We start from the raw sequence: 54518 nt of genomic DNA, 5'->3' as shown, positions 1-54518 counted from the left end.
TCGAGCAGGCCTATCCGCACCAGCTCTCCGGCGGCATGGCGCAGCGCGCCGCCATCGCCCGCGCGCTGATCACCCGGCCCAAGGTGCTGCTGCTGGACGAACCCTTCGGCGCCCTCGACGCCCTCACCCGCGTGCGCCTGCAACACGAGCTGCAGCGCATCTGGGTGCAGCAGCGCAGCACCATGATCATGGTCACCCACGACGTGGAAGAGGCGCTGTACCTGGGTGACCGGGTGATCGTCATGGACGCGCGGCCGGGGCGGATCCGCCACGAGGTGCGGGTGGACCTGCCGCATCCGCGCGAGCGCGGTGCACCGCTGCTGGCGAAGCTCAAGGAGGAACTGTTGGCGGAGCTGATGCAGGGCTGATCGTTGGGTAGGAGCGGACTCCGTCCGCGATCGGTCCGCATCGCGCCGGATTCGCGGACGGAGTCCGCTCCTACGCGATCTGTCAGCTCGCAGCGATGGCTTGCCCTCTCCCTAACCCTGGCTGCGCGCCCCGCTCCGAAGGGAGAGGGGACTGTTCGGCTTCAAGCGAAACTCCGAGCACGCCGGTAACGCCGATCTGCTCCCTCTCCCTTCAGGGAGAGGGCTGGGGAGAGGGTGCCAAACCAACGCACCCAATCCTCCCGTTACTGATCCACACCCGCCGCCAACGCCGCCGGGAAATCCGGGTGATACCCCGCGCCGATCTCCTCCAGCACGCCGGCCTTGCGCAGCTTGCCCAGCACCCGCGCATTGGCCTCGCACAGGCGCACTTCGATGCCCCGCCGCTGCAGTTGTTCGATCACTTCCTGCAGCGTCTGCAGGCCGGTGATGTCCATGAACGGAACGTGGCGCAGACGAATGATCAGCACCTTCGGGTCGGTGTGGGTCTTGGCCAGCGCGCGCTCGAAGGTTTCCGCCGCGCCGAAGAACAGCGGCCCTTCGATGCTGTAGACCAGCACGCCGGGCGGCAGCTCGCCGAGGCCGCGGCCGCGCAGCTCCACGTCCAGCTCCGGGCCTTCGTCGGCATGCACGTCCACCGACGACGCCATGCGCCGCAGGAAGTGCAGCATGGCGAGGATCACACCGATGTTCACCGCGATCACCAGGTCGCTGAACACCGTGAGCAGGAAGGTCACCAGCAGGATGGCCACGTCGGCGCGCGGCGCGCGCTTGAGCATGAACAGGAAGTGCCGCGCCTCGCTCATGTTCCAGGCCACCACGAAGAGGATCGCCGCCAGCGCACAGAGCGGAATGTTCGAAGCCAGCGGCGCGAGGAACAGCAGGATCAACACCAGGGTCGCGGCATGGGTGACGCCGGCCAGCGGACTGTTGCCACCGTTGCGGATGTTGGTCGCAGTGCGGGCGATGGCGCCGGTGGCGGCGAAGCCGCCGAACAGCGGGGTGACCAGGTTGGCGATGCCCTGGCCGATCAGTTCCTGGTTGGAGTCATGGCGGGTGCCGGCCATGCCGTCGGCGACCACCGCCGAAAGCAGCGACTCGATGGCGCCGAGCATGGCGATGGCGAAGGCCGGGCCGATCAGTTCGAGCACGCGCGGCAGGGTCACTTCCGGCAGGCTGAAGCTGGGCAGCCCCTGTGGGATGCCGCCGAAGGCGCTGCCAATGGTGGCCACGCCGTCGAAATGGAACAGCGACTGGATGGCCGTCACCACCACCATCGCCACCAGCGGGCCGGGAACCCGGCGCAGCGCGGCGATACGCGGGGTGAACAGCACCAGCGCCAGGCTCAGCAATGCCAGCAGCGTCGTCGCCAGGTGCAGGTGTGGCAGCGCCTGGATCAAATGCCAGAGCTTCTGGTGGAAGTGCTCGCCGGTCACCGCCGGCAGGCCGAAGAAGTCCTTCCACTGGCCGACCCAGATGATCACCCCGATCCCGGCGGTGAAGCCGACGATCACCGGCGAGGGGATGAAGCGGATGATGCTGCCCAGGCGGCTGACGCCCAGCAGCACGAGGATCCCGCCAGCCATCAGCGTGGCGATCTGCAGGCCGTCCACACCGTATTTCGCGGTGACGCCGGCAAGGATGACGATGAAGGCACCGGTGGGCCCGGCGATCTGCACGCGGCTGCCGCCCAGCAGCGAGACCAGGGCACCGGCGAAGATCGCCGTGTAGATGCCCTGCTCGGGCTTCACCCCGCTGGCAATCGCGAAGGCCATGGCCAGCGGTAGCGCAACCACCCCGACTATGACGCCTGCCACCAGGTTGCGCGTCCAATGCTCACGGCCGAAGAGTCCGGCCTTCCAGGCTTCTCGCAGGGCGATCATCACAGTCTCCGACGGGATAACGATGCTGGATGCTAGCAGGACCGACACCGGAACGAACTGGCGCAGGTCATGAGTGTGGCGTGCTGTCGCAGGCAGAACAAAGTGAACAAAATATTGCACAACCTTGATGACGCGCCGGGTCCGGCAGGGTTCACGGGTGCCTGTTCATGGGCATCCATGACTTGAATCAAGGCGATCGATTTGCCAGGGAAGCGGAAAATTGGCACAATGTGTTCATTATGTTGAACATCAAGGCTCTACCTCTCCCCACTTCCCGCCTGGTTTCGCGCGAGCGTCACTGGACCGGCGACCTCTAGCTCCTCCCTTCGGCTGCTACCTGAGCGTGGCGCCAAGCGCGGCCAACACTCAACAGTGATTGCCGCCCGAGTCGGCGCCACCGAACCCGAACCGAAACCGCCGCAAGGATGCTCTTAGCGAGACTGCGCGCGGCTGCCCGTGGGAGGGCTTTACCATGCGTTCCTGGATCTATCTGCTAGCTGCCATCGGCTTCGAAGTCGTTGGCACCACCTCGATGAAATTCACGCACACGCTGTTCCCGGTCGCCGGGCTGCTGCTGATGTACGTGATGATCGGCCTGTCGTACTACTTCCTGTCGCTGGCCATCAAGCGCGTGCCGGTCGGCGTGGCCTACGCCCTGTGGGAAGGCATCGGCATCGTGCTGATCACCCTGGTCAGCGCCTTCTTCCTCGGCGAGCACCTGAGCCTGGACAAGGCCCTGGGCCTGGCCGTGATGATCGCCGGCATCCTGCTGGTGAAATCCGGCACCCGTACCGGCCAGCGTGAAGAGTGTCGCGAACTCAATGGGGAGGCCGCGACATGCTGAACCATGACCTGATTCCGATGGCCTGGCTCGGCCTGGCCATCGTCCTAGAAGTCATCGCCAACCTGCTGCTCAAGTATTCCGACGGCTTCCGCAAGCGCCTGATCGGGGCCGCTTCGATCCTCTGCGTACTGGGCGCGTTCACCGCGCTGGCGCAGGCGGTGCGCGGCATCGAACTGTCGGTGGCCTACGCCATCTGGGGCGGCTTCGGCATCCTCGCCACCGTCGCGATGGGCTGGGCCCTGTTCGGCCAGCGCCTGGTCTGGCGCGGCTGGGTCGGCCTGGCGATGCTGGTGCTGGGCATGGGCCTGCTGAAGCTGGCGTGATCGCTGGATATGAAATGAAAAAGGCGGAGCTGGGCTCCGCCTTTTTATTGTCTTGAAGCAGGTGCCGTGCGGTTCGCGAACAGCCCTTGCACCAGCACATCCTGAACGCAGGGCGGATAACCTGGGACAGGTTATCCGCCACAACCCGCACGGCGGATAACGCTGGCGCGTTATGCGCCCTACGAAAGGTCGCCGACGCTTCAGGCCAGCAGGCTGACCACGGCAAAGCGGCTGAGATTGGCCTGCGCCACCACCGTCTGCGCCGCTGCGCTGTAATGCGTGGCACTGCGCCCCATTCGATCGAGCATCGAGGCAGCGAAGGTGTGCGCCCACTCGCGCTCATCTTCGCTGGCATGGCGGTCGAGGAAGTCGCGGATGTCGTCCTGGCGGTGACGCAACTGGTCACGCAGGCCGCCGATGCGATCCAGTGCCGAGACCACCGAATCGAGCAACTGGCGCTGCTCGCGAAAAGCATCGGACCTGATCTCGGTGGGGAACGCCAGCAGCCCTTCTTCCTGGCTTTTCAGCCGGGTGTTCTTGCCCTTGGCGAACAGCTTGCCCTCGCCCTGCACCGCAAGTTGGCCTTTGAGCTGCTGCCAGTCGGCCTCGGGCGCGGAGAACTTCAACGTACCGTCGCTATCGAGTTCGGCGCGGATGCCGGCCTGGCCCAGCGTGGCGTTGAAGCGGCGCAGCACCTGCTCGGTGCTCATGCCATCGTCCAGCACCACCGCAGCCGGTTCGGCGAGCTGTCGGCCGGCGCTGAACAGCAGGGTTTCCTTGCCCGAACGCTGGATATCCTGCACCGACTCCAGGCCTTCCAGGCTGAAGCGGCTGCGCACCGGCTCGTTGAGGCGCAGGCGGAAGTTGGCATCGAGGCTGCCGTCCGAACGCTGGGCGCGCTGCTCCAGCAGCTCGTTGACCTGCCGGGTGGCCTGGCGCACGCCTTCGCGGTCCTGGGACTGCGGCGCGCTGAGTTCGCGGCTGAGGTTGAGCTTGAGGCCGCCGAGGCGGTCCTGCAGGTCGCCCAGGTAGCTGTCGGCCGATTGCATGGAGGACAACTGCTGGTTGAGCTGCAGGTTGAAGCTGCCGCTCTTCTGCGCGCCGCGCGCCATCTGTGCGGCGTTTTCGCCTTTTTCCTCACCTTTGCGCAGGGCGTTCTGCCGCTCCCCCGTGGAGGGCAGGATGACGTCGCGGCGGGCGCTGGGATCGAAGACGGCAGCGGCCGGCAGTTGCTTGATGACCTTCATGGTGACCTCTGCACCGATGTGCCTCAGCCCGGCGCGGGGGCCGGGCGGAAGCGGGATAAAAAGTAGGGGCGTTCCGCCGATTGGCGTCCAGACCTCCGTGCGGAGCCCCTACGAAAGAACTTACAGCCGGCTGAACAGCGACAGGTCGTTGAGCTTCAGGTAGGTCTTCTGCGTGGCCTGCAGCGCCAGCTGGTAAGTGTTCAGGTCGATGCTCGCGCCGGCATAGTCCAGCTGCGACAGCTCGCCGTTGATCTTCTGGTTCACCAGCGACACCTCCTCATTGCTCGAGTTGAGCATGCTCAGGGTGTTCTGCCGGCCACCCAGCTCGGTGATGGCGCCGAGCACGCCGTCGTGGGCGCTGTCGAGGCCGTCGATGGTCGCGGCGATCTGCGCCTGCACCGCCGGGTCGGTGGTATCCAGCGCCGGGTCCTTGAGCAGCTTCACCGTGGCATGGAGCAGGTTGAGGAAGTCCAGGTTGCTGCCGAACATCCCCAGCGCGGTGACGTTCTCTTCCACCTGCACGCCGTTGGCCACGGCAGCCTGGCGTGATTTGTCGTTGCCGGTGGCGACGTAGGTGTCGGTCAGCGGTTCGTAGGTCACCGCCGCAGTGTCGCTCAGGGTGCCGGCGAACAGGTAGCGGCCTTCCTCGTCACGCACGTTGACGAAGCTGACGATGGTCTTCTCGATACTCTCCAGCTCGCCGGCCATGGCGTTGAGGTCCTTGGGCGTATTCGAGCCGTTGGCCGCCCAGAGCAGCAGGTCGCGCACGTTGAGCATGGAGTCCGAGGTGGCCTGCAGGTTGGCTTCCTGGGTGGAAAGATTGCCCGAGACGTTGCTGATGTTGGTGCGGTACTGCGCCAGGCTCGCTTCCTCGCGCTGGATGCGCAGCATGCGCACGCTGGCGATGGGGTCATCGGAGGGCTGGAGGATGCGCTTGCCGGTGGACATCTGCTGCATCAGCTTGCCCAGCGCCGCCGAGTTGCTGTTCATCGAGCCGCTCATCAGCGCGGTGATCTGTGCGTTGGTAATGCGCATGGTGCTTTCCTTAGCCAGGGCCCTCAGAAGGCCGCGAGCATCGAGTCGAACAGCTCCTTGGCGGTGCTGATGACTTTCATGTTGGCCTGGTAGGCCTGCTGGTAGGTGATCAGGTTGACCGCCTCTTCATCCAGGCTCACCGCGCTGACGCTGTCGCGCTGGGCCTGCGCCTGGGTGGCCACGGTGGTGGCGGTCTTCTGGTCGGCCTGGTTCTGCCGGCTGGCGCTGGCCACCTTGCCGAGCAGACCGGCGAAGGCATCGTTGAGCGTCACCTGGCTGCCGCCGACGGTGATGGTCTGGCCCTTGAGTTCGAGCAGCTCGAGCAGGTTCCTGTTATTGCCGCTCTCGCCAGCGGTATCCGACAGCGCCAGCTCCTCGGGCTTCAGGCCGTTCACGCTGAGCATGGCCGTGGTACTGCCGGCGTTGTAGCCGAGCAGCGCCTGGCCGGGGTTGCCGTTGAGATCGAAGCCATTGGCGAGGGTGTCGTTGACCAGCTGGGCGAACTGCCCGGCCATCTCGTGCAGGGCGGTCTGGTTCGGCCGCAGGGTGTCGTACTCGGTGTCGAACAGCGCGCCAAGGGAGCCCCCCATGCCGTCCTGGGAAAGCGGGAAGCTGGTGCCGGCGAAGGTCAGGGCGATTTCCTGCTCGCCGCTGGCGGTGCGGCTGATCGCCAGTTGCCCGGCGGAGTTCCCGGCCACCAGCGGCTGCCCGTTGGCGAGGGAAACGGTCAGCGAGCCATCGGCTACTTCGTTGACGCGAATGGAAGCGTACTTGGAGAGGTCCTGCACCAGGCTTTCGCGGTGGTCGCGCAGCGCGGTGGTGTCGCCGCCGGACGAACCGACCTCGACGATCTGCTTGTTCAGCGCGGCGAGGTTGGCGGTCAGGCCGTTGATCTCGCCGACCATGGCGCCGCGCTGCTCCTGCAGGGCGCGCAGCTGGCTGTCGATGTTGCCGGACAGGCCGTTGAAGCGCTGGGCGAGGTTCCGGGTCTCGTTGACGATCTGCTGGCGCAGGGCGACGGAGCCGGGGGTGGCCGTGGCCTCGCTGAGCGCGGCGAAGAAGTTGTCCAGGCCGACGCTGATGCTCGAGCCTTCGCCGCCCATCAGGCCTTCCAGCGCGGAAAGATACTGCTGGCCGCTGTCGTAGTAGCTCTGCTCGGTGGTGGCGCGCCACAGCTGCTGGTTCTGGAAGTCGTTGGCCATCCGGCGGATGCTGGTCACCGTCACGCCGCCCCCGACGTTCAGCCCGCCCTCGCCGGCCAGCGAGGCGAGCACCGGGCTCAGCCGGCTGAAACCGGGGGTGTTGGCGTTGGCGACGTTCTGGCCGGAGGTGGCCAGGGCGATCTGCGCGGCGCGCAGGCCGCTGTAGCCGATCTGGCTCAACATACTCAAGAGGCATTCTCCTTCGACTCGAGGCGGATCGGCTGGGCAAAGGCCGCCGAGGCCGGTCGGGAAACAAATTCGGGCTGTTGTCCCTGATAGGCGACGCAATCACCGTGGCGCTTAAATCCTTCCTGCGGTGCGTATTTGAGGCCGCTCTCCGGCGACAGCCCGCTGCCGGGAAGGCGCGACGGCGCCTGGGCCTCGCGCACGCGGCGCAGCACGCCGAGGGTGTAGTCGCGGGTTTCGTCGTAGGGGATGCTGCGCACCCAGTCGGCCATGCCGATCTGTCCGCTGCGTGGGTCGCCGTTGTTCTTCAGCCACTCGTCCACCTTGCCGGGCCCGGCGTTGTACGCAGCCAGGGCGAGCACGTGCTGGCCGTCGTAGCGGTCGAGCATCCTGCCCAGGTAGGCGCTGCCCAGCGCCTTGTTGTAGGCCGGGTCGCTGGTCAGGCGCTGCTCGTCGTAGGGCAGGCCGAGCTCGCCGGCGACTTCGCGGGCGGTGTCGGGCATCAGCTGCATCAGGCCGCGCGCGCCCTTGGGCGAGACGGCGGAGGCATCACCGCCGGACTCCTGGCCGATCACGCTGTCCACCAGGGTGCGGAAGCCCGCACTGCCTTGCTGCCAGGCGTGGGCGAGGCGATCGACACCGCGCTGCCAGGTGTCCACCAGCGGGTTGCGGCTGGACACCGAAGGGCGACGTAGCGCCTCGCCAGCTTCGGCGAGCGCTACAGGTTGCGACGTATCGGCAGGCTCAGCCGAGAGCTGGCGCACCAGCAGGTCGGCGATGCCGGTCTGCTTGCGCGAAGCCAGGTGCTCGGCCAGCGCTTCGTCGTAGAAGTCGCGCATCGTATCGAGGTCTCGGCTGCGCAGCGGGCTGCCGGCGGAGAGCACGTCGCCGGCCCTGCGCATCTGCTTGAGGATCTGCTGCAGGAACATCGCCTCGAACTGCTCGGAAGCCGCCTGCAATTGCTCGCGACGAACCTGCTCGGGAGACTCGCCCGGCTGTCCTGCCGGCACGATGGGACGGTTAAGGGATGTGATGCTCATCAGATCACCACCAGCTCCGCATTCAGCGCGCCGGCCTGCTCCAGCGCCTGGAGGATGCTCATCACATCGTCCGGCGTAGCGCCCAGGCTGTTCACCGTGTTGATGATGCTTTCCAGGCTGGTGCCCTCGGGCCACTTGAACATCGGTTTCTTGTCCTGGCTGACCGAGACGTCCGACTGCGGGGTAACTGCCGTGGTGCCGTTGGAGAACGCGCCGGGCTGGCTGACCTGGGGGTTCTCGCTGATGGTCACCGTGAGCGTGCCGTGGGCCACGGCGGCCGCCTTGACGCGCACGCCCTGCCCCACCACCACGGTGCCGGTGCGGCTGTTGAACACCACCTTGGGCCGGGTGCGGCCTTCCTGCACCTCCATGCCTTCGAGCAGGGCCATGAAGCTGGTGCGCTGGGCCGTGCTGACCGGCGCGCGCACCGACACCCTGGTGCCGTCCAGCGCGGTGGCGGTGCCGGAACCGAAGCGTTCGTTCACCGCGTTCATCACCTGGGTGGCGGTCTGGAAGCTCGGCTTGCGCACGTTGAGCATCACGTCCGGGCGCTGGGTGAAATCGCTGGGAATCATCCGTTCGATGGTCGCGCCGTTGGGGATCAGGCCGCTGTTGGCGCTGTTGATCGACACGCTGGAGCCGCTCTGGCCCTGGGCGTGCAGGCCACCGACCACGAGATTGCCCTGGGCCAGCGCATACACCTCGCCATCCACGCCCTGCAACGGCGTCATCAGCAGCAGGCCGCCGCGCAGGCTCTTGGCGTCGCCCAGCGAGGACACGGTGACGTCGATGGTCTGCCCGGCGCTGTAGGACGGCGGCACGCTGGCGGTGACGCTCACGGCGGCGACGTTCTTCAGTTTCGGGTCGACGTTGGGCGGCAGGTTCACGCCGAACTGCTTGAGCATGTTGGCCACCGACTGGTTGGTGAACTTCACCTGGTTCTTGTCGCCGGTGCCATCCAGGCCGACCACCAGGCCGTAGCCGATCAGCTGGTTCTCGCGCACGCCTTCGATGTCCACGAGGTCCAGCAAGGGGATGGCCAGCGCCTCGGCCTGCCAGAACAGGCAGAAGGCCGCCAGCAGGCGCCCAAGGGTTCTACACATGAGTGTTCTACGCATGGAGTGCTCGCCTGCTTACATCGGGAACAACGGGTGGGTGAAGAAGCGCGTCAGCCAGCCGGCCGAATTGCTGTCGTTGAGCACGCCACGCCCGGCGTAGGAAATCTTCGCGTTGGCGACGTTCTGCGAGGACACCTGGTTGGAGCGGTTGATGTCGTCGATGCGCACCAGCCCGGTAAGACGGATGAACTCGTCGCCCTGGTTCAGGCGCAGGGATTTCTCGCCCTTGACCAGCAGCACGCCGCCGGGCAGCACCTTGTGCACGGTCACGGCGATGGAGCCGGTGAGAGTGTTCTGCTGCGAGCTCTTCGCCGAGCCGTCGAAGTCGCGGTTGGCCGTGGCGGAGCTTTCCAGGCCGCCGTATTCCTTGGTCAGGATGGTCGGCACCGGCACGTCCAGGCTGGACTGCTTGCCGAAGCTGGTGCCCGCGCTCTTGCTCGACTGGGTCGACTCGCTGAGCACCACGGTGACGATGTCGCCGACGCCGATGGCGCGCTTGTCGCGCAGCAGCGAACCGCCGTAGCCGGAACGGAACAGGCCGCCGCTGGTGGTCGGCGGCTGGCTGTAGTCCAGCTCCGGCGGCTGGAAGGTCGAGGAGTCCTCGTCCGGCAGCATCTCCTCGAAGCTCTGGCAACCGGCGAGCAGCGCCAGGGCGAGCAGCAGGGCAAGGCGCGTCATCGTCAGACCGTCTGGTTGAGGAACTGCTGCATGCCCGACGCGGCGTCGAGCACCTTGGCGTTGGCTTCGTAGGCGCGCTGGATGGCGATCATGTTCACCATGGCTTCGACCACCTGCACGTTGGAGCCTTCCAGTACGCCCTGCTTGAGTGTGCCCAGGCCTTCCTCGCCCGGCGTGCCTTCCTGCGGCTCTCCGCTGGCGGCGGTTTCCTTGTAGAGGTTGCCGCCCAGGGCTTCCAGGCCCGCCGGATTGGTGAAGCTGACCAGGGTGATCTGGCCGAGCTCCGTGGGCAGCGTCTCGCCCGGCAGCACGGCGGTGACGATGCCGTCGCTGCCGACGGTGAAGCGGCTGGCGCCGGCCGGCACCTCGATGTTCGGCGTCAGCGGCAGGCCCTGGGCGTTGACCACGATGCCCTCGTTGTTGAGCTGCAGTTGGCCGTTCTCGGTGTAGTAGGTGTCGCCGTTGGGCGCCTCGACCTGGAAGAAGCCGCTGCCGACGATGGCCAGGTCCATGGGCTGGCCGGTGGTCTGCATGCTGCCTTCGGTGAACACCTTCTGCGTGCCGACGACGCGCACGCCGCTGCCCAGCTGGATGCCCGAGGGCACGGTGTTGACCTGGTCAGCCTGGGCGCCGGGTTGCAGCTCGACCTGGTAGAAGAGGTCCTCGAACACCGCGCGGTCGCTCTTGAAGCCGACGGTATTGACGTTGGCCAGGTTGTTGGCCACGGTGGACATCGCCGTGTCCTGGGCTGCCAGGCCGGTCTTGCTGACCCAAAGTGCCGAACTCATGTTGTGCTCCTGTCTGCGCGCCGCGCGTTAGCCGCCACGGATCATGCGGTCGCCGGCCTCGGCGAGATCCGAGGCGGCCTTCATCATCTTCACCTGGGCCTCGAACCGCCGGTTCAGGCTCATGGTGCCCACCAGCTGGTCGATGGCCGAGACGTTGCTCTGCTCCAGGTGTCCGGAGACCAGGCGCACGTCCTCGCTGGCGGCGACGTTCTGGCCGTCCTTGCTCACCAGCAGGCCCTGGGCGTTCTTCACCAGCGACGCCGCCGGGGCGTCGACCAACTTGAGGCGGTCGACGTCGGTCATCATGAAATCGCCGCGCGGCATGACCGAGAGGGTGCCGTCACTGCCGATGGCGATGGCGTCGTACTCGGGCAGGGTGATCGGGCCGCCTTCGCCGAGCACGGCGCGGCCGTTGATCATCAGCTGGCGGTCGGCGTCGATCTCCAGGTTGCCCTGGCGCGTGTACGCCTCGCCGTTGCCGCTCTGCACGGCGAGCAGGCCCTGGCCCTGGATGGCGACGTCGAGGTCGCGCCCGGTGGCCATCAGGGTGCCCGCGCTCATGTCCACGCCGCTGCCTTCGATGCGCGCAAGGTGGCGGCTGTCATAGCCGGCGCCGCTCACGTCCACGGCGGTGGCGTGCTCCAGGTCGGCGCGAAAGCCGGGGGTGTTGACGTTGGCGAGGTTGTTCGCGCGCACGTCCAGCGCCGCCATGCTGCGGCTGGCGGCGGTCATTGCGGTGTAGCCGAGGCGATCCATGACGAGTCCTTAGATGGCCGAGAACAGGACCTGGGTGAGTTCCTTGTCGGTGGTCATCACCTTGGTGTTCGCCTGGTAGTTGCGCTGGCCTTCCATGAGGCCCACCAGCTGCTGGGTGATGTCGACGTTGGAGCCCTCCAGGTTGCCGGCCGAGAGCGAGCCGAACTGGCCGATGCCGGGCACGCCGATCAGCGGGGCGCCGGACGCGGAGGTCTCGGTCCAGGCGGTGCCGCTCTGGTTCTGCAGGCCACCGCTGTTGATGAAGTTCGCCAGGGCGACCTGGCCCTGCAGCATGCGCTGGCCGTTGCTGTAGTTGACGTAGACCTTGCCGTCGTTCTCCACCGCGATGCCGGTCTGCTCGCCGGCGGCGTAGCCGGTGGTGCGGTTGGTGGTGACGACGAAGTCCGAGCCGTACTGGCTGGTGCCGGTGTAGTCCAGGGCGATGTTCATCGGGTCGACGCCCGGCAGCGTGAAGTTCACCGGCACCGAGGCGATCGGCGCGGACAGCGAGCCGTCCGGGGCGAAGGTCAGCGACTGGGTGGCGCCGACGGCGTTGCCGTCCACCGCGTAGTGCGCATCCCAGGTGTTGGTGCCGGTCAGCACGAAGTACTGGGTCAGGGTGTGTTCCTTGCCCTGGGAGTCGTAGATCTTGCTGGTGTAGGTGGAGTTGTAGGTCTCCACCTTCTGCGGGTCGAACGGCGAGACGGTCGGCACCTTTTCGTTGGAATCGAGGTTGGCGACGAACTCCAGCTTGTCGGTGGCCTTGGCCGGCAGGTTGGCGGTCTTCACCTGCAGGTCGGAAACGGTGCCCACCAGCAGGTTGCCGGCGGCGTCGGTCGGGTAGCCCTGCAGGCGCTGCCCGGTGGCGTTGATCAGGTAGTTGCTCTTGTCCTGGCCGAACACGCCGGCGCGGGTGTACTGGGTGTCGCCGTTGCCGCTCTTGACCACGAAGAAGCCGCCGCCGGAAATGGCCAGGTCCAGGGCGCGGTTGGTCGACACCAGCGAACCGCCCTGGCTGATGCTCTGGGTGGTGCCGGCGACTTCCACGCCCATGCCCTTGCTGTCGGCGTAGACGCTGCCGAACTCGGTGCGCGAGGACTTGAAGCCCACTGTGCCGGAGTTGGCGATGTTGTTGCTGATGGTGTCCAGCTGCTGGGTGACGGCGTTCAGGCCGGTCAGGGCGATGTTGAAGCTCATGGCGTTAGCTCATCCTAGGAGGGGGGAACAGGCGCTCAGGCGGCCTGGCCCTGACTGAATTCGACGATCTTGTAGAAGGGCACCGAACCTGCGCCTTCGACTTCCAGCACCGGGCCGTCGGCGCTGACGCGGACGTTGAGCACCCGGCCGGAAACCTCGACGCCCGGCGTCTCGCCGCTCTCGGTCTTCACCGCCAGGCTGTACTTGCCGGGCTTGAGGCCCAGCGCCTGCGGGTCCACGGTGAAGGGCACGGCGCCGGCCTCCTGCGGGCCGAGGGCGATGTCGGTGCGCACGCCGTTGGCGTCGGTGAGCTGCAGCACGGTGGTGGCCGAAGCGTGCTCCAGGGTGATCTGCCCGCCGACCTTGTCGCCGTCCAGTTGCAGGCTGTCGGCGCTGACCTTCACTTCCTGGCCGACCAGGCCTGCGGCCGTGAGGGTCTGCAGGTTGTCCATCAGCACCAGGTTGTTCTGCTGCAGGGTGGTCATGTTCTGCATGCTCTTGACCTGCGCCATGGCCGAGTACTGGTTGATGAACTCGGTGCTGTCCACCGGCTTGGTCGGGTCCTGGTATTGCACCTGGGCGACCAGCAGGGTGATGAAGCTGTTCTCCATGTCGGTCAGCTCGCCCAGGTTGACCGCCTGCCGGGGCGCATCCGAAGCGGTGCCGTTGGTGCTCGTGCCGTTGGTGTCGTTGTTCACCGTGCTCATCAGGCGTCTCCCAGTTTCAGCAGGCTGGACTGCATGCTTTTCACACGATTGAGCACTTCCACGCCGGTCTCGAAGCTGCGGGTGGCGGACATCATGTCGGTCATCTCCTCGATCTCGTTGACGTCGGGGTAGTAGACGTAGCCGGTGGCATCGGCCAGCGGGCTGCCCGGCTCGTAGCGGCGCTGCGGCGAACGGCCGGAGGTCACCACGTCGAGCACCTGCACGTGGGCGCCGCCCATGCCGGCGCCGCGGGTGAGCTGGTCGTTCTCGTAGACGGCGGCGAACATCGGCTTGCGCGCCTGGTACACGGCGTCCGGGCTGTTGGCGGCGGAATCGGCGTTGGCCAGGTTGCTGGCCACGGTATTCAGGCGCACGGTCTGCGCGTTCATCGACGAGCCGGCGATGCGGTAGATGGAATCGAATGCCATGGCGTCAGCGTCCTTCGATGGCCTGCTTGAGGCCGCGGAACTTCAGGGTCAGGAAGGTGAGGCTGGTCTGGAAATCCATCGCGTTGCGCGAGAACTCCGCCTGCTCGGTGGCCAGCTCCACGCTGTTGCCGTCCTGGGAAGGCTGGTTGGGGATGCGGTACTTCAGGTCCGGGCGCGCGGCGCTGGTGCTGGCCAACAGGACGCTGGAGGTGTCCTGGCGCTGCATCTCGGCGGCAAAGTCGATGTCCCGCGCCTTGAAGCCGGGGGTGTCTTCGTTGGCCAGGTTGGAGGCGAGGATTTCGCTGCGCTGCATGTGCAGCGAGAGGGCTCTCTCGTGGATACCCAGGGTCTCGTCAAACCGTATACTCATTTCCGCAACCCACTCTCACTTTTCGGCGTGCGAGGCGACAGAGCACAAAGCATGCCGACCCCTGAAGGCCGCTTCATGTCTTTGATCTACAAGGCTTTACGCGCAGGAACGACTAGCGTGTGCAACGCGGCTTTTCCGCTTTCGACACGCTACGCCGCAGGATGCGGAAAAACCCTTTCCGCCTGCTTCCTCCTGCTGCTTCCCACCCTGGCGCAAGCCAAGGATGCACGTGCGCAACTCGACGCCGCCGCGCAGCAGCAGGTCGCCTCCGAGCTGAAAGAAGCCGCGCGCAAGGCCGGGTGGAAAGGCATGACGTTCACCGTTGACAACAACCTGCCCAACAGCCTGGGCAAGCTCGCCGCCTGCCCAGGCGGCCCGCAGTTGCGCTCGCTGGAAACTCCCGCCGCGGTTACCGCACGGCGCCGTTTCGAAGCTTCCTGCGCGGGGCAACCCGGCTGGCCGGTGAGCTTCACCAGCCAACCCACGGTGTCCCTGCCGACCGTGGTCGCCAGCGGCGAGATCGAGCGCGGCCAGACGCTGGACGCGGCGCAGCTCAAGCTCGCGCCGGTGGAGCTCGGCAAGAGCTCGCGGGGTTACTTCACCGATATCGCCGAAGTGACGGGCAAGACCGCCCGCCGCCGCATCCGCGCCGACCAGCCGCTGACCCCGGCGCTGCTTGATGGCGCAATGCTGGTGCGCCGCGGGCAGCAGGTGAAGATCGTCGCCAGCCAGGACGGCATCCAGGCCAGCGCCGTCGGCGAGGCAATGGCCAACGGCAAGCAGGACGAGGTGATCCGCGTGAAGAATCTGCGCAGCCAGAAGATCATCGAGGCGAAGGTGACGGCGTCAGGCGAGGTGAGCAGCATCTTCTGATGCCCACTGCGTCGCGCAGGAACGGGCCATGCCCGCGCTTGTGCGCATGGCGCGCTCCTACAGGCCGGCGCCAGCCTGTCCATCCACGCAGGAGCGGACTCCGTCCGCGATCGCCCGCGCGGCGGGCTTCGAGCCAACAGAGGGCGACCGCCACTCCCGCAAGGTAATTCCGGCTCAGCGCTGCAGCGGCGTCGGGGCATCGCGGACAGAGTCCGCTCCTACGCTCGCCGGCAGTCCGCTGTGAGTCGTCACCTCCACCAGCCGCCGCGCATGGATGCTCGGTGCCGGCAGCAGCGGAGCATCCAGCGACGCCTCGCGGAAGCAGCGCAGGTGGTTGGCGACCATGTCGTAGCCCGACAGGTGGCTGAAGGCGATCCCGCCGGAGAAGCGCGGATTGACGTCCATGAGCAGCGCCTCGCCGTCCTGCACCAGGAATTCCATGTTGATGCAACCGTTGACACCGAGCACCTCGGCTACCCGACCGGCCATCGCGACCAAATGCGGGTCGGCCAGCATGCGCACGGTCAGCCCCGCTCCGGTGGGGGTTCGCACCAACTCCTGGCGAGCCATCGCTGCCCAGTCGCCAGTGCTCTGCTGGCGCACCACGTCGACCACACAGACATCGCCCGGCAGCAGCGGCTGCACGATGTAGTCGCGACCAGAGAAGCGCTTGCGCACGTAGTGCAGGAAATCCTCGTCGCGCACCTGCATCAGCCCTTCGCAATTGCGGCCGTCGCGCGGCTTGGCAATCAGCGGCAGGCCCAGCCCCGGCACGGGCAGGTCTTCCAGGCGCCAGGTGGGGATGGTGCGGATCAGTGGATCATCCTGGAAAGCCTGGTGCACCAGCCATTTGTCGCGGGCGACGCGGATGGTCTCCAGCGGCTGCATGCACAGCGTGATGCCACGCTCGGCGAAGGTTTCATGATGCCGCGCAAAGGCATCGACCTCCGGGTCGATCAGCGGCAACACATGGGTCACCCGCTCGGCCTCGCAGACCTCCAGCAGCCGCCCGATGTAAGCCTCGACGCCGCGCGCCGGCGGCACCTGGTGGAAGGCATCCAGCAGCGCGGAAGTGGTACACCAGTCCCACGGCTGGGTATTGGTCCCGACGACCCGCGCACCCCAATGCTCGCGCAGCGAAGCGATCACCGATTCGGCGGAATACGAGCCGATGGCGGTGACCAGGCAGGTAAAGGGAAAACCGCTCGCCGGGGCGCTCAAGATGCAGCCCCGACCGTGAGTCGTGCCAAAAGAGTGTTCATCGCTTCATGGCCCCAAAAGATTCGATTGCCGACGCCCAAACACTCCATTGCCATACGACACTTCCAAGGGAATAGAGCAAGCGTAGCCGCGAACCGGCGCTCCGGAGCGGTTACCCCGGAGCGCCTGGGGGATTTCCGACGGGAGTCAGGTCCACCAGTAGCGGACGAAGTGGAAGAACACCGGCGCGGCGAAGCACACCGAGTCCAGCCGGTCGAGCATGCCGCCGTGGCCTTCGATCATGTGGCCCCAATCCTTCACCCCGCGGTCACGCTTGATCGCCGACATCACCAAGCCGCCGAAGAAGCCGAGGATGTTGATCATCAGCGCGATCAGCAGGGCCTGCCAGAAGCTGAAGGGTGTGATCCACCACAACGCGCCGCCGATCAGGGTGGCCAGCGTCACGCCGCCGACGAAGCCTTCCAGTGTCTTGGATGGCGACAGGTTCGGCGCGATCTTGCGCTTGCCCACCAGCTTGCCGCAGACGTACTGCAGCACGTCGGACAGCTGCACGACTATGACCAGGAAGGCGATCAGCAGCAGGTTGCGTCCCTCGTAGCCGGCGATCTCCAGGGTCAGCAGCGCCGGCACGTAGGAGATGCAGAATACCGCCAGCATCAGGGCCCACTGCACCTTCGAGGCGCGCTCGAGGAAGTGCTTGGAGTCGCCACCCAGCGAGGCGAGGATCGGCAGCAGGAGGAACACGTAGACCGGGATGAAGATGGAGAACAGCCCGTACCAGCCGATGCCGATCAGCAGGTACTGCATCGGCAGCACGAAGTAGAACGCCGCCACCAGCGCCGGATAGTCGCTGCGGCGCGTCGGCATCAGGGTGAGGAATTCGCGCAGGGCGTAGAAGGACACCCCGTAGAACAGCAGGATCACCGCCCAATAGCCGAGAGCGAAGGCACAGCCGATCACTGCGACCATGACCCACCAGGCGTTGATCCGCGCGTTGAGGTTGTCGATCACCGCGTGCGGCCCGGGCGGGGCCTTCCAGCGCAGCACCGCGCCGACCAGGGAAGCGAGGACAAGGATGGCGCCGATGCCACCGAAGAGCAGCCAGGTCTGGTTCATTTCAGCGACCCTCCGGCGCGGCGAGTTTCAGCAAGGCCTCGCGGGCGCGTTCGAGGAAGGCTTCCTTGGCCTCGCCTTCCTCTACCGCCAACGGCGCGCCGAAGCTCAGGGTGCACAGCAGCGGCAATGGCAGCGCGCGGCCCTTGGGCATCACGCGGTTGAGGTTGTCCAGCCAAACCGGCACCAGCTCCACCTGCGGGTGCGCCCTGGACAGGTGGTAGATGCCGCTCTTGAACGGCAGCAGGCGAACTTCCTCGTCGAGGTTGCGGGTGCCTTCGGGGAACAGGATCAGCGAATCGCCTTCGGCCAGCGCACGCTCCACCGGCTCCAGTGGGTTGCCGCCCTCGGCGCCGCGCGTGCGGTCGATCAGCACGCCGTGGAATACGCGGTTGATGATGAAGCCACGCAGCCCGCCCTTGCCCCAGTAGTCCATCCCGGCGACCGGCCGCGTGCGAGAACGCAGCTCCGGTGGCAGCGAGGCCCAGAGCAGGACGAAATCGCCATGGCTGCTGTGGTTGGCGTAGTAGATGCGCTGCGCCGGAATCGGCGTGGTGCCGATCCACAGGCTGCGCAGGCCGGTCACCGCACGGGCGCCGGCGATGATGGCATAGGCGAAGAGTCGTTCCAGCATTGCGGGTGCGTTCCTCAGGATTGGAAGGTCAGGGTGATCAGGCACAGCAGCGCGATCAGCCATTGCGCGGCACAGAGCAGTACTTGCCGGCGCAGCAGCGCCAGGGCGCCACGGCTGCGCTCGCTCCAGGGGCGGCCGGCCTTGTCGGCGGCCACACCGGCGTAGGTGGCCAGCGCTTCGTCCAGCTGCCGGGTCTTTTCCGGCAGCGCGTCGCCGGCATTGGCCATGGCTTCGAACAGGTCGGCGTCCAGCGCCACGCGCATGGCATAGAATTTCTGCACCAGCCCGAGCAGCACCAGCAATGCCATGCTCAGGCTGAACGCCAGGGTGGCGCTGGCCATCAGCACGCCGTAGAAACCCAGCGCCAGCGCCAGCACCGTGAGCGCGGAGGAAAGGCCATTGAGACTGCTGCCACGGCGCAGCAGGCTGGCCACCAGGATCAGGCCCGGATCAACCGACATGGCTCACCTCCTGCGGCAGGCTCGGCTGGCCGGCGATCTGCGCCAGCACCGCCAGTTGGTCGGCCTTGAGCACCACCTGCGGGCGCGCCCGGCGAACCTGCGCCAAGGCCTCTTCCACCGTGTTCGCGCGGCCGGAAATCATCAGCCATGCCGCCACCAGCGTGGCGCTGCGCGAATAGCCCAGCGCACAGCAAACCAGCAGCGGCCCTTCGGCGTGCAGTTGCTGGATCAGCTCCGCGCCCTGGCGGCACTGCTCGACACTCGGCGCTACCAGATCGAGCAGCGGCAGGCACTCGTAGCGGCGCGTCAGCGCGGTACAGGGCAGCTCGGCGCACAGGTCGAGGATCGCCAGGCTGGGCAAGTGCCGGGGTTGATGCCAGTCGGGCAGGCGCCCAAGCCAGAGACCCGGCAGCACCTCGTCGGGCTGCGGGTGGTGGCGTGTCCACCAGCGCGCGTTGAGCCACGCGCCCAGCCAATAGGGCGCCAGCAGCCAGGAGACCGCCACCGAATGGCGTCCGTCCAGGCGTTTCTGGAAACCCACCGTGCCGATGCCCAGGTAGCAGAGCGCAACCAGCGCCAGGGATACCGCAGGCCAGCACAACCAGAGCCACAGGCCGCCGCCCGCCAGCGCCAACACCAGGCACGACAGCGCACCACAGGTGTAGAGCCCCGCCAGCCGACGCCGCTGCGGATCATTGCTGAGGCGCCACGCCTGCAGCGGCGAGCGAACCTCCCGCGGCCACAGCCAGACGCAGAAGAAGCCCAGCAGCGCACCGGTCGGCACGTCGATGAAGTGATGCTGCCAGGTGGTCAGCACCGAGACACCGATCAGCGTGAACCAGCCGTGCAGCAACCAACGCCACGCGCCTTGCAGGTAACGGCCATAAGCGACCCAGAGGATCACCAACAGCGCGATGTGCAGCGAAGGCGCCTGGTTGAAGGGTTTGTCGAAGCCCATCAGCAGGTCGAACAGCACGCCGAAGAAGCCTTCCTGCATGGGCCGCTCGAAGCTGAAACGCAATGGGAACAGCAGGAAGCAGGCCACCGCGATAACCTGCGCGGTGAGCAGGCGCAGGGCATGGCAGTCCAGCCCGCGCCGCGTGCGCGGCAGCAGGAAGGACAGCCCGTAGAGCAGGTCGATGGACCAGTACGGGATGATGGTCCAGGGCCACAGCGGCGTGCCGCGCTCCCAGTCGAACACCAGCACGCCGACCGATTCGCGCTGTGCCGCCACCCAGTTGGCGAAGCCGTAGCTGAGGAAGAAGAACGGCCCGAGGAACAGCAGCCAGATCACCGCGCGCCGCAGGACTCCGGGGTCGCGCGGCGGCATCGAGCCCATCAGTTGCCCTCCCGGCGGGCCAGGGAGACGGTAAATATGCCGTCCTCGTCGATGCGCTGGGCCAGCTTGCGGAAGCCGGCGGCGGCCACCAACTGGTCCATCTCCAGCTGCGTGCGACGGCGCATCACCCAGGCCTGCCCGGCGCGGTGGCTGGTAAGGGCGCGGGCGATCAGCTCCAGCTGCGGGTGCCAGGGTTGGCCGGTGTAGATCAGGTAGCCGCCCTCCTCCACCGCCTCGCCCAGGCCGACCAGCGAGCCGCTGACCATGGCGTTGTCGGCGAACAACTCATACAGACCGGAGACCACGGCCAGCGTCGGCTTTGGTTGCACGGCGGCGAGATCGGCGCCGTCGAAGGCGTCGCCCTGCACAAAGCGCGCACGTTCCTTCAGGCCCAGGCGCTCGATCAGCGCCGAGCCTTCGCGCACGTTCAGCTCGCTGTAGTCGCGCAGCAGCACGCTTTCCGGCAGCGGATCGACGCCCTGCAGCGCTTCGAGGATGTAGCGCCCGTGGCCGGCGGCGATGTCGAGGATGCGCACCTCGCGGCCCTGTTCGCGCAGGTTGGCCATGGCCTGGCGCAGCAGTTCCTCGATGTTCACCTTGCGCTGGCGGATACCGCGCCAACCGGCGGATTCCAGGTAGGTGCGGTCGATCATCCGGCCCACCGGTCCCGCGCCGGCGGGCTGGTTGCGGTAGACGTAGTCCAGGGTGCTGCCCGAATCGAAGCCGGTCTGGAAGCCGAGGTTGATGCCGTCCGAAAGCAGCCGCCCGAGGCGCATGTTGGCGCGGGTGGCACGCCAGTAGAGATCACGGATCGACCAGGCCGGCAGCGGCGTCGCCAGCGCTTCGGCCTCGGCGCAGGTGTAGCCGAAGCGGTCGGCGTCACGCAGGTCCGGCCGCTCCGGCTCGCGGGCAAAGCATTCGAGGGTGAAGCGCCGCGCGCGCGCGGTCGCCTGCTCGCGATGCAGTTCGCCGAGGGTGTCATGGAAGAAGCCGGGCAGGACGTGCAGTTCCTTGCGCGCCGTGCCGAGGTTGTCGAAGAAGCGTTGCTGCGGCTTGCGGTGCACCACGAAGTCGGAGCCGGAGATCAGCAGTTGCGTCGGCACCTGGATCGCCTGGGCGTCGGCCACCACGCGGTCGGCCGCCTCATACAGGCCCAGCAGCACGTTCACCGAGATGGCCTTGGCGATCAGCGGGTCGCTGTCGTAGGAGGCGATGCGTTCGGGGTCGTGGGAAAGGAATTTCGCTTTCACGTAGCTGTTGACGAAGAAGTTTCCGCGCCACCAGCGCGCCAGCTTCAGGCCCGGCCGGGCGAAAGGCACGTAGAGCTTGACCTTGAACGCCGGCGAGGCGAGCACCAGGCTGCGGATCGGCGGGGCGTAGTCGTGCACCCAGGTGGAAGCGACCACCGCGCCGACACTCTGCGCCACCACCGCCATGTCGCTGATGGCGATGCCATAGGTTGAGGCGATGTGCTCGACGAAGGTCTGCACGTCGCGCACGCTGGTGCCGAAACTCGGGCTGTCGCCACGCGCGCCGGGCGACTGGCCGTGGCCGCGGGCGTCCCAGGCGAAGACGTCGAAACCGGGCAGGTCGAGTTCGTCGGCCAGGTGGCCGATGCGCCCGGAATGCTCGTGGCCGCGGTGGAACAGCAGCACCGCGCGGCGCGGCTCGTCGCTTCCGGCAGCAGCCGGCCAGTGGCGGTAGAACAGCTCGACGCCGTCGTGGGTAACGAAGTGGTGGTTTGAAGACTCGCGCATAACTTCCTCTGTTCGATGGCTTGCGGGACTGTCCGGCCCCCGTCCTGACATGGCGGCCTTGGCTCAGCCGGCTGTTTGCTTCTGCTCGGCCAGCCCCTGGCGCACCCGGTTGACGATAGTCAGCACCAGCAACAGCGCCAGCAGCACCAGCAGCGGATTCAACCAGACCAGCGGCAATTGCCCGACCGCCACGGCCACGCCGAGGACGCCGAAGCACAGCGCGCGGTCGCTCTTGCCCATGGGGCCGTCGTAGCGCCGCGAAGCCCCCACCATCACCCCGAGCACGCCGGCGTATTCGCTGATCACCGCCAGCAGGACCACCAGCACCACCAGCGCCGGGGTCACACCCGGCAGCAGGGCGAACGGCAGGTACAGCGCGCTGTCGGCGATCACGTCGGTGAGTTCGTTGAGGTAGGCACCCAGCTTCGACTGCTGGCCGAACTCGCGGGCAAGCATGCCGTCCATGGCGTTGAGTGCCATGCGCAGGAACATCCACAGGGGGATCAGCAGGAATATCCAGGCGTGGCCGGCCAGCAGCGCGACCGTGAGCGCCACCAGCAGCGAAAGGCCGCAGGCCGCCAGCGTCACCTGGTTGGCGGTGACGCCACGCTCGTACAGGCGGGTGACCAGAGGACGGAGCAGGTTCTGGAAACGGGACTTGAACTGATAGACGGAGATCATGAGGTTCCTTCTCAGGTTCGGCGCGTGTCGGCTTTGTCACGCGCGGTGATCGCGAACTATCCACAGCCCTGTGGACCCGGGAAGCTTAGCCGCACCCTGGCGTCAGGGCTGTCAGATATGTCTCAACAAGATAGATGACCGATCCTGGGTAAAAGGACACATGACGTAGGCAGATGCCGTCTGCGCGGTGCTGGCGGGCCCCGCCGGAATTCCCGCGCCAACTTTTTTTCATCCGCCCTTAATCGCTTCCCGCGAGCTGTCGCCTTACCCCTTCAGCAGGCACAACGCCGGCTTCATTCAGCTCATACAGGAAGTCCACCATGGCCTTGTCGATTCAAACCAACTACTCCTCCCTGATCACCCAGACCAGCCTGAGCAAGACCAACAGCCAGCTGGCTACTTCCCAGCAGCGCCTGGGCACCGGCCTGCGCATCAACTCCGCCGCCGACGACGCCGCCGGCCTGCAGATCGCCACCCGCCTGAACGCCCAGACCCGCGGCATGAACGTGGCCATGCGCAACACCAGCGATGCCGTCTCCATGCTGCAGACCGGCGAAGGCGCCTTCAGCGAAGCCACCGACATCCTCCAGCGCATGAAGGACCTGGCCACCCAGTCCGCCAACGGCACCAACTCCGACAAGGACCTGGACGCCCTGAAGTCCGAGTTCGACGAGCTGGGCAAAGAGCTGACCAACATCGTCACCAACACCAAGTATGCCGGTGACAGCCTGTTCGGCACCGGCGGCAAGCTGGCAGCCGACATCAAGTTCCAGATCGGCTCCGATTCCGCCGAAGTGATGACCGTCAGCGCCACCGACACCGACATCGCCGCCACCGTCACCGCCCTGGGCACCACCGTGCAGGCGCTGGACCCGAAAGCCGGCGCCGCCGCCGCGATCACCGGTCTGAACGCCGCCCTGGACCAGGTCGGCAAGACCCGCGCCGCCTTCGGTGCCGCGATCAACCGCCTGGGCCACACCTCCAACAACCTGGCCAACATGAAGGACAACACCGACATGGCCAAGGGCCGCATCATGGACGCCGATTTCGCCAGCGAAACCGCCAACATGACCAAGAGCTCCATGCTGATGCAGTCCGGCATTTCCATGCTCAAGCAAGCCGGCCAGATGCCCAGCATGATCATGGGCCTGCTGGGCTAAGCCCGGCTCGCGCGAAGCGCCCCCCGCTTCGCGCCCCTGATACGGATGCGCCCCGCCTCGGCGGGGCGTTCTGCGTCTGCGGGTACGCTGACAAACGGCGTTGCGACCCTGGGTCGCGGCGCAGCCCTGCTGCGCCAGTGGTTTCGAGGCTTGTGTGAAAATTGCAAGCACGCGTGCGCAAAATTCAGAACTTGCACGCACATTTTTCTGACGCCAAAATAATGCCTCTGCCTCCATGGACCGATGGAGTTCCCCCGCGACCGTCAAGGGCGCGGCTCGCAAGGGCAAGATGAACACACTCACTTCCACGCCAACGGACAGTCGGCCGATCGCCTGCCTGACCCTCCGCACCGGGCGTCCCGATTGCGTCGCGCAGTTCTATCCCGCGCTCTATCAACTCGACCTCGACCGTGACGGCCAGGTGGAGCGCATCGACCTGGGTTTCTCCGGCAGCCGCGTGCTCGAACGCCTGCTGCAAAGCCCGGGCGACGTGGTCGCGCGCGACGAGCTGCTGACCCACGCGTGGTCCGACCGCGTCGTCGGCCAGGGCAGCCTGAACCAGCAGATCTATACGCTGCGCCAGGTGCTGGCGGACGAAAAGCAGCGGCAGATCATCCAGACGCTGCCGCGCCGCGGCTACATGTTCAACCCGCAATACCTGGTCAGCCAGGCGAGCGAGTCGGATGTCGAAGTGGCCGATGCCACGCCGCAAGTCATTGCGACGGACACCGCCCCGTCCGCCGCCTTGCCTTCAGCGCCGAATCCCCGGCGTCTGAAAGCTGCCGCCGCCAGCCTCTGCATTTTCGGCCTGCTGGGTCTCTCCGGCGCCTTCTACTACACCCAGGTGCGCAGTCCGGTGCTCACCAGCGAACAGAAAGTCGGCTCCCTGCAGATCACCTACGTCGAGGACAACGAGCAGGACCTGCAGCGGCTGATCAACAGCACCCGGCCCCTGGCCCACCAACTGGCCGACCTGGCCAGCCGGCCCATCGGCCTCATGCTGCACATGACTTCCGGCTTCTACGAACTGGTCTGCGTGCAACCCGAAGGCAATTCCAACTGGCTGCTGATCCACGAAAGCCAGGTTGCCCGGATTCCCCAGGAGCAGCTGCGCAAGTGCCTGAACTGACCCTGGGCCGCCAGTCCGGCGTGGCCCGCCGCTGCCTGTTGATCTCGCTGTTCGGGGTGGTCTGCCTGGCCATGGCGCTGGGCATGCTGTGGAAGCACGCACACAGCACCTCGGCCATCGACGGTCGCTACGCCGCTTCCGGCCAGGTGCTGCTGGGCAACGGCAAGGTGCTGGAGATCGCCCAGACCACCATGTTCCACGAGGGGCGCTTCTACTCGATGATCCAGCAGGACGCCAACATCCTCGAGGTCTCCGGGCAGGTCGGCAACGACCTGGGCGGGCGCTACCAGCTGCAGGTGGAAGAGAACAGCATCAGCAACCTGCAGGCCGACAGCGGCCTGGACAGCGAATTGATCTTCAACCTGCTCTACGGCCGCCAACGCGGCGCCCGTATCACCCTCGAACCCATGGGCGGCTGCCTCTACGGCGTGGAGACCCGCCAGGTGTTCTGCCCGCGCCAGTTGCGCAATCGCTGAGCGGCTCACAGCTTCAAGGTCGGCTCGGCCGCCGGGGCGGGAACGGTTGCTTCGGCAGCCGCTGAAGCCGGCGTGTTCACCTGCGGCTGCGGCTGCGGCTGCGGCTGCGGCTCGACGAGTTTCGCGCCCGACTTCGAGTAATGCACCTGTGCATAGCTTTCGCCGAAGATTTCCCGGTACAGGCTCTCCGCGCGATGGGTCAGCAGGAGAATCTCGATGCGCCGGTTGGCGCCGTTCTCCGGGTCCTCCGGGCGCAGCGGCATGACGTCGGCCTGGGCCGCAACCTGCAACACGTGCGCGGCCGGCAGGCCGCTGTCGACCATCACGTTGCGCGCGCGCAGGGCGCGGTCGCCGGAGAGGTTCCAGTTGTTGTAGCCATCCGGTCGACGGTACTGCACGGCATCGGTGTGGCCGCTCAAGATCAGCTTGTTCTGCACCTTCGCCAGCACGCCGGACAACGCACCCAGCAGGGTCTGGAAATGCGGGTCGAGGGTGGCCTGGCCGCGGGCGAACATGAAACGCTGCTGGTCGTCCTTGATCAGGATGCGCAGGCCTTGCGGCACCACTGTCACTTCGATATTGGCCAGCGCGTCAACCTTGCCGGACACTTCGCGGATCAGCTCGGCCAGCTCGCGCAGGTCCTCGTTGCTGTCGTACTGGCGGCCCTCGCCGTCCTGCTGCACGCTCGAATCCTGCGCCTGCTCGCCAGCCTTGCCTTGCTTGCCAGAGTCGAGCGCCAGCTGCGGCGCGGGCTTTTCCGGGGTCTTGACCGGCTGCGGCATGCCATCCAGCTCGACGGGCGTGCGGCTGGCACCGTCGAACACGCCGGCGCCGCCGTCCACCACCGGGTTGGCGTCCTGGTCGCCCACCGCCACGGGCTGCGGCTCGGTCTGCGGATGGACGATCCACAGCACCATGAACAGCGCCATCATCGCCAGGGTGAAGTCGGCGAAGGCCACCTTCCAGGCGCCGCCGTGCTCGTCATCGTGCCCCTTCTTGCTGCGGCGCTTGATGATGACTTCGCTGTGCTTGTCGGCACGTTTCTTCATGCTGCGTCCCGCTCTTCCTCATAGCGGGTGACCCAGGTCTCCAGCTGCTTGAAGGCCGGCTTCACGTCCTGTTCGATCAGCTTGCGCCCGGCGTCCACCGCCAGCAGCGTGGGCTTGCCGGCGACGTGGGCGACCAGCGTGGTGCGCACGCATTCCAGCGCCGACAGCTCGGTCTTCACGCGCTGCGACATGGCGTTGGACAGCGGGTCCATCAGGCAGTAGCAGACGAAGATGCCGAAGAAGGTGCCCACCAGCGCGGCGGCGACGTGGGCGCCGATTTCCGCCACCGAGCCGCCGATGTTGCCCATGGTGATGATGATGCCGAGGATCGCCGCGAGGATGCCGAAACCGGGCATCGCCTCGCCGACCTTGTGCAGCGACTTGGACGGCTGCAGCAGGGCGTGCTCCATGGCGTCCAGCTCCTGCTCGAGGAAGCCTTCCAGCTCGTGGGCGCTGATCTTGCCCATGGCCATCAGGCGGAAGTTGTCGGCGATGAACGCCATCAGGTTCTTTTCCTGCAGGATCAGCGGGTAGCGGGCGAACAGGTCGCTCTGCTCCGGCTCCTCGATGTGCGCGTCGAGCACCTTGAGGCCGCCGACGTCGACCATCTCCAGCAGCTCGTAGAGCAGCATCAGCAACTGGCGCTGGAACTCCTCGCCACGGCGCTTGAAGACGAACACGCCCTTGATCTGCGAGCACATCTCCAGCAGCACTTCCCGCGGATTGGCGACGACCAGGGTGCCCAGGCCCGCGCCGAGGATGATGACCATTTCCGCCGGCTGCCAGAGCGCGCGCATGTCGCCGTGGGCCATGGCGTAGCCGCCGAGCACGCAGGCGATGATGATCAGGGCGCCAATGATTTTCTGCATGGTTGTGGGTTCTTCAGAGAGGGTCGGGGTCGTTGAGGAAACGGCTGCACTTGCCGATCGCCTGCTTCATCAGCTGGCAGATGCGCGCATCGGTGAGCTCCAGCACCAGGGCGATTTCCTTGAGGTTCAGCTCGTGCAGGTAATACAGGTTGAGGATCAGCCGCTCGCGCTCGTTCAGGCGCTCCAGCGCCTGGGCCAGCAGGCGCTCCTTGAGCACCCGCTCTTCCAGCGCGGCGCCGCTGCCCTGCACGCCGTCGTGACCGCTTTGCAGCAGTGCATCGAAGCTCTCGATCGCCTCGGAGGATTCGGCGCGCAGGTAATCCTGGTAGCCCGCCTCGTCGAGGCCGGTGGCGGCGAGCACTTCCTCGTCGCTGGGCACGCGGCCGAGCTGGCGGGCCAGAGCGCGGATCGCATCGCGCACCTTGTGGGCCTGCTGCCGTACCTGGCGCGGGCGCCAATCCTGGCGGCGCAATTCGTCGAGGATGGCGCCACGGATGCGCAGCGCGGCGAAGCGGCCGAACTGCTCGTCCGGCTCGCCGTAGCGGCGCAAGCCTTCGAGCAGGCCCATCAGGCCGATCTGCTCCATGTCTTGGCGATCCAGCACCTGGTTGGCCTGCAGCGACAGCTGGCTGACGATGCGCCGCACCAGCGGCAGGTACTGCATCATCCAGCGTTGCTCGGCCGCCGGTGACAGGCGCGCATGACCGCCGTCCGGGCTGTCGTAGCCGCCGGCGCCAGGGGCGTAGCTGGGTGCGGGATCGCGAAGGGCGTGCATGGCGGTTTACTGGACGATCATCTTGCTGAGCAATACGTGCTCGAAGGGCACCACCACCCTGCGCGCGGCGAAGTCGTCGATCACCGCCTTTTCAAGACGGGTCTGCACGTCGCCGATGGGCATCGCGCGCAGCACTTCGAACTTCTCCGGCGTCAGGTTGGCGACCACCGAGCTGCGCACCATGGGGGCGACACTCTCGAGCTTCTTGCGCTCCTGCTCGGCCCTGGCCTGCAGCACCAGGTCGATCACGAAGTAGTGTTCGCGGTCCTCGCCACGGGAGCTGACGATGATCTTCTCCACCGGCACGAAGAGGTATTCGGCGCTCTCCTGCTCTTCCTCCTCCTTGACGTCCGCCTTGCCGCCCTCCTGGTCGGAAGCGGCGGCGGCCGGGGCGAGGCTGGCGGACTTGATCATCTTGTAGTTGACGAACACGCCACCCAGCACGACGGCGATATTCACGAGGAGCATCAGTAGAACGAGACGCGGCGTGGACATGGGGTTTCTCGAGTAATCCTGTAGGAGTGCGGCCGCCGGCGGCCTACACGGTAATCAGTACGTCGCTGTCGCCACGGGGCGAGGAGCGTTCGCCCGCCTGCGCATCGCGCGGGTTGGCGGCGACTGCCAGCTGTTCGTCGGCGAAGCGCTGGCGGTTCTGCTGGCCCTGCTGGCCGGGCTGCGAGTCGGAGGAAACCTGCACGTTGACCTGCAGGAAGTTCTGCCCGACCAGCTCCTGGCGCAGGCGCTCGCTGGTGTTCTGCAGCAGGCGCACCACGTCGCCGTTGGACGCGGAGATCTGCACGTTGAGCTGGCCGGCCTCGTGACGCACGAGGATCTCCATGGCGCCCAGCTCCGGCGGATCGAGACGGATCGTGGCGTTCTGCACGCGCTGGCCGAGCTGCAGCTCGACGTTGTCGCGCAGCGCACTGACCATCTGCTCGCCCCAATGCGCGTCGTTGTTGCCCTTGAGGTGCAGCGGCCTGTCGAGCAACGGCGAGGCCGGCGGTGTGGCTGATGGCTGGGCGTTGCCGTCGGTAGCCGGCAGGCGTGGGTCGAGTGCGGCGGTCGGCGGCACTGGCATGCTGGAATCAGAGGCCTGCGCGGCAGCGGCCAGGTGTTGTTGCAGCAGCGTCTGCGCCTGGCTCGGGGTCGCCTCGCGGGGTGCCGGCGCGGTGGCCTTGGCCGGTTCCTCGGAGAGATCGGCGGGAGGCAGCAAGATATCCTCCGGCTTCACGGGGACAGGCGCTGGCTGCGCAGGCGAGTCGGACACCTGGGTCGCGAAGCCGGCCACCCGAGCGCTGGTCTGCCCGGGCGGGTTGTCCCGCGCCTGCACCACCAGGCCTGCCTGGCTGAGCATGCCGGCGAGCCAGCTTTCCGCTCCGGAGGGCGATGCCTCTTCGGCCTGCCGACCCCGCGTATCGCTGGCGCGGGTTTCCACCGTCAACGCTTCCGGCAGGCTCGGCACCTCGGCGCTGGGCTGTTGCAGCGGTGCCTCGACCTGCGCGGTGTCGTACTGTGCGAGGAAGGACGGCACGGTAAGGGTCCGCTCGCCGGCAGACGATTGCGTCGGCTGTTGCGAGCGAAAGCCTGAAGTGCACGCAGCGCCAGGGTCATCACGGCGCGAATCCGGCTGGCGCGCTTCGGCCACCTGGCGGGCGTCGCGGTCGGTACCCGGCAGGGCTTGGGTCGGTAGCTGGATCACGGTCTATCGACCCTCCTGGTACGTATCCACCTGCATGTACGCCGAGCGTCCTTCGGCATACTCCAGATGCGAGAGCAGGAGGCGGCGCAGACGCTCGCACTCCTCGGCGCAGGCCTGCGACGCCCGTTCGTGCAGGCCCTTGAGGTGCTTTTTGGCCAGCAGCACATCGGCTGCCAGCCCGGTCTGCGATGACATCGCCACCAGTTGCGCGCGGATCGCCAGGTCGACCTGCCCCATGGCCTTCCAGTCCTTGCGCTGCAACGCCACGCCCAGTCTTTCGTACAACTGGAGCAGGCGCTGGCGGTCATCCACGGGCGGCACTCACGCCCTCCCAGCCTTCGCGCAGGATGCCCAGCAGGCGCACCACTTCGTCGATGCCGGCGACATCCAGCGAGATGCTCACGTCGGAAATCCGGTAGATGCAGTAGTCGTACAGGCGCGCCAGGCCCTGCACGGTCTCGCCGCCGCCCTCGTAGTCAAGCGCGCCGTTGAGGCCATTGAGAATGTTCAGGCACTTCTCCAGGGAGCGGCCCTTCTGCTGGTAGCGCTTGTGCTCGATGTGCCCGCGAGCGCGGGCCAGTTCGTCGAGCAGGCCGTCGAACAGCACCAGCACCAGTTCGTAGGGCGAGGACGAAGCGGCCCTGGATTCCAGGTCGATCATCCGGTAGCTGTCGTAGCTTTCGTTCATGCCGTAGGCGGTCATCCGAACATCCCGCTGGTCTGGTCCATCGACTGCATGGTCTGCATCATCGAGGTGTATTGCTTGAGGTAGCGTGCGTAGTAGGTGTCGTACTGCTTCTGCAGGTTGTCGTAGTCGTCGTTGACCCGTTTCAGGCTGCTGTTGAGCGACTCCTTGCGGTTCTTCAGCACGCCGTTGACGCTGCTGGTGTAGAGCGACAGCGCCTTGTCGGTGCTGTCGAGCAGGTTGCCCTTGCCCATGAACAGCTTGTCCAACCCTTCCGGGTCGGCGGCGATGGCCTTGTCGAAGCGCGTCGCGTCCAGGGTCAGCTTGCCGTTGCGGTCGGCACTGATGCCGAAGCTGATCAGGTTGGCGCCACCGAAAGTGGTACGCAGCATCTGATTGAGGCTGTTCTCGATGGCCCGCACGCTGGAGTCGCCGGCCAGGGCACCACGGGCGTTGCCGCTCTGGTCGCCCGATGCGGTCAGGCTGTCGATCTGGCTGGCCAGGGCGTTGAACGCATCGATGAAGGTCTGCACCTTCTTCCTGGTTTCGCCCTGGTCCTGGGAGATGGTCATGGAGATCGGCTGCTCGCCGGACTTCTGCGCCTGGGTGAAGGTGACGCTGACGCCATCGATGATGTTGTCGAAGGTGTTGCTGGCGTTGGTCAGCAGCATGCCGCTCTCGCCGCCCAGGCGGACGCGGGCATCCTGCGCCCTGGACAACTCCTGCGGATTGCCGATGGCGTTCTCGAAGGCGCTGTTGGCGCCGTCGGTGCCGCTCAGCGACAGGCTGATAGCGTTGGCCGCGCCGGATTTCTCCGCGCCCAGCACCAGCGAGACCTGGCCGTTGCTGCGCACCAGAGTGGCTTTCACGCCGGTATTGTCGGTGGCCTTGTTGATCGCCGCGGCCAGCTCGTCCATGGAGTTGGCGCCATCGCCATCGGTGTCGACCTTGCTCAGGTCGATGTCGAAGGACTTGCCGTTCTGGGTCAGGGTCAGGGTGCCCTGGGTGTCGATGTCGCCGGCCTGCAGGCCAGTGAAGGACAGCTGATGGCTGGTGGCGAGCTGCTCGACGAAGAAGTCGTAGCGGCCAGCCACGGCGCTCTTGCCGACGGTTGCGGTCAGGTAGCCGTCCTTGCTCAGCTTGGCGCTGTTGATCAGCATGCTGGTATTGCTGCCGGTGGTGCCCTGCAGCCCCTTCACCGCGGTGGAGAAGGTCTTGAGCGCAGTTTCCAGCGAGGTCACGGCGGTCAGCTGCGCCTGGTACGAGGCCTTGTTGCGGTCGGCCTTGTTCAGCCCGCTCTGCACATCGTACGTCGCCAGTTGCTGGGCCATCTGCTTGACGTAATCGGAATCTATGGTCGCCATCTGAATCCACCTCTCTGCTGCCGGAAGAGCAATTACGATGCCAATGCCGGAGACCCCGTATTGCGGGGCTTTTCGGGTTTTCCAGGGAGAAGTCGAACTTCCGCCCGGCGTGCTTTGGCGCGCAGCGGGAAGCGGTGTTTCCGCCTGCCGACCACGCACCCTGATGCAGGGAAAAGGCGACCGTGGGGAGGGATTGGTTAAGGGATTTCGGCGGGGTGATTTACCGGTGCGGCCGAAGCGCTTCTTGCAGGAGCGCGCCGGCATGCTCCTGCAAGCGTCTCGGCAGAGGGCAGGAATTTGCGTAGGAGCGGACTCCGTCCGCGATAGCTCCGCATCGCGCCGGAAACCATCGCGGACAGAGTCCGCTCCTAGGAATCAGGCGAGGTCTCAGTACAGCTGACGCGAATACACCGGCTGCTCGCGCGGATCGCCCATGAGCTGGCTGAGGATGTCGTGGTGCATCGCCAGCAGCTTGCCGTTGCGCTCGTTGAGGCGCTTGCACTGGGCGGTGAGCTGGCCCAGCTGCAGCCACTCCTGCTGGAGCTCCTCGCGGCGCGGCGGCTTGTAGTTGGACAGCAGCGTGCGCATGCCGTCGGCGTCCATCGGCAGCTGGAAGGCACGCAGCACGCGGCTGCGGCGCTGGGCGCGGGCGGCGACGACGTCGAGCAGAGCCTGGATGTCCGGGTTCAGCGCCTCGATCTGCGCGCTGTCCCGCGCCAGCAGGTAGCGATAAAGCTCCTGCAGGCGGTCGCGCAGTGCCAGGCAATCGCGGCCATCCTGCTGGATGTCCTGCTCGATCACCTGCAGCAGCCGCGCGCGCTGGGTCATGCGTCGCTGCCGCGATGGTAGGAGAGGATGCTGGTGGCAAGCACAGTGGTGTCATTGCCCAGCTCGCCGTTCATCAGCGCGCGGCGGATTTCGGCGACGCGGCTCTGGTCCACGTCGGGCATGGCGCGCAGGGTTTCCTGCATCTCGTCCAGGCGCAGCGAATCGCTGACCGGCACGCTCGCGCCGGTCTCCGCCACCGGGGCAACGCGCTCGCTGCGCGCGCTCTTGGCGGACTCGCTGGTGGCCAGCGCGACACTGGTCAGTTGCCGGGTGATTTCCATGGTGAATATCCGAATGTTTTTGGGCCTTTCCCTCAGAGGGCGACCACCTCGCAGGAAAACTTAAATGCCGATGTTCGCGCAGCGGACGGCGCATAACCGCAGGCGGTGATTCGCCCTACGCCCTGGCGCGCCACCAGGACTGTGCGGCGAGGCCATCCTGGATTTTCTGCTCCTGCTGCGCAAGCTGCGCCTGCCATTGGCCGACCTTGGCCTCGATGACCTGTGCCAGCACCTTCTCGCTGCGCATGGCAGCCAGCAGCTCGCCCTGGATGCGCGCCAGGGCCTGCTCGGCGACTTCCAGCTCGCGGCGCTGCAACTGCAGCATCTTGTGCAGCGTGGCCTTGTACTGCTGCTGGTTGTGCCGCTGCAGCGGCGTGCTGGTGGCCACGCTGAAGCCGCACAGGCGGTCCAGCCCGGTGATGTTGTTGCGGTAACGCTGGCAGAGGTTCTGCTGGTAGTTGACCCGCCCGAGCAGCTCGCGCACCTTGCCGCCGCGCACGTCGGCCAGGCGCCCGAGCATGTCGATCTGCGCCCTCATCAGCGACCCCCGACGATGCTTTGCAGGGTGGCGACGCTGTTGGCGAGTTCTGCGCCGTCGGCGGTCTCCTGGCGCAGGTAGCGCTCCAGCATGGGCGCCAGCTGCACGGCGCGGTCGGTCTTCACGTCCATGCCCGGCGTGTAGCCGCCCAGCGGGATCAGTTCCCGGATGCGCTCATAGGTGCCGCTGAATTCCTTGAACTGCCGCGCCGCGGCGAGGTGCAGCGGGTCCGCCACCTGGCTCATGCAACGGCTGACCGAGGCGCCGATGTCGATGGCCGGGTAGTGCCCGACGTCCGCCAGCCGGCGCGACAGTACGATGTGTCCATCGAGGATGGCGCGGGCGCAATCCACGATCGGGTCCTGGTGGTCGTCGCCCTCGGCCAGCACGGTGTAGATGGCGCTCAGGCTGCCGGTCTCGCCCTCGCCGTTGCCGGCGCTTTCCACCAGCTCCGGGAGCATGCCGAACACCGACGGCGGATAGCCCTTGGTGGCCGGCGGCTCGCCCAGGGCCAGGGCGATCTCGCGCTGGGCCATGGCGTAGCGGGTCAGCGAATCCACCAGCAGCAGTACGTCCTTGCCCTGGTCGCGGAAGTAGGCGGCGATGCTGTGGCAAAGCTCGGTGGCCTTCAGGCGCATCAGCGGCGACTCGTTGGCTGGCGCCACCACCACCACGGCTTTCTGCAAGCCTTCCGGGCCGAGGGAATGCAGGATGAACTCCTGGACCTCGCGGCCACGCTCGCCGATCAACCCGACCACCACCACGTCGGCCTTGGTCTGCCGGGTGATCATCCCCAGCAGCACGCTCTTGCCCACGCCGCTGCCGGCGAACAGGCCGACGCGCTGGCCCTTGCCCAGGGTCAGCAGGCCGTTGATGGCGCGCACGCCGACGTCCAGCGGCTCGGACACCGGGCGCCGGCGCAGCGGGTTCACCTGCGGCAGTTCGGTGGGCAGCGGGTGGCGGCCGGCGAGCTTACCGAGGCCGTCCAGGGGTTCGCCGAGGCCGTTGACCACGCGCCCCAGCCAGGAATGATCGATGTGCAGCACGGCTTCGTCCGGCGCCGGGAAGACCCGCGAGCCGGAGGTCAGGCCGACGGGCTTCTTGAAAGGCATGAGGTAGGTGATGTCTCGGTTGAAGCCAACGACCTGCGCCTCCAGGCGCTCGCCGTCGGCGACTTCCACGTAGCAGCGCTGGCCGGTCATGCGCCGGCAGCCGAGGCTCTCCAGCAGCAGGCCGGAGACCCGCACCAGGCGACCGCTGACCCGCGCCAGCTGGACCGAATCCAGCGAGCGCAACGCTTCTTCGAGCTTGAAGCCGTCGCCCAGGGCCATGTCAGTCTGCGTCCTGCAGGTGCGTGCTCAGGGCTTCCATGCAGCTGTCCAGGCGCTGCTGGCAGCCGATGTCGGCTTCCGCCTGGGCGGTGACCACGCGGCACTCGCCCAGGGCCAGGCGCTCGTCCGGCACCAGTCGCCACCTGGCGGCGCGCTCGGGGTTCAGCTCGCGGATGCGCGCGCATTCTTCCGGGTTGAGCAGGATCTGCACGTCGCCCTGCTCGCCCGGCATGGCGGCCAGTGCTTCCTCGGCCAGCGTCAGCAGTTGTGTCGGGTTGAGCGTCAGCTCGACGCGGATGACCTGCCTGGCGACCTTCTGCACCAGCTCCAGCAGCTCCTTCTGGCGGCTGCGCTGGAAGGCCTGGCGGTACTCGCCGAAGGCCTCCACGGCGGCCGAAAGCGGCGCGCTGGCTTCGTCGAATGCCTGGCGGCCAGTGGCGCGGCCTTCCTCGCGCCCCTTGCGCAGGCCGTCCTGGCGACCCGCCTCGAACCCCTCGCGCAGGCCGGCTTCGCGGCCTTCGGCCATGCCGTCCTGATAGCCCTTCTCCAGGCCTTCCTGAAACCCTTCGGAAATGGCGCGCTGGCGCGCCGCCGGGTCGCTGTCCCAGCCATGGTTGTCGGCACTGGCCGTGGCGCAGCGGGGCGGGAAGCGGTACGGACGCCAGGCGCGGCTGTCGGCCTTGATGACTTTGATCGCCATGCCCGGTTACTCCACCGTCTGCTCGCGGAACAGTTGCACCTGCAGGTCGCCCTCGGCGGCCAGCTCGCGCACCACGCCCATGATGTCCTTGCGCACCTGCTCCACGCGGCTCAGCGGTACCGGGCCCTGGCGGCGGTTGATGGACTCCATCTGCTGCGCCTGGCGCTTGGGCATGGCGCCCTGGATGGCGCGCACCAGCTCGGGCTCGGCGCCCTTGAGGGCGACCACCCACTCGTCCAGCGGGATGACTTCCAGCAGCGTCTGCAGCACTTCCTGGTTCTGCCGGGAGAGGATGAAGAAGTCGTACATCTCGTCTTCGATCCTGCCGACCAGGTCGTCGTTGTGGGCGCGCAGCAGCTCGAACATCTGGTTACGGTCGCCCTTGAAGCGGTTCATGATGTCCGCCGCCTGCTTGACCCCGCGCACCTGCGAGCCCTGGGTGGAGAGCACACGCAGGCTGCGGTCGATCAGTTGCTCCAGCTCGGCGATCACGTCGCTGTTCACCTCGCTGAGGTTGGCGATGCGGAACAGCAGCTCGTCCTGGCGTTCGGCAGGCATGGCTTCGAGCACGTCGGTGGCCATGCCCGGCGGCAGGAAGGCGAGGAACACCGCCTGCATCTGCGCGTGTTCCTTGGCGATCAGCGCGGCGAACTGCTTGGGATCGATCCACTCCATGCGCGCCATCTTGGCGCGGATCTCCTCGCCGTAGATGCTGTCCAGCAGGTTGCGCGTGATGTCGCTGCCCAGCGCCTTGCCGAGCATGCCGGCGAGGTAGGAGCGCGAGGCGCCCTTGATGCTGGACTGCAGCTTGTAGTCGTCGAAGAAGCGCCCGATCACGTCGGAGACGGTGTTCTGCTTGACGTTGGACAGCCGCGCCATCGCCTGGCTGATGCTGACGATCTCCTCGCGGCTGAAGTTGCGCAGGATGCCCGCGGAGGCTTCGTCGCCCATGCTCAGCATGAGGATCGCCGCCTGTTCCAGGGAGCTCACGGCGCGCATCTGCGGGCCGCGCTTTTTCGTTTCTTCAGGCAGGCTCGTGTCGGTCATTGCGGCCAATCCAGTGCTTGATCACTTCCGAGACCCGTTCCGGGTCGTTCTTCGCCAGCATCTGCAGATGCTCGATCTGGTGTTCCAGGCCCGAGCCCGGTGCCGGCAGGCGGATTTCCGAGAGCGGGTTCAGCTCGCCGAGCACGTTGAGCCCACCGACGCTTTCGCTGCCCAGCGCCAGGCGCCGCTCGGCGTCCAGCGCCAACGGGTATTCGGCGCTGCCTTCGGGCAGCTCGGCGGTCACCGTCGGCTGCGCGCGCTGAGTCAGGCTGCGCACTGCCGGGCGTACGCCGAACAGCAGGAACAACAGCGCAATCAGGCCGAGCACGGTGTAGCGCACCAGCGATTGCAGGGCGCTGCTTTCCCACCAGCTGGCGGCAGACGCTTCCACCGGCGTGGCGGCGAAGGGGAACACGCTGACGGTAATCAGGTCGCCGCGCTGGGCGTTGAAGCCCACGGCGCTCTTCACCATGGTTTCCAGTTCGGCACGGGCCTTGTCGGTCCAGCCGCCCTCGGGAGCGGTGGAGGCGTTGATCACCACGGCGACGCTCTGCTGGCGCAGGGCGAAGGCCGGGTACTTGATGTGGGTGACGCTCTGGTCGAAGTCGTTCTGCCGGGTGGCTTCCTCGCGAGTCGAGGTCGCGGCCTTGTTGTCGGTGCTGGCGACCTTGCCATTGCCCGGCGGGTTGCCATTGGCCTGGTTGCTGGCCTGGGCATTGTTCTGCCCCTGCTGTTGCGGCGGCGGCTCCGGCGGGCGGTTGCTCAGCGAGCCGGGCACGCCGAGGGCAAGCTGGTCCAGCGTGCTCTCGTTGCGCAGCACTTCGCTGCGCAGGCGCGGCGCTTCGCCGTAGGCCTGGAGGGTTTCTTCCTTCTGGCTGAAGTCGATGTCGGCGGACACGCTGATGCGGTAGTTGCCCAGGCCGAGCACCGGCGCCAGCACCTCCTCGACATTGCCCACCGCCTTGCGCTGGTATTCGTCCACCGCCTGCCAGTTCTGCGAGGGGCCGCCCACACCGCTGATGCCGCGCGACAGCAGCACGCCGTTCTGGTCCACCACGCTGACATCTTCGGGCTTCAATTGCGGCACGCTGCCGGCCACCAGGTTGACGATGGCGCCGACCTGCTCCGGGCCCAGTCGCTGGCCGGGCGCCAGTTGCAGCAGCACCGAGGCCTTGGCCGGATCGCGCCGACCGACCACGAAGGAATTGCTGTCTTCGCGGGCGACGTGCACGCGCGCCTGCTCGATGCCCTTCAGGCCCATGATGGTGCGGGCCAGTTCGCCTTCCAGGCTGCGCTTGAGGCGCACGTCCTGGAGGAAGTGACTGGTGCCCAGCGGCTCGTCCTTGTCGAACAGCTCGTAGCCGGCCGGCAGGGACACCTTCACGCCCTTGGCCGCCAGCAGCATGCGGGCGCGCGCCAGGTCTTCCTCGCGCACCAGCACCTGGCCACTCTGCGGATGCAGGCGATAGTCGAAGGCTTCGGCGTCCAGCACCTGCATCACGTCGGCGGCCGGGTAGGCTTCGCCGGCACCGTACAGCGGGCGGTAGGCACCCTGGTCGCGCCACAGGTAGAAGACCACGGCGGCGGCCAGCAGGGCGGCGCCCAGGGCGATGCCGAGCAGGCCCAGGCGCGGGTCGAGCTTGAGTTTGTCGAGCGGCAGGCGCCCTTTGAGATTCTGCAGCACTGTCGGTCCTTACAGCGGCATGCGGATGATGTCGTCGAAGGCGCCGGTGAGCTTGTTGCGCACCTGCAGCAGCGCGGAGAACGACACGCTGGCCTTCTGGCTCTGGATCATGGCGCCGACCAGGTCGTCGCTCTGGCCGCTGTCCACCGCGGCCATGGCGGCGCTGGACTTGTGCTGCTCGGCGTCCACCGAACGCAGCGCCTGCTCGAAGCTGGCGCCGATGCCCTGCGTCGGCGTATTGCCGGCGAGCTGCGCGGCGGGCCGCACGGCCGGGCCACTGGCGAGGTCGGCGTAACGGTTCATCCGGTCCAGCATGTCCTGCTGCACCTGCATGATCGAACTCATGGAAGTCCCCTGCGGAAACGAAATCAGAACTGCACCTGCACGCCCTGCTCACGCATCGCGTTGAGCCGGTAGCGCAGCGCGCGGGTGGTCATGCCCAGGCTTTCGGCGGCCTTGGTCTTGTGCCCGCCGAAACGGCGGATGGTGTCGATGACGTGCTGGTACTCGGCGAGCTTGCCGCTGGCGCGCAGCGCGGCGCGGCCGCCTTCGGCCGCCAGCGGGATCACCGCGGCGACGGTCGCCAGCGGTGCATCCGGCGCAGCCAGGCCGAGATCGCGGGGCTGGATGAACAGGCCGTTACGCAGCACCAGGGCGCGTTGCAGGGTGTTCTCCAGCTCGCGCACGTTGCCCGGCCAGTCGTGTTGCAACAGCGCGCGGCTGGCGGACTCGGTGAGCAGGTCGTGCTCGGCATCCAGCGGGGCGTACTGGCGGATGAAACGACGCGCCAGCGGCAGCACGTCTTCCTTGCGCTCGCGCAGGGGCGAGATGTGCAGCGGCAGCACGTCGAGGCGGAACATCAGGTCGGCGCGGAAGCGGCCTTCGCTGACTTCGGCCTGCAGGTCGCGGTTGGTGGCGGCGATGATGCGCACGTCCAGCTCGATCTCGCGGCGACCGCCCAGGCGCTCGACGCGCTGTTCCTGCAGCACGCGCAGCAGCTTGGCCTGCAGGGCCAGCGGCAGCTCGCCGATTTCGTCCAGCAGCAGGGTGCCACCGTTGGCCAGTTCGAACTTGCCCGGCTGGGCCGTCACCGCGCCGGTGAAGGCGCCGCGTTCGTGGCCGAAGAGGATGGATTCGAGCATCGCCTCGGGGATCGCCGCGCAGTTCACCGCGATGAAGGGCGCGTCCGGGCTGGCGATGCCGTGGATGTAGCGGGCCAGCAGTTCCTTGCCGGTGCCGGTCTCGCCGGTGATCAGGATCGGCGCGCGGGTCTGCGCGACGCGCTGCGCCATGGCCAGCAGGCGGCGACCGGCCTGGGAGCGCGAGACGAACAGTTCCTGGGCGGCGCTGGAAGCCTCCTGGCGACGCAGCAGCGCGGCGAGCTGGCCAGCGCCGAAGGGTGACAGCAGGTAGTCGACGCAACCCAGGTCGAGCAGGGTGGCGGCCTTGTCCTGCTCTTCATAGCCGACGATGGGCACCACGTCGCGCTCGCGACCATCGCTGACCAGCGCGCCGACCTGTGCATACAGATCAGGGGCGGGGAAGGCGCCGGCGAGTATGAACAGCAGGGCGGCGTCGCTGCGCGCGCGGGCCAGTTCGGCGAAGCCGGAGAAGCGCTCGACGCGGCAGCCTTCGGCCAGCAGCGCCTGCAAAAGAAGGGCGTGAGCGGCGTCCGAAGACGGCCCGATGATCGCAACTTTTTTCTGCGCCGGCCGCTCTACGAGCAGCGTTTCACATAATTGATCGATCGACTGGCTTAAACTGTTCACCGCAACTTTCCATTCGCTAGTGCGCTCGAAAAACCCGCCCTCGTTCAACGCCAGCATCGGCCGAATCTTTCCATCGGCGATTGCGGAACTTCTTCAGGGAAGGGTTCTCTTACGGGTGGCATTGCAACAACTTCGTAATCATTGAAGTCGCTGCAACCTGTAACTAACCCACCCACACTAACAAGTGCCAGCACTTCGCCATAGCTTCCCGCCGGTTAATTTAAATCAATAGACAAAAAGTTCCGTCAAAAACAGCATTTGATATCTATTGATTTAATCGAGCGACCTCAGAACGCTATCATTGCGCCACTTCAGCAGCCTGCGACGCAGCAGTCACGGGCTTCCTGACAGACAGAGCATGCCGCGAGCAACGATCAGCCGATCCGGCGGTCATGACACCTCCCGTGTCCTTGGGCAGATGGCAGATCGAACCTGGAAGTACGACGCTGAGCATGACTGGTAAATCAAAAGTCCACCATGGCGTGCCCGCCGACAGTCTGATTCGACTGAAACCGCAGAAACTCGGCCGGCATTATCACAAGATCCCGCAGTACATCAAAGAGATCTCCGGAAAATATCCAAGGATCATCAGCGACTATTTCCTGCGGCATTATCGAATCAATCTGGAACTGGATAACCTGACGATTCACGAGGAACTTCCCCGTGAACTCGAGTGTTTATTCGATTCCCCCCTGGGCAAGTTCGGTTTCGCCATGGACCGCGCCCTGCTCACCGAAGTCATCGAGTGCTATTACGGCGGCACCGTGGTCGCCAATCGCGACACGCCGCCGATCAGCAGTTCCGAGCAGCGCATGCTCGACCGCCTGGGCCTGGACGTGGTGGACCTGTTCGGCCGCGCCCTGCTGGCGGGCGAATCGGTGGGCCGACTGCAGCAGATCGACCCCACCTATGAAGAAGTGCAGTGGGAGTATGTCGCCGAGTTCAGCTACGTCAGCCACCTGACCGGCGAGCGCTCCTCGCTCTACCTCTATCTGGACAACCCGCTGGCGGACGAACTGACCCGCCGCCTCGCCGGCCCGCCGCCGCCGCGCCTGACCGGTAACCCGGTGGAGCACATCAAGCACTTGCCGCTGCGCCTGGACTGCGTGGTCGCCGCCGCGCGCCTGCCGCTGTCGCAGGTGCTGGCGCTGGAGCCGGGCGACGTGCTGACGATCCGCCCGCTGGAGCGCGTCGAAGTGCGGGTCAACCAGCAGAAGCTGTTCCGCGGCGCCATCTTCGAAGACGACGGCACCCTCTTCCTCTCTTCCCTGGAAAGCGTGAAAAACCCATGACCGGTTCTCTCTCCGACTCCGAGTTCGAGTCGCTGATCAACGACGGCGACCTGGGCCTCACCCAGGACGTCACCGACATTCCCGCCGAACCCGTGCGCGCGACGCTGCCGCAGCAGGACCTGGCCTTCTTCGGCAAGATCCCGGTGAACGTCACCCTGGAAGTCGCCTCGGTGGAAATCTCGCTGAAGGAGCTGATGGACGTGGACGCGAACAGCGTGATCGTCCTCGACAAGCTCGCTGGCGAGCCGCTGGACGTGAAGGTCAACGGTGCGCTGTTCGCCAAGGCCGAGGTGGTCGTGATGAACGGCAACTACGGCCTGCGCGTGCTCGAACTGTGCGGCGCCAGCCTCGACGCCTTGACCGCCTGATGATGCTCCGTCGCTGCCTGGCCACGCCTGGCCTGCTCATCGCCGCGCTCTGCCCGCTCTACGCGCAGGCCGCCGGCGGCGAGGTCACGCTGTTCAACCTGCATGACACGGCGGACGGCCAGGCCTTCAGCGTCAAGTTGCAGATCCTCATCGTCATGACCCTGCTGGGCTTCCTGCCCGCCATGCTCATGCTGATGACCTGCTTCACCCGCTTCGTCATCGTGCTCGCCATCCTGCGCCAGGCCATCGGCCTGCAGCAGAGCCCGCCGAACAACGTGCTGGTGGGTATCGCGCTGATCATGACGCTGATGGTGATGCGCCCGGTCTGGCAGGACATCTACAGCAATGCCTACCAGCCCTTCGAGGCCGACCAGATCAGCCTGGAGGACGGCCTGGGCCACGCCAAGCAGACCCTGAGCCGCTTCATGCTGGCGCAGACCAACCGCACCTCGCTGGAGACCATGGTTTCCCTGGCCGGCGAAACCGTGCCGGAGAAACTGGAAGACCTGGACTTCTCCCTGCTGCTGCCGTCGTTCGTGCTCAGCGAGCTGAAGACGGCGTTCCAGCTGGGCTTCATGATCTTCATCCCGTTCCTGGTGATCGACCTGGTGGTGGCCAGTGTGCTCATGGCGATGGGCATGATGATGCTCTCTCCGATGATGATCTCGCTGCCGTTCAAGCTGATGATCTTCGTGCTGGTGGACGGCTGGGCCCTGATGATGGGCACGCTGACCAGCAGTGTGCAGCCGTTCTAGGAGCCCTGCGATGCTTACGCCGGAAAGCGCCGTCGATATCGTTTCCAACGCGGTGCACATCACCGCGCTGATCGTCTGCGTACTGATCCTGCCGAGCCTGATCGGCGGCCTGCTGGTGAGCATTTTCCAGGCCGCCACGCAGATCAACGAGCAGATGCTCAGCTTCCTGCCGCGCCTGCTGATCACCCTGGGGATGCTGGTGTTCGCCGGCCACTGGATCCTGCGCACGCTCTCGGAGCTGTTCATCGAGTCGTTCCACCAGGCGGGCCGACTGGTCGGCTGATGCCATGCAGCAAGGCGCATCCATCCTGCAGGCCTTCGAATACCTGCAAACGCTGCAGGCCTGGTGGTGGCCCTTCTGCCGGATCATGGCAGTGTTCGCGCTGGCGCCGATCTTCAGCCACAAGGCCATCCCGGCACGCCTGCGCATCCTCCTCGGGCTGGCGTTGACCGTCGCCCTGGGCGCCGCGCTGCCGCGCCCGCCAGCCATCGATCCAGTGTCCGCGCAGGGCCTGCTGGTGGCGCTGGAGCAGGTGATCTTCGGGCTGATGCTGGGGCTTGCGCTGATGCTGGTGTTCACCGTGTTCACCCTGGTGGGCGACGTGATCTCCACCCAGCTGGGCCTGAGCATGGCGGTGTACAACGACCCCATGAATGGCGTGTCGTCGTCCTCGATCCTCTACCAGCTGTACTTCATCCTGCTGGTGTTCCTGTTCCTCTCCATCGATGGCCACCTGCTGGTGGTGAGCATCCTCTACCAGAGCTTCGTCTACTGGCCGGTGGGCAGCGGGCTGCATTACCTGGGGCTGGAGTCGGTGGCTGGCAGCCTCGCCTGGGTGTTTTCCGCCGCGGTGCTGATCACCCTGCCGGTGGTGTTCTGCATGACCCTGGTGCAGTTCTGCTTCGGCCTGCTCAACCGCATCTCGCCGGCGCTCAACCTGTTCTCCCTGGGCTTTCCCATGGCGGTGCTGGCCGGTCTTGCGTGCATCTGGCTGACCCTGCCGGACATCCCCGAGAACTACCTCAGGCTCACCCGCCAGCTGCTCGATGCCATCGGCGTGATCTTCCGCGAGGGGCGCCATGGCTGACCAGCACAGCGCCCAGGAGAAAACGGAAGAAGCCTCCCAGCAGAAGCTCAAGAAGAGCCGCGAGGATGGCCAGGTCAGCCGCTCCAAGGACCTCTCCACCACCCTCTCCTTGCTGGCCACGCTGGTTGCCCTGAAGTTCTGCGTCGAGCATTTCTATGAAGGCCTGAAGCAAGGCTTCGCGCTGTCCTTCATCGACCTCAAGCATAGCGAGATAGGCCTGGACGACCTGCCGCTGGTGCTCGGCCATCACCTGGTGCTGTTCATTACCACGCTGCTCCCGCTGCTGGTCACGCCGCTGCTGGTGGTGCTGTTCTCGATGATCCCCGGCGGCTGGATCTTCTCCAGCAAGAACTTCATGCCCAGGCTGTCCAAGCTCAACCCCATCACCGGGCTCGGGCGCATCTTCTCCATGCAGAACTGGACCGAGTTGGCCAAGTCGCTGCTGAAGATCGCCGTGCTGATCGTCGTCGCCCTCTACCAACTGCACGGCGCCCTGCCTGGCCTGCTCGCCCTGCAGCGCAGCAACGTGCACAGCGCCATCGCCGCCGCCTTCGGCACCTTCTACGACATCACCCTGTCGCTGCTGGTGGTGTTCATCCTGTTCTCGGTCATCGACATCCCGATCCAGTACTTCTTCTTCAAGAAGAAGCTGCGCATGACCAAGCAGGAGCGCAAGGAAGAGCACAAGAACCAGGAAGGCCGGCCGGAAGTGAAGGCGCGCATCCGCCAGTTGCAGCGCCAGCTGGTGCACCGGCAGATCAGCAAGACGATCAAGACCGCCGACGTGGTAATCGTGAACCCGGTGCACTTCGCCGTCGCGCTGCGCTACGACCCGAAGAAGGCCCAGGCGCCCTACGTGGTCGCCAAGGGCCTGGACGAGACCGCGCTGTACATCCGCAAGCTGGCCAAGACCCACGACCTGGAAGTGCTCGAGCTGCCGCCGCTGGCCCGCGCCATCTACGCCACCACCCAGGTGAACCAGCAGATCCCCGCGCAGCTGTACAAGGCCGTGGCCCATGTCCTGACCTACATCCTCCAGCTCAAGGCCTGGCGCTCCGGGCGCCGTGAGCGGCCGGAGCTGATCAAGAACGTCCCCATTCCCGAAGAACTGCTGAACAGAGTCTGACCATGCGCCTACTGCAGTCACTATTGCCGACCTTCCAGAGCGGCCGCATCGGCATCCCGCTGATCATCCTGTCGATCCTCTCGATGATCATCCTGCCGTTGCCGCCGCTGGTGCTGGACGCCCTGTTCACCTTCAACATCGTGGTGGCGATCCTGGTGCTGCTGGTCAGCGTGTCGTCCAAGAGCCCGCTGGACTTCTCGCTGCTGCCCACGGTGATCCTGGTCACCACGCTGCTGCGCCTGACGCTGAACGTCGCCTCCACCCGCGTGGTGCTGCTCGACGGCCACACCGGCACGGGCGCGGCGGGCAAGGTGATCGAAGCCTTCGGCCACGTGGTGATCGGCGGCAACTTCATCGTCGGCCTGATCGTCTTCGTGATCCTGATGATCATCAACTTCATGGTCATCACCAAGGGTGGCGAGCGCATCTCCGAAGTGACCGCGCGCTTCACCCTGGACGCGCTGCCCGGCAAGCAGATGGCCATCGACGCCGACCTCAACGCCGGCCTGATCGACCAGAACGAAGCCAAGCGGCGGCGCTCGGAAGTGGCCAAGGAAGCCGACTTCTACGGCGCGATGGACGGCGCCTCGAAGTTCGTCCGCGGCGATGCCATCGCCGGCATCCTGATCCTGCTGATCAACCTGTTCGGCGGCCTGGCCATCGGCGTGTTCGTCTACGACCTGCCGGCGGGCGCAGCCTTCCAGCGCTACGCCCTGCTGACCATCGGCGACGGCCTGGTGGCGCAGATCCCGGCGCTGCTGCTGTCCACCGCAGCGGCGATCATCGTCACGCGGGTCAACGAATCGGCGGAAATCACCAGCCTGGTGCGCAAGCAGATGCTGGCCTCGCCGTCGCTGCTCTACACCGTCGCCGGCATACTCGTGGTGCTCGGCCTGGTACCGGGCATGCCGCACGTGGCGTTCTTCGCCTTCGCCGCGCTGGTGGCCTTCATCGCCTGGCGCCTGGCCCTGGCCGGCCCGCCGATCGAGGCGCAGACCCTGGAGCAGACCCAGGCGCTGACGCATGCCATGGACCAGGAGCGCGCCCAGCAGCTGGGCTGGGAAGACATCCCGCTGGTGGAGCGGCTGTCGATCTCGCTGGGCTACAAGCTGGTCAGCCTGGTCAACGAGGCCAGCGGCGCGCCGCTGCCGCAGCGCATTCGCGGGGTGCGCCAGACGCTCTCGGAGAACCTCGGCTTCCTCCTCCCGGAAGTGCAGATCCGCGACAGCCTGCGCCTGAAGGCCTCGCAGTACGCCATCCACATCAACGGCGAGCGCATCGACGGCGCGGAAATCCACGCCGACCGATTGATGGCGATTCCCTCGCCGGAGCTCTACGGCGAGATCGACGGCATCCTCGGCGTCGACCCGGCGTACCGCATGCAGGTGGTGTGGATTCTCCCGGCGGACAAGTCCCGCGCGCTGAACCTGGGCTACCAGGTGATCGACTGTGCCAGCGTGGTCGCCACGCACCTGAACAAGGTGGTGCGCGAGCACCTGCCGGACATCTTCAAGCACGACGACGTCGAGCACCTGATGCAACGCCTGACCCTGCAGGCGCCCAAGCTGGCCGAATCGCTGAAGGCGCAACTGACCTATTCGCAGCAGCACCGGGTGTTCCGTCAGCTGCTGCAGGAGGAAGTGCCGCTGAAGGACATCGTCACCATCGCCAGCGCCCTGCTCGAAGGCAGCGAGACCACCAAGGATCCGGTGCTGCTGGCTTCCGACGTGCGCTATGCGCTGCGCCGCAGCATCGTCTCGTCGATTGCCGGCGACCGCCCCGAGCTGACCGTGTTCGTCCTGGAGAACGCCCTGGAGAACACCCTGCTCGGCGCCCTGAGCATCGCCCAGCAGGCCGGCCCGGTGAGCCTGGACAACATTCCGGTGGAGCCCAGCCTGCTCAACCAGCTGCAGCACAGCATGCCGGTGGTGAAGGAAAAGCTGCGCAAGGAAGGCCACCCGCCGATCCTCACCGTGATGCCACAGCTGCGGCCGCTGCTCGCCCGTTATGCGCGGGTGTTCAGCCCGGGGTTGCACGTGCTGTCGCAGAACGAGATTCCGGAGCGGGTCGGCGTGCAGATTTTGGGGACGTTGGGGTAAGGCGTTTCGGGAGATTTGGGAGCTGGGCGTTGCCCTCTCCCTAACCCTCTCCCTGAAGGGCGAGGGGACTGTCCAGAGCGAGTTAGAAGTTCAGCGCTCGCCGGCTACCACTGTGGTTGCCGCGAACGCAGAACGGCCCCCTCTCCCTTCAGGGAGAGGGCTGGGGAGAGGGTGCATCAGACGGCACCCAAGCCAACCCATCACGACAACCGCGCCCGCCCCAGCAGACTGCGATTGAAACTCACCGACATCGAGGTCACCAGCTCGGTGAACGCCGCGCTCGGCCGGTCCAGCTTGAAGCCCTGTTCGAAGCGCACGTTCTTCGCGTCCTTCTTCGACCACTGGCAGATTGCGGTGATGTCCACCGAGCGGGTGTGATCCTCGCGCACCGGAATCTCCAGGCGCATGTCGTAGCAGCTGCCCGGCGCCAGCGGCTCCTCGGTCACCAGCCGCAGGCCGCCCATCGAGACGTCCAGGACCACCCCCATGGGGTCGCCGCTCAGGCGGTTGGTCACGTTGATCTGGCCGATGTGGCGGAAGGTCAAACGACGGTGCTTGCGCATGGCGGCCTCTTGTAGGGAACGGGCTCTGGGACGGGCGCCTCGGGGAACGAAACGCGCGCGCATCCTAGCAGCGACAGCGGCTCAAACGAACTCAAAAGCTATCAACTGGCCAGTATTTGGCGCGAAATCGGCGCGCCTTCCATCGCCCGGCGCGCTGCTGCAATGATGCAGCAGGTAATCTGCCCCGATGCGCTGCGCGAATGCGCAGAGTGCTGCGATTTTGCATACACCCCTCCGCGCCACCCTACGGCGCCTGGGCGTTTCCGGCTGGCATGCAACATGCCTTGCTCATCCTGTGGACCGCCTGGCGGCCGCACCGTCGTGTTGGAAAATTGCATCGGAGATCTGCCTTGGAGGGACAAATGGACCCGCTGAAATTGCTGCTGGACAGGGGCCTGCTGCTGTCCGACAGCCTGACGTCCCAGGGACGCTTCATCGAAGTTTCCGCCGAACAGACCGACCAGCTCGGCTACGCGCCCGGCTCGCTCGATGGCCAGGCCGCCGAGCTCATCTACACCGCCGACTCGCTGAACGCGTTGATGCAACTGTTCGCCAGCCCGCCGGCGGACGAGCGTGTACAGGACCTGGAGCTGACGCTGATCCGCCACAACGGCGGCCTGCTGCCGGTGCTCGCCAGCGGCGTGCTGCAATGGCGCGACGGCGAGCCGGCGCGCCTGCACCTGGTGAAGATGCCGCTGGGGCCGATCAGCCGCCGCCTGGGCGAACTGCAGAGCGCCAACGAAGTGATGAGCCAGATGCTCTTCAGCGCACGGGTGGCCTACTGGTGCATCGAGTTCGCCGAATCCGTGGACGTGCGCGAGACCCCCGACGAGATCGTCCGCCAGGTGTTCGAAAACCGCTCCTACTGGCGCATGTGCAACCGCGCCATGGCCAACATCTACGAGATGCCCGCCGACGTCGATTTCAGCGAGCAGCCGGTGCGCCTGTACTGGCCGCGCAGCCCGGCCAACGAAGAATTCGTGCGGCGCCTGATCGAGGCGGAATTCCACGTCGATGGCGCGCTGTCGGTGGACCGCCGCCACGACGGCTCGCCGGCCTACGTGGAGAACGACGTGCGCGCCAGCATCCACAACGGCCGCCTGCTGCGCATGTGGGGCAGCCTGCGCGACGTCAGCCAGGAGCTGCGCATGCAGCACGACGCCGAGCAGCGCATCGAAGCGCTGCGCCGGGTGTTCGACGCGGTGCCCGACGCCGTGCTGGTGATCGACGAGGCAGCCCAGCCGCAATGGCGCAACGCCGCCTTTGAGCAGACCTTCGGCATCACCCGCGCGGCCGGGCTGGCCTCGACGCTGAACCGCATGCCGCTGCCCGAACGCACCTGGCAGGTGCTCGACCTGCCCGACCAGTTCGGCAACTACCAGTCCTTCAACAGCCACTGCTCGCGCATCCTCATCCGCGAGGGCGTGGCCTGGCGCGTCTTCGTGCTGCGCTTGGCGAACAAGGCGACGGAGCTGCATCCATGAGCAAAGAAGCATGAGCGAAGAAGGCTTCTTCGCGCCCTTGCGCATGGGCATGCGCTCGTCGGTCAGCGCCTCGGCGGAGATGCTTTCCGCGCTGCTGGAGACACCCGCGCTGCACGCCCTGCTCGACAGTTTCAGCGAGGCGCTGATCGTCTGCGACGGCGACTCGCGGGTGCGCTTCATCAACCTGGCGGCGGAGCGCGTCAACCGCGTCAGCCGCGTCGATGTACTGGGCCTGCAGGACGTGGACTTCTTCCAGCGCTCGGCGCTGCAGTTCGACGACTTCCAGCAGGCCCTGCGCCGTGGCGGCAAGAGCGCGCTGACCCGCTCGCGCGATGGCCGGGTGTTCCTCACCCGCGCCCAGGCGGTGCCGACCACGGCCTATGAGAAGCCCTACTGCCTGCTGATCCAGCGCGAATACGAGCCGGGTACCGCCGGCAGCCTGCGCAGCCCTTCCGGGCGCGCCTCGACCACCGACCTGCAGGGCCTGGGCGACCCGCAGGACAACGCCCTGCACATGTCGCCGCTGCTCTCCTCCATCGCCGACATGGGCGTGCGCGCCTTCCGCCGCCGCGCACGCCTGCTGCTGCTCGGTGAGCCCGGCGTCGGCAAGACCGCCATCGCCCGGCACATCCACCGCGCCGCCGGCTGGGGCGACCGGCCCTTCATCGACGTGAACTGCGCGAGTATCCCGGAAACCCTGTTCGAATCGGAGATGTTCGGCTACGAGCGCGGCGCGTTCACCGGCGCGCTGCAATCGGGCAAGCGCGGCTACATCGAGAGTGCCTCGGGCGGCACGCTGTTCCTCGACGAGATCGGCGAGATCCCGCTGCAGGTGCAGGCCAAGCTGCTCAAGTTCCTGGAAGACGGCACCATCCAGCCGGTGGGTTCGCCGTTGTCGAAACAGGTCCAGGTACAGGTGATCGCCGCCACCAACAAGGACTTGCGCGCCCAGGTGGCGGCCGGTGAATTCCGCGCCGACCTCTACTACCGCCTGGCCGTACTGCCAGTGGAGATCCCGCCGCTGCGCGCGCACCGCGACGACCTGCCGGTGCTGATGGACATCCTCCTGGCGCGCATCAACCGCGACCGCCAGCCGCCGCTGCGGCTCGCCTCGGGCTGCCGCGAGCGCCTGCTGGCCTACGACTACCCCGGCAACATTCGCGAGCTGGTGAACATCTTCGAACGCCTCGCCGTGCTGGCCGACGACGTCGCGGAAGAGCTGCACCTGCCGCCGGAACTGCTCGGCGCACCGCCGGCCGGCAGCCCCGTCGCGCTCGACGAGCCGGCTGCAGCCATCGACGACCAGCCGCTCAAGGCCCAGGTGCAGCGCTACGAACGCCAGGTGATCCTGCGCGCGGTGCGCCTGTGCGGCAGCAAGCGCAAAGCGGCGATCCACCTGGGCATCGACGTCGGCACGCTGATCCGCAAGTTGCAGCGGGACGATTGAGCGCGCCGCGTTCAATCCCGCGCCGAAATTCCCAGCACGCGTAGGAGCGGACTCCGTCCGCGATGTGCAACAGGCCGGCTCCGAGCGGTCGGCAATCGATCGCGGACGAAGTCCGCTCCTACCCAGCATCCACCTCACTGCGCCGGACCGACAGGTCATTCGTGCTCGGTACATTCAGCAGAGACACCCCTGCGACAATCCACCGCTGCAAGCCTGCCTACAGGCGTTGTCATTTCTGCTTACACCTGTGCTTTCTTATTTCAATTTTTACCTTTAATTTCAATCACTTAACTATTTGGCATAGCCTGTGCTCTGCGTATCTCCGACCCGTGACCGTGCACGGGTCCTCGAATCGCGCCGCTGCTTCTGACCGAGAGCCGCGGCAGTTCTGGAGGCACAAGAACAATGCTCATCACAGGTATCAAGAGCCGGCCGGTCTATGACCAGTTGCGCCCGCTCGCCGGTGGCCACCACCACATCATCGCCGGCCAGGGCAGCGGCGGCGGCGCCATGCTCCGTCTGCTCGCCGAAATGCCGCGCACCGCGCCCATCCGCGTGCTGTATTCCAGCGAATCCTTCTCCGGCCAGGATCACCTCGCCGCGCTGCGCGACATCACTGACGTCGAGCTTTCGATCTACCCGAGCAACCGCGCGCTGGTCGATGACCTGCATACGCTGCTGGGCCAGTCGCGCATGGGCACCCGCCTGTACCTGGCCGGCTCCGAGAGCTTCATCGGCACCGCCATGCAGGCCGCCGACGCGATCAACCTGAACAGGGACGAAGTGCTGCGCGAGCACGCCGGCTCCTTCGTGCGCCGCGTATGGTGCGTGCACTGCGACGGCTACACCGAGAACGTCACCCAGCGCGTCTTCGAGTGCCCGCACTGCGCCCGCACCCTGGTGGTCCGCGACCACTACTCCCGCCGCCTCGCCGCCTTCCAGGCCGTGAAGGCCGACGCCGAAGTCCCCGGCGAGCTGCCGGAAGCCGAGGAACTCGACACATGAGCCAGTCCAACGGAACCCTGAATGTCCGCGTCACCCGCATCGAGCAGGTGACCCCGGAGATCAAGCGCTTCACCCTGGCTTCTACCGACGGCACGCACCTGACGCCGTTTTCCGGCGGCAGCAACGTCGTGGTGCTGATGCCCCACGCGACCGGCACCTACCGCAACGCCTACTCGCTGATGAGTTCGCCCTACGACGCCAGCGCCTACCAGATCGCCGTGCGCCGCGTGGAAGACGGCCGTGGCGGTTCGAAGTACATGCATGACGTGGTGAAGGAAGGCGACGAGCTGGAAATCCTCCGCCCGGTGAACCTGTTCCCGCTCAGCAAGCACGCGCGCCTGCACCTGTTCATCGCCGGCGGCGTGGGCATCACCCCGGTGTGCTCGCAGCTGGCCGAACTGCGCCTGCGCGGCACGCCCTTCGAAGTCCACCTGGCGGTGCGCGGCGACGCCCATGCACGCCTGGGTGAAGAACTGCTGCAGGCATACGGCGATGCCGTGCGCCTGTACCGCGACGACCGCGGCGAGCGCCTGGACATTGCCGCCGTGCTGGCCGACCGCCCGCTGGGCAGCGACGTCTACGTCTGCGGTCCCGAGGGCATGATCCAGGCGACGATAGACGCCGCCCACGCCCACGGCTGGACCGACAGCCACATCCACTACGAGCGCTTCCTCGAACAGGGCAGCGTCGGCGAGGCGTTCCAGGTCACCCTGGCGCGCAGCGGCGCGACCATCGACGTGTCGCCCGACCAGAGCCTGCTGGAGGCCGCCGAGGCCGCCGGCCACGAAATCCCGTACCTGTGCCGCGGCGGCGCCTGCGGCATGTGCGAGACCCACGTCCTGGAGCTGGACGGAGAAATCCTCCACACCGACGACTGGCTGTCCGACGAGGACAAGGCCGCCAACACCAAGATCATGCCCTGCGTGTCGCGTGCCAAGTGCTCGCGGCTGGTCATCGACTGCTGAGCCGGAGAACGACCATGACCATCCAATTCCGCCCCGACGAAACCTACCGCGACGACTACACCTACGCCAACAGCCAGGCCTGCATCGACCGCGCGCCCTGGCCCTTCCCGGACGACGAGTACATGTACTCGATGAACCTGGAGCCGCATGTCAGCGTGGGCGACGGCGCCTTCCGCGCGGTGTTCGACATCGACGAGCACTACATCAGCGAGTGCCGCGACCGTGCGATCACCCTGGAGAAGGACCCGGGCATGCACTACGTCTCCGCGCCGCACATGATGGAGGCGCAGTGGGACCTGCTCGAACTGATCATGGAGTCCTACGCCAAGGATTACCCGGAGTACTTCTCCCTGGAGAAGGACGGCACCCGCTGGCACTGGACCAACAAGCTGCTGGACATCGACGACACCTTCACCTTCGGCGATCCCTCGACCCTGCCCTACGAGCCGATGGAGTACGTCACTCGCCAGGCCCAGGGCGACTGGGTCCTGCAGGAGGAGCGCGATGGCACCCTGTACTGGGGCGCGGGCATCGCCACCCAGCGCGCGGACTACTCGCTGCGCTTCAACCTGGGCATGGCCTGGCACGAGTTCCACGGCCCGGTGCCGCTGGTGAAGGAGACCGGCATGCTCGACCGCGCGCTGAAGTTCCTCCTGCGCCTGCGCAACGGCCACCCGGTGCGCCGCCTGAACTGGTCGCTGACCGTCAACCCGCGCCTGGACGTTTCCGCCGAGTCCCTGCCCGAGTGGGCGCCGGACCGCACCACGGTGACCGCCGAGAACGCAGGTCAAAAGGTCTACTTGCGCATCGAGCTGCAGCCGCTGCACCGTCTGCCGCGCAGCAACGCCATCGTGTTCCCGATCCGCACCTACCTGCTGAGCCTGGAAGACATCGCCACCCACCCGGCGTGGGCCAAGCGCATGCACCGCGTGCTCAAGTCCCTCAACCAGGAGCTGGTCGACTACAAGGGCTTCACCCGCTACCACCAGCAAGCCGTGGAGTGGCTGTCGAAGTACGACGACGGTCAGTAGACACCAAGCGAAAACACACAACTAAAACCCGAAAAGGGAACCGGCGGGCGTCGTGAGGCCCGCCGGCCGATTGCCTTCTGCCCATCAACCCCCTGAGAGGAAACAACGATGAGTGGGTCCCCTGCCAAGCGTGCCGCTGGCGTTACCGATCAAGATGCCGAGCAGCTCGCTGCCCTCGGCTACAGCTCCAACTTCGAACGCAGCATGAGCCTGTGGGAGAACTTCTCCCTGGGCTTCACCTACCTGTCGCCTGTCGTGGGCGTCTACACCCTGTTCGGCCTGTGCCTGGCCGCCGGCGGTCCGCCGATGTTCTGGACCTACCTGCTGATCGGCCTGGGCCAGATGCTGGTGTGCCTGGTGTTCTGCGAGGTGGTCTCGCAATTTCCGATCTCCGGCGGCGTCTATCCCTGGGCGCGCCGCCTGGTGGGCAAGCGCTGGGCGTGGATGGTGGGCTGGGTGTATGCCTGGGCGCTGTGCACTTCCATTGCCGGCATCGCCGTGGGCGCCAGTCCGTATATGGCCGCCATGCTCGGCTTCGAGATGCACGGCAACGCCGCCATCGGCATCGCCCTGGCGCTGATCGCGCTGTCCACCGTGCTCAACCTGTCTGGCACCAAGCTGTTGGCCCGCGTCGCCATGTTCGGCTTCATCTGCGAGCTGGGCGGTGCGCTGCTGGTGGGCGGCTACCTGCTGATCTTCGAGCGCCACAACGACTTCAGCGTGCTGTTCAACACTTTCGACATCAAGATCGACGGCAGCTACTGGCCGGCCTTCCTCGCCGCGTCGCTGGCGGGGCTGTTCCAGTACTACGGCTTCGAGGCCTGCGGTGACGTCGCCGAGGAAACCCCGAACCCCGGCAAGATGATCCCCAAGACCATGCGCATGACCATCTACATCGGCGGCGCCGCTGCGATGTTCGCGTGCCTGGCGCTGATCCTCTCGGTGCCGGACATCCAGCGCGTGATCAACGGCGAAGACACCGACCCGGTGACCACCATCCTTGCCAATGCCTTCGGCCCGGTGGGCTCGAAACTGGTGATGGCGGTGGTGATGGTGTCGTTCGTGTCCTGCGTGCTCAGCCTGCAGGCTGCCGCCAGCCGCCTGCTGTTCGCCTATGCCCGCGACGAGATGATCGTCGGCAGCAAGGCCCTGTCCAGGCTCAACACCAACCACGTGCCGGCCGTTGCGCTGGTGGTGGCGGGCGTGATGCCGGCGGCCATCGTCTGCCTGGGCCTGTTCATGGGCGACGCCGTGGCTACCATCGTCGGCTTCGCCGCGATCGGCATCTACGTGTCCTTCCAGCTGATCGTCATCGCCTCGCTGATCGCCCGGGCCAAGGGCTGGGTACCCGGCGGCCAGTTCACTCTCGGCAAGTGGGGCGTGCCGGTGAACGTCGCGGCGCTGATCTACGGCGTGGCGGCGATCACCAACATGGTCTGGCCGCGCACTCCGGACGCGCCCTGGTACATGAACTACTCGATGATCCTCACCACCGTCGTGGTGATCGGCGCGGGCCTGGTCTACATGCTGCTGGCCAAACCCTACGACAAGGGCACCGCACCGGCGGGCGACGCCCACCGGATCTCCGGCCGCCAACGACCCGAGCGCGCTGCGGGCGCGCTGACCGAACCGGCTTGATCGCAA

58 protein-coding genes (1 of these 58 running past the window's edge) are annotated in these 54518 nt (G+C 66.5%); 20 read left to right on the top strand and 38 right to left on the bottom strand.

Annotated features, from left to right (window positions below):
* A protein-coding gene (locus tag MJ122_RS15260; RefSeq protein WP_239744863.1) for an ABC transporter ATP-binding protein crosses the window boundary here: on the top strand, positions 1 to 368 show its 3' end. It extends 427 nt beyond the left edge of the window; the window shows 368 of its 795 coding nt (coding positions 428-795); the start codon falls outside the window, past its left edge; its stop codon occupies positions 366 to 368.
* Positions 369 to 631: 263 nt separating this feature from the next.
* Here the strand turns inward: MJ122_RS15260 and sulP are convergent, their stop codons facing one another.
* Positions 632 to 2269, bottom strand: a complete 1638-nt coding sequence (gene sulP / locus MJ122_RS15255) for a sulfate permease (RefSeq protein ID WP_239744713.1) — start codon at positions 2267 to 2269, stop codon at positions 632 to 634.
* A gap of 472 nt (positions 2270 to 2741) precedes the next feature.
* On the opposite strand from sulP, the gene MJ122_RS15250 reads away from it, so the two are divergent.
* Together MJ122_RS15250 and mdtI are read left to right on the top strand one after the other, a co-directional pair.
* The gene (locus MJ122_RS15250) at positions 2742 to 3113 is read left to right on the top strand and encodes a multidrug efflux SMR transporter (protein ID WP_239744712.1); all 372 of its coding nucleotides are present in this window, start codon (positions 2742 to 2744) and stop codon (positions 3111 to 3113) included.
* Complete coding sequence (gene mdtI / locus MJ122_RS15245; protein ID WP_024766311.1) at positions 3107 to 3436, top strand: multidrug/spermidine efflux SMR transporter subunit MdtI; 330 nt, start codon at positions 3107 to 3109, stop codon at positions 3434 to 3436. Before MJ122_RS15250 ends, mdtI begins: the two co-directional genes overlap by 7 nt.
* Positions 3437 to 3636: 200 nt before the next feature.
* On the opposite strand, the gene MJ122_RS15240 is transcribed toward mdtI, so the two are convergent.
* The 12 genes from MJ122_RS15240 to flgB form a co-directional block, all read right to left on the bottom strand.
* Positions 3637 to 4683 carry a hypothetical protein gene (locus tag MJ122_RS15240; protein ID WP_088415842.1) on the bottom strand — a complete coding sequence of 349 codons (1047 nt, stop codon included), beginning with the start codon at positions 4681 to 4683 and terminating at the stop codon, positions 3637 to 3639.
* 120 nt (positions 4684 to 4803) lie between these two features.
* Positions 4804 to 5718, bottom strand: coding sequence for a flagellar hook-associated protein FlgL (gene flgL, locus MJ122_RS15235; protein WP_239744711.1), 915 nt, complete (start codon positions 5716 to 5718; stop codon positions 4804 to 4806).
* A gap of 23 nt (positions 5719 to 5741) precedes the next feature.
* Positions 5742 to 7109, bottom strand: a complete 1368-nt coding sequence (gene flgK / locus MJ122_RS15230; protein WP_239744710.1) for a flagellar hook-associated protein FlgK — start codon at positions 7107 to 7109, stop codon at positions 5742 to 5744.
* Positions 7106 to 8146: a transglycosylase SLT domain-containing protein gene (locus MJ122_RS15225; protein WP_239744709.1), complete on the bottom strand. Its 1041-nt coding sequence runs from the start codon at positions 8144 to 8146 to the stop codon at positions 7106 to 7108. The genes flgK and MJ122_RS15225 overlap by 4 nt, the downstream gene beginning before the upstream one ends.
* Positions 8146 to 9249, bottom strand: coding sequence for a flagellar basal body P-ring protein FlgI (locus MJ122_RS15220; RefSeq protein ID WP_275590706.1), 1104 nt, complete (start codon positions 9247 to 9249; stop codon positions 8146 to 8148). The genes MJ122_RS15225 and MJ122_RS15220 overlap by 1 nt, the downstream gene beginning before the upstream one ends.
* Positions 9250 to 9279: 30 nt before the next feature.
* Entirely contained in the window at positions 9280 to 9942 is a 663-nt protein-coding gene (flgH, locus tag MJ122_RS15215) for a flagellar basal body L-ring protein FlgH (protein ID WP_239744707.1), read from the bottom strand.
* A 2-nt stretch (positions 9943 to 9944) separates the two neighbouring features.
* Positions 9945 to 10730, bottom strand: coding sequence for a flagellar basal-body rod protein FlgG (flgG, locus tag MJ122_RS15210; RefSeq protein WP_088415837.1), 786 nt, complete (start codon positions 10728 to 10730; stop codon positions 9945 to 9947).
* 27 nt (positions 10731 to 10757) lie between these two features.
* Positions 10758 to 11486, bottom strand: coding sequence for a flagellar basal body rod protein FlgF (locus MJ122_RS15205; RefSeq protein WP_239744706.1), 729 nt, complete (start codon positions 11484 to 11486; stop codon positions 10758 to 10760).
* A gap of 9 nt (positions 11487 to 11495) precedes the next feature.
* Positions 11496 to 12683, bottom strand: coding sequence for a flagellar hook protein FlgE (gene flgE, locus MJ122_RS15200; protein ID WP_239744705.1), 1188 nt, complete (start codon positions 12681 to 12683; stop codon positions 11496 to 11498).
* A gap of 35 nt (positions 12684 to 12718) precedes the next feature.
* Positions 12719 to 13390, bottom strand: coding sequence for a flagellar hook capping FlgD N-terminal domain-containing protein (locus MJ122_RS15195; protein ID WP_088415834.1), 672 nt, complete (start codon positions 13388 to 13390; stop codon positions 12719 to 12721).
* Positions 13390 to 13818: a flagellar basal body rod protein FlgC gene (gene flgC / locus MJ122_RS15190; protein WP_081518767.1), complete on the bottom strand. Its 429-nt coding sequence runs from the start codon at positions 13816 to 13818 to the stop codon at positions 13390 to 13392. Before flgC ends, MJ122_RS15195 begins: the two co-directional genes overlap by 1 nt.
* 4 nt (positions 13819 to 13822) lie before the next feature.
* On the bottom strand, positions 13823 to 14188 hold the full coding sequence (flgB, locus tag MJ122_RS15185; RefSeq protein WP_026079297.1) for a flagellar basal body rod protein FlgB: 366 nt from the start codon (positions 14186 to 14188) through the stop codon (positions 13823 to 13825).
* A gap of 309 nt (positions 14189 to 14497) precedes the next feature.
* Between flgB and flgA the strand changes: the two genes are divergently transcribed.
* Positions 14498 to 15061 carry a flagellar basal body P-ring formation chaperone FlgA gene (gene flgA / locus MJ122_RS15180; RefSeq protein ID WP_275590705.1) on the top strand — a complete coding sequence of 188 codons (564 nt, stop codon included), beginning with the start codon at positions 14498 to 14500 and terminating at the stop codon, positions 15059 to 15061.
* 174 nt (positions 15062 to 15235) lie between these two features.
* Here flgA and MJ122_RS15175 read toward each other — a convergent pair whose 3' ends face one another.
* The 7 genes from MJ122_RS15175 to MJ122_RS15145 all read right to left on the bottom strand — a co-directional run bounded on the left by MJ122_RS15175 (position 15236) and on the right by MJ122_RS15145 (position 22267).
* A complete protein-coding gene (locus MJ122_RS15175; protein ID WP_239744704.1) occupies positions 15236 to 16282 on the bottom strand; it encodes an ATP-grasp domain-containing protein in 1047 nt (348 codons plus the stop codon).
* 186 nt (positions 16283 to 16468) lie between these two features.
* Positions 16469 to 17398, bottom strand: a complete 930-nt coding sequence (locus tag MJ122_RS15170) for a phosphatidate cytidylyltransferase (RefSeq protein ID WP_017521307.1) — start codon at positions 17396 to 17398, stop codon at positions 16469 to 16471.
* A 1-nt stretch (position 17399) separates the two neighbouring features.
* Complete coding sequence (locus MJ122_RS15165; protein WP_239744703.1) at positions 17400 to 18029, bottom strand: lysophospholipid acyltransferase family protein; 630 nt, start codon at positions 18027 to 18029, stop codon at positions 17400 to 17402.
* 14 nt (positions 18030 to 18043) lie between these two features.
* The gene (locus tag MJ122_RS15160) at positions 18044 to 18490 is read right to left on the bottom strand and encodes a hypothetical protein (protein ID WP_088415830.1); all 447 of its coding nucleotides are present in this window, start codon (positions 18488 to 18490) and stop codon (positions 18044 to 18046) included.
* Positions 18480 to 19820, bottom strand: coding sequence for a phosphatase PAP2/dual specificity phosphatase family protein (locus tag MJ122_RS15155; protein WP_239744861.1), 1341 nt, complete (start codon positions 19818 to 19820; stop codon positions 18480 to 18482). Before MJ122_RS15155 ends, MJ122_RS15160 begins: the two co-directional genes overlap by 11 nt.
* Positions 19821 to 19828: 8 nt before the next feature.
* Positions 19829 to 21586, bottom strand: coding sequence for a bifunctional alpha/beta hydrolase/class I SAM-dependent methyltransferase (locus MJ122_RS15150; protein ID WP_239744702.1), 1758 nt, complete (start codon positions 21584 to 21586; stop codon positions 19829 to 19831).
* Between the two features lie 63 nt (positions 21587 to 21649).
* On the bottom strand, positions 21650 to 22267 hold the full coding sequence (locus MJ122_RS15145) for a CDP-alcohol phosphatidyltransferase family protein (protein WP_239744701.1): 618 nt from the start codon (positions 22265 to 22267) through the stop codon (positions 21650 to 21652).
* A gap of 320 nt (positions 22268 to 22587) precedes the next feature.
* Here MJ122_RS15145 and lafA point away from each other — a divergent pair, with 320 nt between their 5' ends.
* From lafA to MJ122_RS15130, 3 genes are all read left to right on the top strand, one after another.
* Positions 22588 to 23427, top strand: a complete 840-nt coding sequence (gene lafA, locus MJ122_RS15140) for a lateral flagellin LafA (RefSeq protein WP_017521301.1) — start codon at positions 22588 to 22590, stop codon at positions 23425 to 23427.
* A 289-nt stretch (positions 23428 to 23716) separates the two neighbouring features.
* The gene (locus MJ122_RS15135; protein WP_239744700.1) at positions 23717 to 24556 is read left to right on the top strand and encodes a winged helix-turn-helix domain-containing protein; all 840 of its coding nucleotides are present in this window, start codon (positions 23717 to 23719) and stop codon (positions 24554 to 24556) included.
* Positions 24544 to 25032 carry a hypothetical protein gene (locus MJ122_RS15130; RefSeq protein ID WP_239744699.1) on the top strand — a complete coding sequence of 163 codons (489 nt, stop codon included), beginning with the start codon at positions 24544 to 24546 and terminating at the stop codon, positions 25030 to 25032. Before MJ122_RS15135 ends, MJ122_RS15130 begins: the two co-directional genes overlap by 13 nt.
* A 5-nt stretch (positions 25033 to 25037) precedes the next feature.
* Here MJ122_RS15130 and MJ122_RS15125 read toward each other — a convergent pair whose 3' ends face one another.
* From MJ122_RS15125 to MJ122_RS15045, 17 genes are all read right to left on the bottom strand, one after another.
* Complete coding sequence (locus MJ122_RS15125) at positions 25038 to 26081, bottom strand: OmpA family protein (RefSeq protein ID WP_239744698.1); 1044 nt, start codon at positions 26079 to 26081, stop codon at positions 25038 to 25040.
* Positions 26078 to 26950, bottom strand: coding sequence for a flagellar motor stator protein MotA (gene motA / locus MJ122_RS15120; protein ID WP_017521297.1), 873 nt, complete (start codon positions 26948 to 26950; stop codon positions 26078 to 26080). Before motA ends, MJ122_RS15125 begins: the two co-directional genes overlap by 4 nt.
* Before the next feature lie 13 nt (positions 26951 to 26963).
* Positions 26964 to 27725: a FliA/WhiG family RNA polymerase sigma factor gene (locus MJ122_RS15115; protein WP_239744697.1), complete on the bottom strand. Its 762-nt coding sequence runs from the start codon at positions 27723 to 27725 to the stop codon at positions 26964 to 26966.
* A gap of 6 nt (positions 27726 to 27731) precedes the next feature.
* Complete coding sequence (locus tag MJ122_RS15110; RefSeq protein WP_239744696.1) at positions 27732 to 28220, bottom strand: flagellar basal body-associated FliL family protein; 489 nt, start codon at positions 28218 to 28220, stop codon at positions 27732 to 27734.
* Positions 28221 to 28263: 43 nt separating this feature from the next.
* Entirely contained in the window at positions 28264 to 29424 is a 1161-nt protein-coding gene (locus MJ122_RS30175; protein ID WP_239744695.1) for a flagellar hook-length control protein FliK, read from the bottom strand.
* Positions 29425 to 29427: 3 nt separating this feature from the next.
* The gene (locus MJ122_RS15100) at positions 29428 to 29745 is read right to left on the bottom strand and encodes a hypothetical protein (protein WP_088415822.1); all 318 of its coding nucleotides are present in this window, start codon (positions 29743 to 29745) and stop codon (positions 29428 to 29430) included.
* Positions 29729 to 30127 (bottom strand): flagellar export chaperone FliS, encoded by a 399-nt coding sequence (fliS, locus tag MJ122_RS15095; RefSeq protein ID WP_017521292.1) that lies wholly within the window; start codon positions 30125 to 30127, stop codon positions 29729 to 29731. Before fliS ends, MJ122_RS15100 begins: the two co-directional genes overlap by 17 nt.
* Complete coding sequence (fliD, locus tag MJ122_RS15090) at positions 30124 to 31473, bottom strand: flagellar filament capping protein FliD (protein WP_239744694.1); 1350 nt, start codon at positions 31471 to 31473, stop codon at positions 30124 to 30126. The genes fliS and fliD overlap by 4 nt, the downstream gene beginning before the upstream one ends.
* Positions 31474 to 31860: 387 nt before the next feature.
* Positions 31861 to 32301 carry a flagellar protein FlgN gene (locus MJ122_RS15085; RefSeq protein WP_239744693.1) on the bottom strand — a complete coding sequence of 147 codons (441 nt, stop codon included), beginning with the start codon at positions 32299 to 32301 and terminating at the stop codon, positions 31861 to 31863.
* Positions 32298 to 32582: a flagellar biosynthesis anti-sigma factor FlgM gene (flgM, locus tag MJ122_RS15080; RefSeq protein WP_088415818.1), complete on the bottom strand. Its 285-nt coding sequence runs from the start codon at positions 32580 to 32582 to the stop codon at positions 32298 to 32300. The genes MJ122_RS15085 and flgM overlap by 4 nt, the downstream gene beginning before the upstream one ends.
* Positions 32583 to 32697: 115 nt before the next feature.
* Positions 32698 to 33120, bottom strand: a complete 423-nt coding sequence (locus MJ122_RS15075) for a flagellar FliJ family protein (protein WP_239744692.1) — start codon at positions 33118 to 33120, stop codon at positions 32698 to 32700.
* Entirely contained in the window at positions 33120 to 34451 is a 1332-nt protein-coding gene (fliI, locus tag MJ122_RS15070) for a flagellar protein export ATPase FliI (RefSeq protein WP_088415816.1), read from the bottom strand. Before fliI ends, MJ122_RS15075 begins: the two co-directional genes overlap by 1 nt.
* Position 34452: 1 nt before the next feature.
* Positions 34453 to 35151 carry a flagellar assembly protein FliH gene (gene fliH / locus MJ122_RS15065; protein ID WP_088415815.1) on the bottom strand — a complete coding sequence of 233 codons (699 nt, stop codon included), beginning with the start codon at positions 35149 to 35151 and terminating at the stop codon, positions 34453 to 34455.
* Positions 35152 to 35157: 6 nt separating this feature from the next.
* Positions 35158 to 36198 carry a FliG C-terminal domain-containing protein gene (locus MJ122_RS15060; protein WP_239744691.1) on the bottom strand — a complete coding sequence of 347 codons (1041 nt, stop codon included), beginning with the start codon at positions 36196 to 36198 and terminating at the stop codon, positions 35158 to 35160.
* Positions 36176 to 37882: a flagellar basal-body MS-ring/collar protein FliF gene (fliF, locus tag MJ122_RS15055; RefSeq protein ID WP_239744690.1), complete on the bottom strand. Its 1707-nt coding sequence runs from the start codon at positions 37880 to 37882 to the stop codon at positions 36176 to 36178. Before fliF ends, MJ122_RS15060 begins: the two co-directional genes overlap by 23 nt.
* A gap of 9 nt (positions 37883 to 37891) precedes the next feature.
* Positions 37892 to 38227 (bottom strand): flagellar hook-basal body complex protein FliE, encoded by a 336-nt coding sequence (locus tag MJ122_RS15050; RefSeq protein WP_026079293.1) that lies wholly within the window; start codon positions 38225 to 38227, stop codon positions 37892 to 37894.
* 23 nt (positions 38228 to 38250) lie between these two features.
* On the bottom strand, positions 38251 to 39651 hold the full coding sequence (locus MJ122_RS15045) for a sigma-54 dependent transcriptional regulator (RefSeq protein WP_239744689.1): 1401 nt from the start codon (positions 39649 to 39651) through the stop codon (positions 38251 to 38253).
* A 452-nt stretch (positions 39652 to 40103) separates the two neighbouring features.
* Here MJ122_RS15045 and MJ122_RS15040 point away from each other — a divergent pair, with 452 nt between their 5' ends.
* The 7 genes from MJ122_RS15040 to MJ122_RS15010 are packed head-to-tail and all read left to right on the top strand — an operon-like array spanning position 40104 to position 46379.
* Positions 40104 to 40943, top strand: a complete 840-nt coding sequence (locus tag MJ122_RS15040; RefSeq protein WP_239744688.1) for a flagellar motor switch protein FliM — start codon at positions 40104 to 40106, stop codon at positions 40941 to 40943.
* The gene (locus MJ122_RS15035; RefSeq protein WP_088415811.1) at positions 40940 to 41311 is read left to right on the top strand and encodes a FliM/FliN family flagellar motor switch protein; all 372 of its coding nucleotides are present in this window, start codon (positions 40940 to 40942) and stop codon (positions 41309 to 41311) included. The genes MJ122_RS15040 and MJ122_RS15035 overlap by 4 nt, the downstream gene beginning before the upstream one ends.
* Positions 41312 to 41313: 2 nt before the next feature.
* Positions 41314 to 42066 (top strand): flagellar type III secretion system pore protein FliP, encoded by a 753-nt coding sequence (gene fliP / locus MJ122_RS15030; RefSeq protein WP_088416414.1) that lies wholly within the window; start codon positions 41314 to 41316, stop codon positions 42064 to 42066.
* Positions 42067 to 42076: 10 nt separating this feature from the next.
* Entirely contained in the window at positions 42077 to 42349 is a 273-nt protein-coding gene (locus MJ122_RS15025; RefSeq protein WP_017521278.1) for a flagellar biosynthetic protein FliQ, read from the top strand.
* Between the two features lie 4 nt (positions 42350 to 42353).
* Complete coding sequence (fliR, locus tag MJ122_RS15020; protein ID WP_239744687.1) at positions 42354 to 43154, top strand: flagellar biosynthetic protein FliR; 801 nt, start codon at positions 42354 to 42356, stop codon at positions 43152 to 43154.
* A complete protein-coding gene (flhB, locus tag MJ122_RS15015; protein ID WP_239744686.1) occupies positions 43147 to 44280 on the top strand; it encodes a flagellar biosynthesis protein FlhB in 1134 nt (377 codons plus the stop codon). The genes fliR and flhB overlap by 8 nt, the downstream gene beginning before the upstream one ends.
* Before the next feature lie 2 nt (positions 44281 to 44282).
* Positions 44283 to 46379 carry a flagellar biosynthesis protein FlhA gene (locus MJ122_RS15010; RefSeq protein WP_239744685.1) on the top strand — a complete coding sequence of 699 codons (2097 nt, stop codon included), beginning with the start codon at positions 44283 to 44285 and terminating at the stop codon, positions 46377 to 46379.
* Between the two features lie 200 nt (positions 46380 to 46579).
* Here MJ122_RS15010 and MJ122_RS15005 read toward each other — a convergent pair whose 3' ends face one another.
* Positions 46580 to 46942: a PilZ domain-containing protein gene (locus MJ122_RS15005; RefSeq protein ID WP_088415807.1), complete on the bottom strand. Its 363-nt coding sequence runs from the start codon at positions 46940 to 46942 to the stop codon at positions 46580 to 46582.
* 362 nt (positions 46943 to 47304) lie between these two features.
* Here MJ122_RS15005 and MJ122_RS15000 point away from each other — a divergent pair, with 362 nt between their 5' ends.
* The 6 genes from MJ122_RS15000 (at position 47305) to MJ122_RS14975 (ending at position 54512) form a co-directional block, all read left to right on the top strand.
* The gene (locus MJ122_RS15000) at positions 47305 to 48426 is read left to right on the top strand and encodes a PAS domain-containing protein (RefSeq protein ID WP_138519863.1); all 1122 of its coding nucleotides are present in this window, start codon (positions 47305 to 47307) and stop codon (positions 48424 to 48426) included.
* Between the two features lie 10 nt (positions 48427 to 48436).
* Positions 48437 to 49873, top strand: coding sequence for a sigma 54-interacting transcriptional regulator (locus MJ122_RS14995; protein WP_239744684.1), 1437 nt, complete (start codon positions 48437 to 48439; stop codon positions 49871 to 49873).
* A 405-nt stretch (positions 49874 to 50278) separates the two neighbouring features.
* Positions 50279 to 50878: a dimethylamine monooxygenase subunit DmmA family protein gene (locus MJ122_RS14990; RefSeq protein ID WP_239744683.1), complete on the top strand. Its 600-nt coding sequence runs from the start codon at positions 50279 to 50281 to the stop codon at positions 50876 to 50878.
* Entirely contained in the window at positions 50875 to 51843 is a 969-nt protein-coding gene (locus MJ122_RS14985; protein WP_088415803.1) for a PDR/VanB family oxidoreductase, read from the top strand. Before MJ122_RS14990 ends, MJ122_RS14985 begins: the two co-directional genes overlap by 4 nt.
* A 14-nt stretch (positions 51844 to 51857) precedes the next feature.
* Positions 51858 to 52874: a DUF3445 domain-containing protein gene (locus MJ122_RS14980; RefSeq protein WP_239744682.1), complete on the top strand. Its 1017-nt coding sequence runs from the start codon at positions 51858 to 51860 to the stop codon at positions 52872 to 52874.
* Positions 52875 to 52982: 108 nt separating this feature from the next.
* Positions 52983 to 54512: an amino acid permease gene (locus tag MJ122_RS14975; RefSeq protein WP_239744681.1), complete on the top strand. Its 1530-nt coding sequence runs from the start codon at positions 52983 to 52985 to the stop codon at positions 54510 to 54512.
* Positions 54513 to 54518 lie beyond the last annotated feature (6 nt).

The organism is Pseudomonas sp. DP-17, from assembly GCF_022380625.1.
Lineage (GTDB): Bacteria > Pseudomonadota > Gammaproteobacteria > Pseudomonadales > Pseudomonadaceae > Pseudomonas > Pseudomonas nitroreducens_A.
Note: the sequence above shows the minus strand (reverse complement) of the source record. Positions and strands in the feature narration are given on the sequence as shown.

What these genes read in the sequence shown, in the direction of transcription:
- flhB (WP_239744686.1), top strand. Translation starts at nt 43,147, where the DNA reads ATGGCTGACCAGCACAGCGCCCAGGAGAAAACGGAAGAAGCCTCCCAG.
- flgB (WP_026079297.1), bottom strand. Translation starts at nt 14,188, where the DNA reads ATGAGTATACGGTTTGACGAGACCCTGGGTATCCACGAGAGAGCCCTC.
- MJ122_RS15145 (WP_239744701.1), bottom strand. Translation starts at nt 22,267, where the DNA reads ATGATCTCCGTCTATCAGTTCAAGTCCCGTTTCCAGAACCTGCTCCGT.
- fliH (WP_088415815.1), bottom strand. Translation starts at nt 35,151, where the DNA reads ATGGCGATCAAAGTCATCAAGGCCGACAGCCGCGCCTGGCGTCCGTAC.
- motA (WP_017521297.1), bottom strand. Translation starts at nt 26,950, where the DNA reads ATGCAGAAAATCATTGGCGCCCTGATCATCATCGCCTGCGTGCTCGGC.
- MJ122_RS15025 (WP_017521278.1), top strand. Translation starts at nt 42,077, where the DNA reads ATGCTTACGCCGGAAAGCGCCGTCGATATCGTTTCCAACGCGGTGCAC.
- lafA (WP_017521301.1), top strand. Translation starts at nt 22,588, where the DNA reads ATGGCCTTGTCGATTCAAACCAACTACTCCTCCCTGATCACCCAGACC.
- flgC (WP_081518767.1), bottom strand. Translation starts at nt 13,818, where the DNA reads ATGGCATTCGATTCCATCTACCGCATCGCCGGCTCGTCGATGAACGCG.
- MJ122_RS15060 (WP_239744691.1), bottom strand. Translation starts at nt 36,198, where the DNA reads ATGACCGACACGAGCCTGCCTGAAGAAACGAAAAAGCGCGGCCCGCAG.
- MJ122_RS15135 (WP_239744700.1), top strand. Translation starts at nt 23,717, where the DNA reads ATGAACACACTCACTTCCACGCCAACGGACAGTCGGCCGATCGCCTGC.
- MJ122_RS15155 (WP_239744861.1), bottom strand. Translation starts at nt 19,820, where the DNA reads ATGCCGCCGCGCGACCCCGGAGTCCTGCGGCGCGCGGTGATCTGGCTG.
- MJ122_RS15205 (WP_239744706.1), bottom strand. Translation starts at nt 11,486, where the DNA reads ATGGATCGCCTCGGCTACACCGCAATGACCGCCGCCAGCCGCAGCATG.
- fliP (WP_088416414.1), top strand. Translation starts at nt 41,314, where the DNA reads ATGCTCCGTCGCTGCCTGGCCACGCCTGGCCTGCTCATCGCCGCGCTC.
- MJ122_RS15220 (WP_275590706.1), bottom strand. Translation starts at nt 9,249, where the DNA reads ATGTGTAGAACCCTTGGGCGCCTGCTGGCGGCCTTCTGCCTGTTCTGG.
- MJ122_RS15115 (WP_239744697.1), bottom strand. Translation starts at nt 27,725, where the DNA reads ATGCACGCCCTTCGCGATCCCGCACCCAGCTACGCCCCTGGCGCCGGC.
- flgH (WP_239744707.1), bottom strand. Translation starts at nt 9,942, where the DNA reads ATGACGCGCCTTGCCCTGCTGCTCGCCCTGGCGCTGCTCGCCGGTTGC.
- MJ122_RS15010 (WP_239744685.1), top strand. Translation starts at nt 44,283, where the DNA reads ATGCGCCTACTGCAGTCACTATTGCCGACCTTCCAGAGCGGCCGCATC.
- MJ122_RS15125 (WP_239744698.1), bottom strand. Translation starts at nt 26,081, where the DNA reads ATGAAGAAACGTGCCGACAAGCACAGCGAAGTCATCATCAAGCGCCGC.
- fliI (WP_088415816.1), bottom strand. Translation starts at nt 34,451, where the DNA reads ATGGCCCTGGGCGACGGCTTCAAGCTCGAAGAAGCGTTGCGCTCGCTG.
- MJ122_RS15225 (WP_239744709.1), bottom strand. Translation starts at nt 8,146, where the DNA reads ATGAGCATCACATCCCTTAACCGTCCCATCGTGCCGGCAGGACAGCCG.
- MJ122_RS14980 (WP_239744682.1), top strand. Translation starts at nt 51,858, where the DNA reads ATGACCATCCAATTCCGCCCCGACGAAACCTACCGCGACGACTACACC.
- fliS (WP_017521292.1), bottom strand. Translation starts at nt 30,127, where the DNA reads ATGACCGCCTACGGCATGAACGAAAGCTACGACAGCTACCGGATGATC.
- MJ122_RS15160 (WP_088415830.1), bottom strand. Translation starts at nt 18,490, where the DNA reads ATGTCGGTTGATCCGGGCCTGATCCTGGTGGCCAGCCTGCTGCGCCGT.
- MJ122_RS15005 (WP_088415807.1), bottom strand. Translation starts at nt 46,942, where the DNA reads ATGCGCAAGCACCGTCGTTTGACCTTCCGCCACATCGGCCAGATCAAC.
- MJ122_RS15000 (WP_138519863.1), top strand. Translation starts at nt 47,305, where the DNA reads ATGGACCCGCTGAAATTGCTGCTGGACAGGGGCCTGCTGCTGTCCGAC.
- flgM (WP_088415818.1), bottom strand. Translation starts at nt 32,582, where the DNA reads ATGGAAATCACCCGGCAACTGACCAGTGTCGCGCTGGCCACCAGCGAG.
- MJ122_RS15195 (WP_088415834.1), bottom strand. Translation starts at nt 13,390, where the DNA reads ATGAGCACGGTGAACAACGACACCAACGGCACGAGCACCAACGGCACC.
- MJ122_RS14990 (WP_239744683.1), top strand. Translation starts at nt 50,279, where the DNA reads ATGCTCATCACAGGTATCAAGAGCCGGCCGGTCTATGACCAGTTGCGC.
- fliR (WP_239744687.1), top strand. Translation starts at nt 42,354, where the DNA reads ATGCAGCAAGGCGCATCCATCCTGCAGGCCTTCGAATACCTGCAAACG.
- MJ122_RS14985 (WP_088415803.1), top strand. Translation starts at nt 50,875, where the DNA reads ATGAGCCAGTCCAACGGAACCCTGAATGTCCGCGTCACCCGCATCGAG.
- MJ122_RS14995 (WP_239744684.1), top strand. Translation starts at nt 48,437, where the DNA reads ATGAGCGAAGAAGGCTTCTTCGCGCCCTTGCGCATGGGCATGCGCTCG.
- MJ122_RS15240 (WP_088415842.1), bottom strand. Translation starts at nt 4,683, where the DNA reads ATGAAGGTCATCAAGCAACTGCCGGCCGCTGCCGTCTTCGATCCCAGC.
- fliD (WP_239744694.1), bottom strand. Translation starts at nt 31,473, where the DNA reads ATGGCGACCATAGATTCCGATTACGTCAAGCAGATGGCCCAGCAACTG.
- flgG (WP_088415837.1), bottom strand. Translation starts at nt 10,730, where the DNA reads ATGAGTTCGGCACTTTGGGTCAGCAAGACCGGCCTGGCAGCCCAGGAC.
- MJ122_RS15035 (WP_088415811.1), top strand. Translation starts at nt 40,940, where the DNA reads ATGACCGGTTCTCTCTCCGACTCCGAGTTCGAGTCGCTGATCAACGAC.
- MJ122_RS15040 (WP_239744688.1), top strand. Translation starts at nt 40,104, where the DNA reads ATGACTGGTAAATCAAAAGTCCACCATGGCGTGCCCGCCGACAGTCTG.
- MJ122_RS15050 (WP_026079293.1), bottom strand. Translation starts at nt 38,227, where the DNA reads ATGAGTTCGATCATGCAGGTGCAGCAGGACATGCTGGACCGGATGAAC.
- flgL (WP_239744711.1), bottom strand. Translation starts at nt 5,718, where the DNA reads ATGCGCATTACCAACGCACAGATCACCGCGCTGATGAGCGGCTCGATG.
- MJ122_RS14975 (WP_239744681.1), top strand. Translation starts at nt 52,983, where the DNA reads ATGAGTGGGTCCCCTGCCAAGCGTGCCGCTGGCGTTACCGATCAAGAT.
- MJ122_RS15110 (WP_239744696.1), bottom strand. Translation starts at nt 28,220, where the DNA reads ATGTCCACGCCGCGTCTCGTTCTACTGATGCTCCTCGTGAATATCGCC.
- MJ122_RS15085 (WP_239744693.1), bottom strand. Translation starts at nt 32,301, where the DNA reads ATGACCCAGCGCGCGCGGCTGCTGCAGGTGATCGAGCAGGACATCCAG.
- sulP (WP_239744713.1), bottom strand. Translation starts at nt 2,269, where the DNA reads ATGATCGCCCTGCGAGAAGCCTGGAAGGCCGGACTCTTCGGCCGTGAG.
- MJ122_RS15075 (WP_239744692.1), bottom strand. Translation starts at nt 33,120, where the DNA reads ATGAGGGCGCAGATCGACATGCTCGGGCGCCTGGCCGACGTGCGCGGC.
- MJ122_RS15170 (WP_017521307.1), bottom strand. Translation starts at nt 17,398, where the DNA reads ATGAACCAGACCTGGCTGCTCTTCGGTGGCATCGGCGCCATCCTTGTC.
- flgE (WP_239744705.1), bottom strand. Translation starts at nt 12,683, where the DNA reads ATGAGCTTCAACATCGCCCTGACCGGCCTGAACGCCGTCACCCAGCAG.
- MJ122_RS15150 (WP_239744702.1), bottom strand. Translation starts at nt 21,586, where the DNA reads ATGCGCGAGTCTTCAAACCACCACTTCGTTACCCACGACGGCGTCGAG.
- MJ122_RS15165 (WP_239744703.1), bottom strand. Translation starts at nt 18,029, where the DNA reads ATGCTGGAACGACTCTTCGCCTATGCCATCATCGCCGGCGCCCGTGCG.
- flgA (WP_275590705.1), top strand. Translation starts at nt 14,498, where the DNA reads ATGACGTTCACCGTTGACAACAACCTGCCCAACAGCCTGGGCAAGCTC.
- mdtI (WP_024766311.1), top strand. Translation starts at nt 3,107, where the DNA reads ATGCTGAACCATGACCTGATTCCGATGGCCTGGCTCGGCCTGGCCATC.
- MJ122_RS15250 (WP_239744712.1), top strand. Translation starts at nt 2,742, where the DNA reads ATGCGTTCCTGGATCTATCTGCTAGCTGCCATCGGCTTCGAAGTCGTT.